The organism is Rhodopseudomonas sp. BR0M22 (genome assembly GCF_010907035.1).
Classification (GTDB): domain Bacteria; phylum Pseudomonadota; class Alphaproteobacteria; order Rhizobiales; family Xanthobacteraceae; genus Rhodopseudomonas.
The window spans coordinates 1-57,671 of sequence record NZ_QUMK01000031.1 but is presented as its reverse complement, the minus strand read 5'-3'; the positions used below and the strand labels follow the sequence as shown (position 1 = coordinate 57,671).

The following is a 57,671-nucleotide window of genomic DNA, read 5'->3' as shown; positions in this document are numbered from 1 at the left end:
ATGTGATCGATTTCGATCTCACCACCGGCCACCTGATCCGGCTGGAGCGCGCCAATGCGCTGCCGTCGATCACCATCCGCGACCTGAAGACCGGCGATGAGCACGCCATCGCGTTCGCCGAGACCGCGTATTCGCTCGGCACCATCGGCGGCTACGAGTTCGACACCACGAACCTGCGGTTCTCGTATTCGTCGATGACCACGCCGTCGGAAGTCTACGACTACGACATGGCGACGCGGCAGCGGAGCTTGCGCAAACGCCAGGAGATTCCCTCCGGGCACAATCCGGCCGACTACGTCACCACCCGGATCATGGCGAAGGCGGACGACGGCGCCGAGGTGCCGGTGTCGATCCTGCATCGGGCCGGCCTCAAGCTCGACGGCGAGGCGCCGCTGCTGCTGTATGGCTATGGTTCCTACGGCCACGCGATGGGCGCCGGCTTTTCGGCCAATGCGCTGTCGCTGGTCGACCGCGGCTTCGTCTATGCGATCGCCCATATTCGCGGCGGCGCCGACAAGGGCTGGGGCTGGTATCTCGACGGCAAGCGCGAGAAGAAGACCAATTCGTTCGACGATTTCGCCGCCAGCGCCCGCGCCCTGATTGCAGCGAACTACACCTCGCCCAAGCGCATCGTCGCCCACGGCGGCAGCGCCGGCGGCATGCTGATGGGCGCGGTCGCCAATCGCGCCGGTGAGCTGTTCGCCGGCATCGTCGCCGAGGTGCCGTTCGTCGACGTGCTCAACACGATGCTCGATGACACCCTGCCGCTAACGCCTCCCGAGTGGCCGGAGTGGGGCAATCCGATTGCGAGCGAAGCCGACTTCAAGACCATCCTGTCGTATTCGCCCTACGATAACGTCGCGCCTAAGGAGTATCCGGCGATCCTGGCGATGGGCGGTCTCACCGACCCGCGCGTCACCTATTGGGAGCCCGCCAAATGGGTCGCGCGGCTGCGCGCCACCATGACCGGCGGCGGCCCGGTGCTGCTGCGCATCAACATGGGCGCCGGCCACGGCGGCGCCTCCGGCCGCTTCAGCCGCCTCGACGAGATCGCCATCGTCTACGCCTTTGCGCTGTGGGCGGTCGGCTTGGCTGACGCCGCGGCGTGAGCGTGGCATAAAGCCATTTAGACAACCTCTCCCCGTCATTGCGAGCGAAGCGAAGCAATCCAGAAGCGCCGAGCACTGAGCCTGGATTGCTTCGTCGCTCCGCTCCTCGCAATGACGGAGACCAACTAACAATTCATCAGGAAACAACCCGAGCACATCATGGCCGCACCCAAACCGCCCGGATTTGAAACCCTCAGCCTGCATGCCGGGCAGCATCCCGATCCGCTGACCGGCTCGCGCGCGGTGCCGATCTATCAGACGACGTCCTACGTGTTTCAGGACACCGACCACGCCGCGGCGCTGTTCAACATGGAGCGGCCCGGCCACCTCTACACGCGAATTTCCAACCCGACGATCGCGGTGCTGGAAGAGCGGATCGCCGCGCTGGAGAACGGCGTCGGCGCGGTCGCAACCGCGAGCGGCATGGCGGCGCTGCATCTGGCGATCGCCACGCTGCTGAATGCCGGCGATCACATCGTCGCGTCATCCTCGCTGTACGGCGGCACGATCAACCTCTTGGCGCACACGCTGCCGCGGTTTGGCATCACCACCAGTTTCGTGGCGCCGCGCGACCACGCCGGCCTCGCGGCGGCGATCCAGCCGAACACCCGGCTGATGATCGGCGAGACCATCGGCAATCCGGGCCTCGAAGTGCTCGACATCCCGAAGGTCGCGGCGATCGCTCACGCGGCGAAGATCCCGCTCTTGATCGACAACACCTTCGCGACCCCTTACCTGAGCAAGCCGATCGAGCTCGGCGCCGACATCGTGATGCATTCGGCAACCAAATGGCTCGGCGGCCACGGCATCGCGATCGGCGGCGTGCTGGTCGACGGCGGCCGGTTCGACTGGCGCGGCTCCGGCAAATTCCCGACGTTGACCGAGCCCTATGCCGGGTATCACGACGTCGTCTTCGACGAGCAATTCGGCCCGCCCGCCTTCGTCATCCGCGCGCGAATGGAAGGTCTTCGCGACTTCGGCGCGTGTCTTTCGCCGACCAACGCCTTCCAGCTGCTGCAGGGCATCGAGACGCTGCCGGTGCGGATGGATCGGCACGTCGCAAATACCAAAGCGGTGCTCGACTTCCTCCAGGCCAACAAGGCGGTCGATTGGGTGCTGCATCCGACGCTGGAACACCACCCGGACTACGAACTGGCCAAGACGCTGCTGCCGAACGGCGCCGGTTCGATCATTTCGTTCGGTATCAAGGGCGGCCGCGCCGCCGGGCGCAAGTTCATCGAAGCGCTGCGGCTGACCAGCCATCTCGCCAATGTCGGCGACGCCAAGACGCTGGTGATCCATCCGGCTTCGACCACGCATCAGCAGATGAGCGCCGAGCAGCTGAAGGCCGCCGGCATCGGCGAGGAGCTGATCCGGCTGTCGGTCGGTATCGAAACCGCCGACGACATCATCGCTGACCTGGCGCAGGCTCTGCGCGTTTCGCAGAAAGGCTGAGTCATGCAGATCAAGGTCAACGGAACAGATACCTTCGTTGCCACCGGCGGTAAGCCGTTCGATGCGTCGCTGCCGGCCGCGGTGTTCATCCACGGCGCCGGCTTCGATCGTTCGGTCTGGGCGCTGCAGACACGCTGGTTCGCGCATCACGACTACGCCGTGCTGGCGCCGGACCTGCCCGGCCACGGCCGCTCCGGCGGCGAGCCGCTGAAGACGATTGCCGAAATGGCCGACTGGATCGCCGCGCTGCTCGACGCCACGGGCGCGCAAGCTGCCAAGCTGATCGGCCATTCGATGGGCTCGCTGATCGCGCTGGAGACCGCCGCACGGCACCCGGCCAAGGTGGCGTCACTGGCGCTGATCGGCACCACCTCGACGATGGCGGTCGGCCCCGACCTGCTCAAAGCCGCCGAGGCCAACGATCCCGCGGCAGTTGCGATGATGACGATCTGGGGCCTCGGCCCGGATGCGGAGGTCGGCGGCAACCTCGCTCCCGGCCTGTGGATGCACGGCGGATCGGTGCGCGTGCTTGAAGCCAACAAGCCCGGCGTGATCTTCAACGATCTGTCGGCGTGTAACGACTACAAGGACGCTCTGACCGCTGCGGCGAAGGTGACCGTGCCGACACTGTTCATCCTCGGCGAACGCGACATGATGACCCCGACCAAGAACGGCAAGACGCTGGCCGCCGCGATTGCGGATTCACGCACCGTGATCCTGAAAGGCGCCGGCCATACGATGATGGTCGAGCGCCCGGACGAGGTACTGAAGGCGCTGCAACACTGATCGCGACGGCCGGTGCGGCGCGACGAAGCCTCGCCGCACCGGCCCCGCGTCAGGACGCGACGCCGAGAAAGTCGCGGGCCATGCCCGGGTTGGCGGTGAGATCGGCCGGGGTGCCTTCGAAGACGACGTGACCGTTGTTGAGGCCGTAGACCCGGTTGGCGAAGCTGAGCGCGGCAGCGACATTCTGCTCGACCACGATCATGGTCCGTCCTTCCGCGGCAAGATCGCGTGCGACCGCGACCAGGTCGCGCACGATCAACGGCGCGAGACCTTCGAACGGCTCGTCGAGCAGGATGATGCGCGCATCGCGGATCAACGCGCGGGCGATCGCCAGCATCTGCTGCTCGCCCCCGGACAGCGAGCGTCCCGCCGATTTGCGCCGCTCCTTGAGCCGCGGAAACACCTCGTAGATTCGATCGAACGTCCAGGCTTTCGGGGCAGTAAGCGCCGCGATGCGCAAGTTCTCCTCGACCGTAAGGCCGCCGAAGATGGCGCGTTCTTCGGGGACGAGCTGAACGCCCTTGGCGGCAATCGCCGACGGCGGCAAACCGCCGATCGGCTTGCCGTCCAGCCGGATGGCGCCGTCCCGTGGCGACAGCACGCCCATGATCGAACGCAAGGTGGTCGTCTTGCCGGCGCCGTTGCGGCCCAGCAAGGCCACCACCTCGCCCTGCTCGACCCGGATCGACAGGTCGAACAGCACATGGGAGTCACCGTACAGCGTGTTGATGCGGTCGACTTCAAGCAGGCTCATGCGCGTGCAGCCCTCCGAGATAAGCCTCCTGGACCGCCGGGTCGCGGCGGACCTCGTCGGCCGTGCCGTCCGCCAGCAGGCGCCCCTCGTAAAGCACGGTGATGCGCTCGGCGAGGCCGAAGATCGCGTCCAGATCGTGCTCGACAATGACGACGGTGCGGGCTCGCGCAATGTCGCGAATGAAGGCGCAGGTCGCAGCGCGTTCCGCCGGACTCATGCCGGCCAGCGGCTCGTCGAGTAGCAGGACGTTCGGACTGGTCGCCAGCGCCATGCCGATTTCGAGACGTCGCTTCTCGCCATAAGCCAGCACATGCGCCGGCGTATCGGCGCGCTCGACGAGGTCGAGCTGATCCAGGATGACGGCGATCTGGGCTTCGACGTCCGGCAGACTATCCGCCGGCCGCAGCAGATCGAAGCGCAAGGGGCCGCGGCCGCGCGCCAAGGCTGCGATCCGCAGGTTGTCGCGCACCGACAGGTTGGGGAACAACTGATTGAGCTGATTGCTCTTGGCGACGCCGCGCTGGGCCGCACGGCTGACGCCAACTCCGGTCAACCTCTCGCCGAACAGCAGCACTTCGCCCGACGACGGACTGATCTCGTCGAGCAGCATTTTGAACAGCGTGCTCTTGCCGGCGCCGTTCGGGCCGATCACGGCATGGATCGATCCCCGGCGGACCTTGAAGGACACGCCGTCGACCGCGCGCAGGCCGCCATAGTATCGCGCCAGCGATCGCGCCTCGAGCGCGACCTCTCCGTCGCCGGTCGCGGGTTCGGCGAGCGACAGAGCGACATCCCTGCGCCTCAGCTCCTCGCCCGCCACGGCATCGATGTTGTGCGCCTCGATTGCCTCGGTTCGCGCCTCGGCGGCGCGCAGCGCGGCCTGATTGCGGCGTTCGCTCCACCAATGCACGATCTCGCCGCAGACACCGCGGCGCAGCCCGATCACCAGCACGATGAACGCGATGCCGAGCACCAACTTCCAAAGCATGGCAAGACCGGGGATCAGTTGCAGGTTGTCGCGCAGCCACAGCCACACCGCTGCGCCGACCAGCGGTCCAATCAGGGTGCCGGCACCGCCGACGATGGTCTGCACCACCAATTGTCCGGATGTCTCGAGCGAGAACGCGTCGGGCGGCATATAGCTCTGGAACGAGCCGAGCAATCCCCCGGCGAGGCCGGCGTATAGTGCGGCGATGACGAACGCGGTCAGCTTGTAGGCGCGCACGTCGTGGCCGAGCATCGCGACGCGTCCGGTGTTCTCCTTGATGGCCAGCAGAATGGCGCCCACCGGGGAGCGCACGATGCGCCTTGCCAGCACGTAGCCTAAAAAGAAAATCACCGCGAACAGCACGTACATCGGCAATCCGGCGCTGATCCGGAACGCATCGGCGCCGAAGCCGAGTGTCGGTGCCGGCACGCCGGGGATCCCGTTCTCGCCACCGGTGTAATCCGACAACGGCGAATTCTCGATGAAATAGGCCATCTGGCCGAACGCCAGCGTGATCATCGTGAAGTAAATGCCGATCCGCCGGACCGCGAACCAGCCGACCACGAGACCGAAGACCCCGGCTGACGTCGTCCCCGCAAGCAGCGCGAGCCAGACGCTCCCTACAGCACCGGACACCAGCAGATAGGCCGTCACGAAGCCGCCGACACCGTAGAACGCCGCCTGGCCAAACGACAACAGCCCTGTCAGGCCGAACAGGATATCAAAGCCGAGGCCGATCAGCCCCCAGTTCAGCACCCGCGTCAGCAAGTCGGTCGAGAACCCGAGCGGATTCAGCGCCAGAGGAGCGAGCACCAGCGTCAGCAGGACGAGGCCTTCCGGAACGTATCTGATCGCCCGCTTCATGCCCGGCCTTCCGTACCGAACAGCCCTTGCGGACGCAGTACCAGCAACAGCGCCATCAACGCGTAGAGCATCACTTCCGAGTAGGAGGAGTTGAACGCACTGGTGAGACTGATGATCTCGCCCGCGATCAGGCCGCCGACGATGGCGCCTGGGAACGAGCCGAGACCACCGAGCACGATCACGACGAAGGATTGCGCCATGAAGTTCGCGCCCATATCCGGCGCCACCGCGACCACGGGGGCATACAGCATGCCGGCGAGGCCGACCGCGACAATGCCGATCGCGAACACCAGAAGGAAGGCACGGCGGACATTGATGCCGAGAATTCCGACCATCACCGGATTTTCGATCCCGGCACGCACGACCAGGCCCATCGAGGTGCGGTACAACACCAGATAGAGGGCGAGCAGCAACCCGGCGATGATCGCGATCAGTTGCAGCCGATAGGTCGGGTAGATCAGGAAGCCGAGCTGCGTAGCGCCCTGCCCCCAGGACGGCACGGGCACGCGTTGGGCGTTGCCGCCAAATCCGGCCCGGATGCACTCCACCAGCACGATGCCGATGCCGTAGGTCACGAGGATCTGGTCTTCGTGCGGCCGGTCGTAAAAATAGCGGATGATGACGCGCTCCAGCACGAAGCCGAGCACCAGCATGAAGCCGCAGCCGACCACGATCGCCAGCACGAACGACGAGGTGTATTGCAGCATCACGAAGGCGGTGTAGGCGCCCACGGCGAACAGCGCGCCGTGGGCAAAATTGAGCACGCCGAGCGTGCCGAGAATGATCGTCAACCCACTGCTGACAAGTGCCAGAAGTGAGCCGAGTGCCAAGCCGTTGAAGGCCTGCGAAATCAGAACGGGCCAGCTCGGCATGACGATCCTCAGGTGTAGGGGCCGAGCTTGCAGCCGAACAGGTCCGGCGGATTCATCACATCCTCGCCGTCGACCAGTTCGACGATGTCGTAGAAGTCTTCCTTGTGCTTCATATCCGCCGGCTTCTTGCCGCGCAGAATCGGGATCGGGCGCACCATCTGATGGTCCTCGGCGCGGAAATAGACTTTGCCGATCGTCGTGACGTAGGGCTCCGCTTTGGAATTCTCCATCACCTTGATGACGTCCACCGGATTGAAGGTATTGGCACGCTCGACCGACATCGCCCACAGATAGGTCTGCATGTAGCCGATATGTGCCCCCCAGCGCGGATGGTAATTGTTCTGCGCCACGAAGCTGTCGACGAACGTCTTAGCGAGCGGGAACTTGTCCTGCAGACCAAACCAGAAATCGCAGCTGCCGTAGACCCCCTGCATCAACTCGGCGCCGAGCTCCTTGTCCTGGAATGACGACAGATTGGGCACGACGAGCTTCATCCGCTTGAGCACCCCGAACTGCTCGGCCTGCTTGGTCGAGGCGACGGAGTCGGCACCGAAGGCGATGTTGACGAACACATCGGCGCCGCTGTTGGCGATGTTGAGCAACGCCGAAGAGTAGTCTGTGGTCCCGAGCGGCACCACTTCCTTGGCCACCTGCTTCCAGCCCTGCTCGGTCGCGAACTTGGCGAAGCTGTCATACACGCTGTGGCCGTAGGTGTAGTCGGGCACCAGGAAGGCCATTTTGATATTCTTGCCGAGCGCCTTCGCCACCACCGGAGCGAGGCCCTTGGCCGCCATATAGGCGTTCTGCTGCGAGCGGAATCCGTAGCGCTGACAGTTCTTTCCGGTGATGTCGTTGGAGCCGGCGATGCCGACCATGTACAATACCTTCTCACGCGAGCCGAGCTCTTCCAGCGCGATCGCGCTCGAGCTGGACACCGAGCCCGACACCATGATGGCCTTGTCGCGCTGGATGAACTGCGTCGCGCTCTGCACGTCGAGGTTCGGCTTGCCCTCGGTGTCCGAGATCTTGTGGCGAATCTGCCGGCCCAGCACACCCTTGCCCTTGAGTCCCCATTGCTGCGCGATCTCGCTACCGGCGTTGATCTGCGCGATCGCCAACTCATAGCCGAGCTTGAGATCGCCGCCATCGCCCGAGAAAACCCCGGTGAGCGGAATGGTCAGGCCTACGAACACCGAGTCGGCCGAAACACCTGCCGGAAAGGTCCCGATCGCCGCCGGCGATTGCGCAAATGCACTTCCAGGAAGCGCGAGCCCGGCTGCGGCGCCGACTCCTCCGAGCAAAAGCTGCCGACGGTCAAACTGCATATCACCACCTCTACGAGTTGAATCACCGCCACCATCGGCAGTGAACTGCGGTTTGGGGAAACGCCCCCGGCGAAGTTAAAGCCCCGCGGGCACAGCGTTCGGCGCGCGCCCGAGCTTGTCGTCCGCATCATCCCCGGCTGCGGGGAGCGGCAGATCATCGATGAACGTTGCCGGCGTCAGCCGGCGGCGGCTGATGCTGACGGCGAAAACGTCGAACCGGTTGTAGTAACCGACCACGTCGTGAAATTGTTTGGGCTCGACGCATCGGTTGAGATCGATGTCGGCATACAGAATGCCCTCGTCCTCGCACAGCGCTTCACCGATCTGCTCGCCTGTCGGATCCAAGAAGAATGTCGCCGCGCGCGGCGTGCCGTCGAGCACGGCTGCGGCCGACGGATCGCGCGCCACCAGCATGTCGCGCGCGGCCTTGTCGAGCACGCCGGACGTGACGAGACCAAAAACTTTCGCTTCGAAGCAATGCGCGCTGGCGCGAATCCGGGTCGCCGCCGCGATGTGATAATTGCCGCCTTCGGCCGGACGCCGGGTCGGCCAGACCGGTGGCCAGCTCGAGATATGAAATTGTTCGCCTTGCGCCATCAATGCATAGCGCGCCAGCGGATTGGTGTTTTCGCCGCAGATCAGTTGACCGATCTTGCCGAGCCGCGTGTCGACGACGCGGAGACCCGCGCCGTCACCGGCGCTCCAGATCAGCTTCTCGTAGAAGGTCGGAACCAGCTTACGGTGATGGTTGAGGATCTCGCCGTCCTCGCCGATCAGTAGATTGGAGTTCCAGATGCCCCCCACACTGGCCGGCGATTTCTCGCTGATACCGATCGACACCACGACGCCGAGCCGCCGCGCCTCGTCCCGGATCGCTTTCACCTCGGGACCATCGATCAGCACCGACTGATCCGCCATCCGCACGAACAGATCGTGGTTGTCGATCGGCGCCCACAAAGCCGCCCAAACCGGAAACGCCGGGATGTAAGTCTCCGGAAATGCAACCAGCTCCGCACCCGCGGCGACTGCCTCACGGATGAGCGAGATCGCCTTTTTTGTAGTCGCAGCCTTGTCGAGGAATACAGGCGCGGCGTGTATCGCAGCGGCTTTGAAGTGAGGAAGCATGTTGTCGTCCTTGGTTTCGAGCAGGCTAGGTCGCCTCCGCGGACGATGGGTAGAGGCAATCCTGCAACCCGGCTTGCAGTCGGCGACACTTCGCCTCCCCGGCTCCGATTGGCACAGCTTTTGCCGGTACGAAGCCATGACAGAGTTCAATTCACTCGACTGGGACGACCTGAAAGTGTTCCTGCATGCGGCCCGCGGCGGCAGCCTGGGCAGCGCGGCGCGACGACTGAAGGTCGACCAATCCACCATCAGTCGGAAAATCGCCCATCTCGAAAGCACGCTCGGGATCGCACTGTTCGAGCGGCTTCCCTCAGGACTACGCGTCACCGAGCTCGGCGACCGACTGCTCTGCCATGCCGAGCGGATCGAGAGCGCCGTGATCGCGATGCGCGAGGACGTGCAATGCAGCGGTGGCCGAACGGCGGGCCGCGTCCGGCTGGCGACAATGGAAGGGATCGCGTCGCTGTATCTGGCCGCTCAATTCTCGCGGCTGCACCGCCAACATCCAAATCTGATCGTGGAGTTGTTGACGTCGCCGCAAGCCGTCTCGGTCAACCGCCGCGAAGCCGACCTCTTCCTCAGCTTCTTTCAACCCCGCGGCCAGGGCATGGTCTCCGAACGCATCGGTTGCTTCGAGCTCGGCCTGTACGCATCAGAGGACTACATCGCGCAGAACGGCTTGCCCCGCTCTGCCGCAGATCTCAAGCGACACCGTTTCATCACCTATATCGACGACCTCATCCAGCTCGATTCGGTGCGCTGGCTCGACGACGTCATCAAGAACCCCGTGGTGAGTTTTCATTCCAACAGTATGATCGCGCAGATGAACGCCGCCGCTGGCGGCCTCGGGCTGGTGCTGTTGCCGAGCTTCGCCGCCAAGGGCCGCTGCGACCTGATACCAGTTCTCCACGATCGGATGTCGACGTCGCGCGAATTGTGGATCAACGTGCATACCGACCTGCAATTCGTGCCGCGCATCCGCGCAGTGTCGAGCTTCCTGAGGGCGACTTTCAAGGCCGATCAGATGATGCAGGTCGATACCTCGGGGAAGAAGCTGTTGAATGCGCTGCTCGACACCGAGACGGCGGTCTCCGCGGTCCGCAGCCATTGAACGGGATGCGTCCGCGGGACCATGACGAGCATCGGCGTGACGTGACGCGACCGATGATCACCGGTCGCGTCCGTCTTCCTTTCCGAACACCCGGCTCGCCAGGACGTCGCCCGCTTCGATCGTCATGATGTCCTCGGCGGTCAGCGAGCGGTCGAGGTCGGCGATCAGGCGGTTGGCCTGGCGGAGGCGGATGCGGTCGAGGGCGTTGCGGATCGAGCGGGCGTTGGCGAACAGCGGCTGGGTCTTGCGGATGCCGATGTAGCGCTCGAACGCGGCCTTCGCTTCGGGGGCGAAGTGATAGTTCTGCTCGTTCAGCATGCCTTCGGCGATCGTCAGCAGTTCGCCGTCGGTGTAGTCCGGGAAGTCGATATGGTGGGCGATCCGCGAGCGGAAGCCGGGATTGCTCTGGAAGAACTTCTCCATCCGGTCGGCATAGCCGGCCAGGATCACCACCAGATCGTCGCGCTGGTTCTCCATCACCTGGAGCAGGATCTCGATCGCTTCCTGGCCGTAGTCGCGCTCGTTCTCCGGGCGATACAGATAGTAGGCCTCATCGATGAACAGCACGCCGCCCATCGCCTTCTTCAGCACTTCCTTGGTCTTGGGCGCGGTGTGGCCGATATATTGGCCGACCAGTTCGTCGCGGGTCACCGAGACGACGTGGCCGCGGCGCACGAAGCCGAGCTTGTGCAGGATCGAGGCGATGCGCAGCGCCACCGTGGTCTTGCCGGTGCCGGGATTGCCGGTGAACGACATGTGCAGCGTCGGGTTGCCGGTGGCGAGCCCCATCCGCTTGCGCAGGCGTTCGACCAGCAGAAGCGCCGCGATCTCGCGGATGCGGGTCTTGACCGGCTTGAGCCCGACCAGCTCGCGATCGAGCTGATCCAGCACCTCGCCGATGCCCACCTCGTTGAACTCGGCGCGGAGATCGACGCGCGCGGGCGGCGCGTCGTCTCCATTGGGTGTCGTTGCTGTCGCGTCCACGATCAGCCTCCGTAGCGGCGGCCTTCAGGCTTGTCGGCCGAATAGGCGCGCGTGGTGTACCGCATGTTGCGGCCGTCGGACTCCTGACGGTCGAGCCGGAAGCCGGGCTCGTCCTTCGGACGGTTGACGATGAACGACAGCCGCACCGATTCCCAGCCATGCGAGGAGTCGAACGCCGACAGCCGGATGTAGCGGTCGCCGTAGATCTTGCGGCATTCGTTCAGTTCCATCATCACGCCAGCGGCGTCCTGCAGATCGAACATCGGCAAGCCCCACATCTCCCAATAGGTGTTGCGGGGATGCGGATCGTCGGTGAATTCGAGGTTCACCGCCCAGCCCTTGGACAGCGCGTATTGCACCTGGGCGGCGATCTGCTCGTCGGTGAGATCGGGCAGGAACGAGAAACAGCCTTGGGTCAGTCGCATTGGAAATTGCTCCTTGGTTGGCGCAAATCGAGTGTCGCGTCATTGCGAGCAAAGCGAAGCAATCCAGCGCAGTGCACCGGGCTTCTGGATTGCTTCGTCGCTTCGCTCATCGCAATGACGGGTCAAGGCCTATCGGCCGGGTTGAGGTTGTTAGACCGAGACCGACGGGGTTGGCGCGTAGTCGGGGGTGTCGGTGGATTCGTAGTTGAAGGTCACGTTCTTCCAGGTGTCGAGCGCGGCCTTCAGCGGCGTACAGGTCTGCGCCGCCTTGGCGAGGATTTCCGGACCTTCGTGCAGATAGTCGCGGCCCTCGTTGCGGGCGAGGATCATGGCTTCCAGCGCGACGCGGTTGGCGGTGGCACCGGCTGCGATGCCCATCGGGTGGCCGATGGTGCCGCCGCCGAACTGCAGCACGACGTCTTCGCCGAGCAGATGGAGCAACTGGTGCATCTGGCCGGCGTGGATGCCGCCCGACGCCACCGGCATCAGCTTGTTGAGGCTGGCCCAATGCTGGTCGAAGAACAGGCCGTTCTCCAGCGCCATCGGGTTGAAGTCCTCGCGGCAGATGTCGTAGTAGCCCTTGGTGGTCGCCGGATCGCCCTCCAGCTTGCCGACCACGGTGCCGGCATGGATGTGATCGACGCCGGCGAGCCGCATCCACTTGGCGATGACGCGGAACGACACGCCGTGATTGCGCTGCCGCGTGTAGGTCGAGTGACCGGCACGATGCAGATGCAGGATCATGTCGTTCTTGCGCGCCCACTTGGCCATCGACTGGATCGCGGTGTAGCCGATCACGAGGTCGATCATCACGATGATCGAGCCGAGCTCCTTGGCGTATTCAGCGCGCTCGTACATGTCCTCCATCGTCGCCGCGGTGACGTTGAGGTAGGTGCCCTTGATCTCGCCGGTCTGCGCCTGCGCCTTGTTGACCGCCTCCATGCAGTACAGGAAGCGCTCGCGCCAATGCATGAACGGCTGCGAGTTGATGTTCTCGTCGTCCTTGGTGAAGTCGAGACCGCCCTTCAGCGCCTCGTACACCACGCGGCCGTAGTTGCGGCCCGACAGGCCGAGCTTCGGCTTGACGGTGGCCCCGAGAAGCGGCCGGCCGAACTTGTCCATGCGCTCGCGCTCGACCACGATGCCGGTCGCAGGGCCCTGGAAGGTCTTCACATAGGCGATCGGCAGCCGCATATCCTCGAGCCGCAGCGCCTTCAGCGGCTTGAAGCCGAACACGTTGCCGATGATCGAGGCGGTCAGGTTGGCGATCGAACCAGCCTCGAACAGATCGAGATCGTAAGCGATGTAGGCGAAGTACTGGCCGGGAGAATTCGGCACCGGATCGACCCGGTAGCACTTGGCGCGATACTTCTCGGCCGCGGTCAGGCGGTCGGTCCACACCACCGTCCAGGTCGCGGTGGACGATTCACCGGCGACCGCCGCGGACGCTTCGATCGGATCGACGCCGTCCTGCGGGGTGACGCGGAACAGCGCGATGACGTCGGTGTCCTTCGGCTCGTAGTCGGGCTCCCAATAGCCCATCTTCTTGTATTCCATCACGCCGGACTTGTAGCGGTCCTTGCCACGGATAGTGACTGCTTCGTTCATCGCGTCCTCCTCGGGTGTCGTGAACGGCCGGTCGGCCGAAACGGTCGACGCCGTTATCGAGGTCGAGGCGCGGGGAGCGGCCCGGTTCGATCGGCGTCGCGAATGCGTTGCGGACCGAATTGATCACACGCGACAAAATAAGAGAAATTTTAATATCTTCGATACCGCAATAGTTTTTGTTATGATCTGAAATACACTCGCCGTCGGCGCGCCCGGCGTCGGCGTTTCAGGCCGCCTCGTTCAGCGCCGCGATCTCGGGCACGGCTTCGCCGATCGCACGATGCAGCGCATCGAATGCTTCGGGCACGCTGACATCCTCCAGGCAGGCCTGCTCCATCCGCCGGCACGCTTCGGCGAGCCGGGAGAAGCCGAGCTGGCCGGCGAGCGAGACCGTCTTGTGCGCGAGCCTGCCGAGCGCTTCGCGCGGGTCTTCGCCTTCGCCGGTGATGCCGAGTTCCGGCGGCCATCGGGGCGGGATGCTGTCGATCGCCTCACGCAATTGCCAGGTGAATCCGGCAATATCCTCGTCGCTCGCGAACATCCGCAATTCTTCCAGCACGGACGGATCGCGTACCACGGCCGGCGCTGCCGCGGCAGGCAGCGGATCGGAGGGACGCTCCCGCGCGCCGGCATCGCCCCATCTCGCCACCGCGGCGAGGAGTTCGGCGCGATTGATCGGTTTGCCGATGTGGCCGTCCATTCCGGCCGCCCGATAGCGCTTGACCTGCTCGGGCAGCACGTTCGCGGTCAGCGCGACAATCGGCACGTTGTTACAGCCGCTCTTCAGCGCTCGGATGCGACGCGACGCTTCCATCCCGTCGATCTCGCCCATCTGAATATCCATCAGGATCAGATCGTAGCAACGTCCGCCGGCCGTCATGGTAATCGCCATCGCACCGCTTTCCGCGAGATCGACGTCGTGACCTGCACGGGTCAGCATGGTCTTGCACAAGTCGCGGTTCATCTCGACATCGTCGACCACGAGAATTTTCAGAGGCCGCCCGACATCCACCGGCGCTTCGCTCTTCTCGATGTCGATCTCGGCGGCGATCGGCAGCTCGATCTCGAAATGGAACGTGCTTCCCCTGCCCGGCTCGCTGTCGATTTTCATCTCGCCGCCCATCGCCTGGACAATGCGCTGCGAAATCACCAGACCCAGGCCGGTGCCGCCGAATTTGCGCGAGATCGTCTCGTCGGCCTGGCTGAACCGCTTGAACAACCCCTTCTGGTCCTGAGCCGAGATGCCGATCCCGGTGTCCGTGACGGCGATGCGGAGCCGCGCGCGATCCTCGGCGCGAAACAGGCAGGCGAAGACCAGATCGACCGAGCCGGCGGCGGTGAACTTGACCGCATTGTTCAACAGGTTGAGCAGCACCTGGCGCAGCCGCGCGCTGTCGCCCATCAGAATTTGAGGGACATCGAGCGCGTCGACCCTCAGCTCGAGCCCTTTCTCTTCGGCCCGCGGCTGGGTGATCGACATGCAATTGTCGATCAGTTCGTGCACATACAGCGGCTTGCTTTCGAGCTGGACGCCCATCGCCTCGATTTTCGAGAAGTCGAGAATGTCGTCGATGATGACGCGCAGCGAGTCGCTGGCCTGGAAGATCCGCTCGACCTGCCGACGCGTCGTCGGCGCCAGTGCCTCGTCCTCCAGAACCAAGTCGGCGTAGCCGATAATGCCGTTGAGCGGCGTGCGGATCTCGTGGCTCATATTGGCGAGAAAGTCCGCCTTGGCGGCACTGGCCTTCTCGGCGCTGGTACGCGCAGCCTTGAGTTCGTCCTCGTATTTGAGCTGATCGGTGAGGTCGACCGCGATCCCCAGAATGCCGAGGTCGCTGCCGTCCTCCGACAGCAGCCGGCTGAGAGTGAGCTGCGTCGGAATCCGCCGCCCATCGCGGGCGATGTAGGTCCAGACCGAAGTGTAAGGATCCTCGCAGGACAGCCGCGCTCGCACCGCACCCAGGCCGGGCTTGGGATTGATGCCTTCCCGCCGCAGCTGGGCGGCGCGCACCGCGATCTCCTCGGGATCGTGGAACAACGCCGGCGTCTCGCGGCCGATCAGCTCGGACGCCTTGTAGCCGAGCAACCGCTCGGCGGCCGGATTGAACAGCGAAATCTTGCCGTCCGGGTCGGTCGCGATCACCGAATAGGCTGCGCGTTCCAGAATCGCGGTCTGCAGCGTCATCGTCTTCTTGAGCTGCGCGGTGCGCTCGGCGACCTGACGTTCCAGCGACGCATTCAGAACGCGGATCTCGTTTTCGGCGTTCACCAAATCGGTAATGTCGCGGGCGGCGGTGGCGATGCCGATCAGGGAGCCGCGCTCGGAGCGGATCGGCGAAACGCTGACGGCGACTTCGACGAGTTCGCCGTTCTTCTTCTTTCGCATCGTCCGCAGATAAAGGATTGGCTTGCCGTCACGCACGCCGGCCAACATCTCGCGTTCTTGCTGACGGTATTGCTCCGGAACGATCAACTCGCTGGCCATTTTTCCGATTGCCTGCTCGGCGGTGTAGCCGAACAACCGTTCCGCGGCCTTATTCCAGTTGATCACGATGCCGTCGACGGTCTTGGCCACGATCGCCTGGTTCGAACCTTCGACGATCGCCGCGAGCCTCGCCTGCTCGGTCCGCTGCTCACGGCGACGCGCCCGCGAAAACATCAGCAAGGCGATCAACGCCGTCAGCAGCACGCCGATCGTGAACGTAATGGAAAACGTCGTCAGAGGCCGAGTGAGATTGAGTGACCGCTCGAACGACGGCAGCGCCCACAGCTCGAGGCGCCAGGTCCGGCCGTACATCGGAATCGCGATCGACCGGGCCGGCAGCGACGACGCGCGCTCCGGCAGCTGCCCGATCGAGTAGAACGGCCGATCTCCCAGATCCGACAGCGAGTACCCGAACTCGCCGTTCTGCGTGTCGGCTCCCGCCAGAATGTCATCGATGTTGATCACCGTGTACGACCACCCGATCAAAGCCTCGAGCCGCTCCTGCTCGGTCTGGATCGACGCCCCCGCACGATACACCGGCAGCAGGATCAGGAATCCATAACGGGTCTTGCCGGCCGTCTGCACCAGCGTGATCGGCGCCGTGATCGTCGCCTTGCCGTCCGCCGCTGCGACGTCGGCCGCGGTCTTCCGGTTCGCTTCCGACGCGATATCGAGGCCGACCGCCTCCCGGTTTCGTTCGATCGGCTCGACATAGTCGATCACATAACGCGGTCCCTGATGCGGGGTGAACTGACGAATGTTGAAGTTGGGGCGCCCTTCCTCCCGAGCTCGCGCGACGAACGCGTCGATGGCGCCGGGTTGAACGAGTCGGATGAATCCGAATCCGCGCGCACCGACGAACTCGGTCTCGATGTCCCGTGTCTGGGTGTAGATGCGATACTGTTCGAGCGTGACCCGCTCCCCGCCGGCCGCCATCACCGCACCGCGGACGCCTCGCAACCCATACTGAAACGTCGCCAGCCGCTTCTCCAACTGCCCGACCAACCGCTGCGCCGCATCGTCGAATTTGGAGCGGGCGATGTCGTCGTTCCAACGCTTGGACCAGACCATCACGGCTGTGCTGACGACCAGGCTCACGATAATGCCGATCGCGATATGGATCAGAGCTCGATACCTCAGCTCGCTCGAGCGAGATCCGAAAGATGCGCTTCTCATGAGGAACACCGCTGCCGCGTCTACACCGCTACCCTGATCGCCGCCCATCAATGCGCCGCGGGCGATGAATCGAACGCGCAGAAATCCTGAATCGTCTGAAACAACTCGCTGACATCGAACGACTTCTTGAAGATCTTCACCGCGCCGGCATGCCCCATCACCTCACGCGTCAGCGCTTGGACGGACACTTTGTCGAAGTCGCGCTCGCTGAGGATCAGCACAGGGATCGCCGCAGTCTCCGGCGACGCGCGTAACCGGGTGATCAAAAACTCGGCGCCCCCCTGAGGCATGTGATAATCGGTCACCACCACGGACGGATGGCGCTTCGCGGCCAACCGCAACGCCTGTGCGGCGCTGGGCGCATACAGAACCTCGACTCCCAGCTTGTTCAGGCGGCTGGCGAGAAACGCACCGACCTGCTCGTCGTCATCGACAATCAGCACACGCGGACGATTTGGCACCAGCTCGGGCAGCCCCGCCAGGGTGTCGCTCTGCGCCGCGATCGCCTCCGACATCTGCGGAAAGATTTCGGTCAGCGCCGCCTTGAGATCGATCCAGAACTCCGGCCCCTTCCGCGCATAGAACAATCCCATCGCTTCGCAGCGCTCGATCGTGGTCTCGTCCGAACTGCCGGTGACGACCAGAATGTCGAGCGAATGACCACCCTGATCGAGCAAGTGGAACGACGCCGTCAGTCCATCGAGCTTGGGCATGTTGACGTCGACGATCATCAGGTCGGGCGCCGTGCGCCGCGCTTTCAGCAGCATTTGGATGCCGTTATTGGCGGTGTCGATCGCGAACCCCATCTTTTCGCAGCGATACGACAACGCCTTGACGACGGCGGGATCGTCGTCCGCGATCAGGATCTTCGGGCGTTTCTCGGTGAGCGCGTCCATGTCTTCCCCCGCTCGATTCATTTATCGGTCCGCTCCTGCAGCGATCCCGGTCTCCCGCTCCAGCAACTCCAAAAGGGCGTCGAGCAGGGCAAGAACACCCGACGGCATTGCGCCTTCGCGTTCGACCCGCACGATTTCTTTCTCGACCCTTGCCGCGGCTTCACCAATCGCCGCGAAGCCGAATATCCCGGCGACGCCGGCGAGCTTGTGAACCACGGTACGCAGCTCGGGCGTCATCTCCCCGGCCGCCAAGCCGCCGCGCATCTGACGAAGCGTCTCGGCGTCGTGCCTGAAGCGCCGCTCGATACCAATGTCGGGCAGCGGCGGCTCGAACGCTTCAGCCTCCGCAACGTCGAGGTAATCGCGGACCCGGCTCGCCAGCCCGCTCAAGCTGAATGGCTTGATGATGATGCCGATCGCTCCGTGCGCGGTGTATTCGGCAATGTCCCTGGGTTCGCCGCGCGCCGTAGTGAGCACGACCGGAATATGGGCGGTTCGTTCGTTCTGCCGTAGCCGCGCCATCACATCGAGTCCGCTCATGTCCGGCATCGATACGTCGCTGAGGATCAGATCAGGAAGCCAGTCCGCAGCTGCCATCACCCCTTCCTCGCCGGTCAAGCAGCCCCTGCTCTCGAGTTCAGGGTCGCGTGCCAGCACGGCTGCGACGATCTTCAGCATGGCCGGGTCATCATCGATATGCAGGACCCTATTCTTCACGCGAAGCCTCCGTGCTGCTGCGGTCGATCGCCAGATCCTCTCGACCTGCGTCGTCGGCCGGCGGAACCGGCACCCCCTCGAACTCTGCGACCACCGCGCTAACAGAGGGTTGAAGGACGCCGTCAACTCCGACCGAAAACTACGAGGATGCGCCTATTAGTTACGTGCGGCCTGCAAATGTTATCCAGCGTTTTGCGAATAGCCACGGGATGCTACGAGGCGCAGGCGCCAATAACATCCGGCGCCGACAACAACCTCGTTCAACTACGCAGTTCGACTCCACCACCCGTCACTCGACGATCAAGACCGAGTCGGCGGCCGGATCGGTACACGGACGTCACACCACATTCGCACAGCAAACACTTCGGCATCCCGTTTCGCGCCGCCATTTTCGTGCGTCGCAGCGCCCGCGCACGCAGCGACCATCGCGCCGCTCAGCGCAATCTCCGCGCCGTTGACGCCCGATGCGAATTCAATAAAACTTGGCTCATTATCGTTGTGGTGAAAGTTTCAGTTATATGAGTCGGCAGTTCAGGGCGGTGTCGATCCGCCAGTTGCGCGCGCTTGCGGCGCTCGCCGAGACCGGCAGCATGACGGCCGCCGCCGGCAAGCTGAACCTGACGCAACCGGCGGTGACGCTGCAGCTTCGCAATCTGCAGGCTCTCGCCGATCTGCCGCTGATCCAGCGCAGCACCGACGGCATGCGGCTGACCGACGCCGGCCGCGAGGTACTGGCGCTCAGCGAGCGGATCGAAGCGGCGATCACGGCCTGCGAGACCTCGCTGGAGATGATCGCCGGCAGGACCGCTGGGCGAATTTCGATCGGCGCGGTATCGACCGCAAAGTACTTCGTGCCGTTCGCGATCTCCGGCTTCCTCAAACGCCATCCGAAGATCGACGTGCATCTGTCGATCGGCAATCGCCGGGAGATCGGCGCCGAGCTGCGCAATTACGAACTCGACATTGCCATCATGGGACGGCCGCCGATCGATCTCGAGGTCGATGTGCATCTGATCGGCGACCATCCGCATGTCATCATCGCGCCGACCGCGCACCGGCTGGCACGCAAGGACGATATCGATCCGCACGAGCTGGCGAGCGAGACCTTCGTCACCCGGGAGCCGGGCTCCGGCACCCGCAGCCTGATGGAGCAGTTCTTCGGAGGCGCCGGGATCAGTCCGCGCACCGGCATGGAGATGACCAGCAACGAGACCATCAAGCAGGCGGTGATCGCCGGCCTCGGCATCGCTTTCATCTCCGCCCACACGGTGGCGACCGAACTCGACGAGCGGCGCCTGGTGATCCTCGACGTCGTCGGTCTGCCGGTGGTGCGGCAATGGTTCGTGGTCAGCCGCAAGGACAAGGTGCTGCTGCCGCCAGCGCAGGCGATGCTCGACTTTCTCAAGGCGGAAGGTCCGCATTTCCTGCCGCGCACCCACGGCCGGATGCGGCTGACCCGGCCGTCGCCGCGCGGCAAGCGCGGCTGAACGAAGGGCGCCGGCGGTTCTGATCCGCTGAGCCGCACCCAGGCGGTCGAAAATTCCTGACCCTCGGCTGTGCCGAATGCCCCTCACCCGGATTGCTGCGCAATCCGGCCTCCCCCGCGCGCGGGGAGAGGTTGGAGCGGTTCATCGTTTGATTGGACGATCCGACCTTTCCGAATGCACTGAGTCCTCATCCTGAGGAGCTCGGCGAAGCCGGGCGTCTCGAAGGATGGGGCAACGCATTCCCTGCGTCACATGGTTCGAGACGGCGCTACGCGCCTCCTCACCATGACGTTGTGCGTGTGGCAGGCGGCGTGGATCAGCTCTGATTCTATGAAAAGCAGAACTGCTCTAGGCCGGGCGCGAGACTGAGACTCTCATGCGCCCGCGCCAGTGTGGGCTGCGGCGCCCCCCCCCAAAAACGGCTCGCTCCCTCTCCGCGCCCTTCGCGGGGAGAGGTTCGGGGCGAGCGGCAGACACGGCCGCAGCGCAGAGCCTGATGCGCAGAGCTCCGCAAAGACAAAGGCGCGCGCCGGGAGGCGCGCGCCAGTCTTGCTCGGGTAGATCAGTGAAAAGGTCAGGCGGCCTTGGCGAGGCCGACGCGAGCCCAGATTTCAGCCAGCGCCTGCACCAGATGTTCGATGTCGGCATCCGAGTGCTGCGGCGACGGCGTGATCCGCAGCCGCTCGGTGCCGCGCGGCACGGTCGGATAGTTGATCGGCTGCACGTAGATGCCGTAACGCTCGATCAGCTCGTCGCTGATCTGCTTGCACAACACCGCGTCGCCGACCATCACCGGAACGATGTGGCTCGGATTGCGCATGTGGACGACGCCGACCTGATCGAGTCGCATCCGCAGCCGGGCGACGCGATCCTGGTGACGGTCGCGCTCGGCCGAGCTCGACCGAATGTGCCGGACGCTGGCCAGCGCACCGGCGGCGACCGCCGGCGGCAGCGAGGTCGAGAAGATGAAGCCGGAAGCGAAGCTGCGGACGAAATCGCACAGCGCCGCCGAGCCGGTGATGTAGCCGCCGACGATGCCGAACGCCTTCGCCAGCGTGCCCTCGATCACCGTGAGGCGATGGCTGAGGCCTTCGCGATCGGCGATGCCGCCGCCGTTCGGGCCGTACAGGCCGACGCCGTGAACTTCATCCAGATAGGTCATCGCGTTGTGCGCGTCGGCGACGTCGCAGATCTCTGCGATCGGCGCGATGTCGCCGTCCATCGAATACACCGACTCGAACGCTACCAGCTTTGGCGCGTGCGGATCGAGATCGGCGAGCTTGCGCTCGAGGTCGCGCGGGTCATTATGCGCGAAGATCCGGGTCTCGCTGCGGCTGTGACGGATGCCTTCGATCATCGAGGCGTGGTTCAGCTCGTCCGACAGAATCACGCAGCCCGGCATCCGCGATGCCAGAGTCGACAGCGTCGCCCAGTTCGACACGTAGCCCGAGGCGAACAGCAGGCCGGCTTCCTTGCCGTGCAGCGCCGCGAGCTCCTGCTCGAGCAGGACGTGATAATGATTGGTGCCGGCGATGTTGCGGGTGCCGCCGGCGCCGGCGCCGCAGGAATCCAGCGCCTCGTGCATCGCCTTCAGCACCTCAGGGTGCTGGCCCATGCCGAGATAGTCGTTGGAGCACCACACCGTGACTTCATTGGTGCCCTCGGGACGATGATGGGTCGCACGCGGAAACGAGCCCGCATGGCGCTCCAGGTCGGCGAACACCCGATAACGCCCTTCGCGATGAAGACCTTCGATCTGGCGCTTGAAATAGGCTTCGTAGTTCATGACGTCCTCCCGTTGAGCGTCGCGGCGGGTTCTGCGACCCGTGCCGATGCCAAGCCGCTCCGGGGATGTTGCTCCAGGAAGGTCTGGCGAAACTGTTCTTCGAGCCGTTGCCGGGCACAGACCTGGCGCGCCTTCGGCTGCGAATCGTCGGCGCGGGCGGTCGGCACCACGACGAGCTGCGGCGCGCCGGGGCGACTCTCGGCCGCGGCCTGAGAATCAGAGTGCTGCGAAGAGCCCTGCGCGGAGGCAGCGGCGATGGTGGCGGAGGGTTTCTGTTCCATGACGATGTTCTCCGGCGAGAAACCTGGACGAATGCCCCAGCTCCACAACGTGATGGCAGGCAAGGGCAGCAGCATGAACCAATGCTCGACGACACCGAGCGCGAACAGCGTCGACACCAGGGTCAGTCCGACCACTTCAAACGGCGTATCGGCGACTTCCACAATGCGCTGGATCATAACCACCAGCACTGCGGTCGCCAGAGTCACAGAAATCGGGAAAAAAGCGCTGACCGGCTTGCGCGCGAAGTACGTCTTCAGGAACTGAACGGCATCCGGCATCAGTTCGTCGTTGGTGACGGGCACGCCGAGAAACAGATTGATCTTCGCACTCTGGCGCAGCACCCAGAGCGCCACATAGGTCCACAGCCCGACTTGATTCTCGGCGCCGAGCGTGACGGCCAGCACCACCGCGCCGCACGCCAGCAGACAGAGCTCGTGATAGAGAATTGCCTGCAGTGCGTAGCTGAAGCGGATGAAACCCTTGGCGCCGGGCGGACACGGCTCAGCCCGCGGACCGGTGAGCCAGCCCGACAGGAACGCGATCTCCTGCGCACCCCACAGGAAGATGATGCAGCTGAAGGCCATATAGGCCGCGCCGACGCTGACGTCGTGCGCGGTGACCGACAGGCCGCACAGCGCGATGGTGAGCATTCCCCCGGCGCACACCGCCCGCAGCAATTCGGACCGGCCGACGCTGCCGACGAGCAGCAGCACCGCCCCGGTGGAGAACCACCAGACGAAGGCTGCGAAGATCGGCGGGCCGAGGTAGCTGACCATCACACCATCCCCCTCACCACGCCGGACGCAGGCCGATGACGCGCGGCAGTTCGTTGCGCTTGGCCGGCAGCAGGAACAGCCGGCCGAATGCCAGCGCCGCCGAGGCGGCATAGAACGGCCGCTTCAACTTGCCGAGTAGGCCCTGGCTGCGGCTCCGGTCGATCTTCTCCGCGGCGATGCGCAGCCGCTCGAGGTTCTGGAGGAAGCGCGGGTCGTCGAGATTGATCGTCACCGGGAAGACCTGCTTGGAGATCTCGGTGGTGACGCGGAACACCTGCATGCCATATTCGGTGGCGTCGACGCCGAGCGCTTCGTAGAAGGCCGGGCGCATGTGATCGCGGACGTACATCGTCGCGAACACCGCCAGCAGGAAGAACCGGATCCACAGCTTGTTGACGCCCGACAACAGCGACGGGTCGGCGCGCATCAGCAGCGCGAACGCCTCGCCATGCCGGAACTCGTCGTTGCACCAGCGCTCGAACCACTTGAAGATCGGGTGGAAGCGGCGCTCGGGATGACGCTCCATCTGCCGGTAGATGGTGATGTAGCGGGCGTAGCCGATCTTCTCCGACAGATAGGTCGCGTAGAAGATGAACTTCGGCCGGAAGTAGGTGTACTTCTTGACCTTGGTCAGGAACGACAGATCGACGCCGATGCCGTGATCCTTCAGGATCTCGTTGATGAAGCCGGCGTGGCGCGCTTCGTCGCGGCTGAGCAGGCCGAACAGTTCGCGGATCTCCGGGTTCTTGATCCGCTTCTTGATCTCGGCGTAGAGCACGCAGCCGGAGAACTCCGCCGTCAGCGACGACACCAGAAAGTCCTTGAACTCGGCGCGCAGCTCCGGCGGCAGCTTGTCGAGGTCGCTGTTGAGGAATTCGTCGGTCTTCTTGAAGTGCGCCTTGTTGTAGTCGGCGCGCAGCTCGTCCATCATCGCGGTCCATTCGGCGCGCACGAGACTGACATCGAGCTTGTCCATCGCCGCATAGTCGGTGGTGTAGAACCGCGGCGTCAGGATGGTGTCCTGCTTGGCGATGTTGAGACTGTCGACGCTGCCCTTGATGTCCGGTCGCGATCGTAGCGCGCCCTGGGCGCCGCCCTCCATTGGAATCATTGAACCCTCCCGGTCGAAAAGCTGACTTCGTACAGTTCGGTCAGTTCACGGTAGCCTTCGAACCGCGCGCGGATCTTGTCGAACAGACCGGCACGGACCACGGTTGCGGTGCGACGAACGACCAAACGTTCGCCGAAGTCGACGTGGGTCGGCGCATCATGAACCAGAACCTCGTCGCCGGGTCCGATTTCGATGTCGCCGTCGAGGACGACGTGCGCGTGCAGGGTTTCCGAGGTCTGTTCGATCTCGACCGTGCAGGGGACGTCGAAGCTCGTGCGTTTCCCTAGTCCGAACATGCTTATTTCGAAGCGCCTTTCTCGGTCAGGTTCTCGTTATTGGAGGTGGTTTGTTCAGCGCCGGTGCCGGCGGGCATCAGCTGCGCGAAGGCGCGCAGATTGTCGGCGCCGAACGCATTGAGGTCGATCACCTTCTTGGTGACCGGATCGGTCAGCGTGTACTGCCCGTTGACGTAGCGGGCGAGCTGGAATGCAGGCGCCGAACCGACGCCGGCCTTCTGACGCTCACGCGCCATGCCGTGCAGCACCACGCGGACGAAGCCCGAGTGTCCCGGCTGCAGCGACATCACCAATCCGCGGTCGGCGGCGCGATACACCAGCACCGCACCGTCCGGACTGTCTTCGAAGTTCAAGTCGAGACTCTCGACCATCGCCGGAGGAGTCATCCGGGAATGTCCGATACCGGTCAGGCTGGTGGTCGCGGCGGCAGCGATCGTGAAAAACACGACCGCCGCAGCCGAGATCAGGACGCCCTTCGGAACATTGAGATTGTGCGCGGCCTCGCTCATCTCGATCTCCGGGTTCAGGCAATTGCCGTTGCGGTGGAACTCGGCAGCGGACCATCCTTGGGGCCGCTGCTGGTGGCTTGTCCGATCGCCAGCGCAGAGCTTTCGGTCTGCGCCTTCACCGCTTCGGTCAACTTGGCGGCGACGGTGGCGACGTCCGGAACCGAATTGAGCATCGGTTCCGGCTGATTGATGTACCAGGGCCGCACATGCGGCCACAGCAACACATAGGAGGCGCGCTTATCGTCGATGATCCGCAGCGGAATGTCACCGCTGCCGTCGCGATTGCGGCGCAGGTCGGCGTTGGCGATCTTGGTCAACGGAATGTTGATGGTGATCGGCAGCGCCACGCCCATCTGGAGAAGGACGCGCTTGGAGGTGATGGTGTAGCAGGTCGCGCGCCGGAACAGCCAGACGAGTAACGCAAGCAGGCCGAGGCCGCCCAGCGCCGGGATCAGAAGCATCGACGCGGAGGTCAATGCTTCCACCGGCGACTGGCCGCTCGACCAGTGCGACCAGGCCTTCCACGCGATCAGCAGGACGAAGTAGACCGCCACTGCCCGCATGTGGAAGGACCTGATGGCCAACCCTTTGTAGGTCGGCTTCCCCTGCCAGATGACGCGCTCTCCCTCCGGCAAGGGCGACGGAAGCTCACGAAACTGGCTGGGGGTGTCGGTCATACCAGAGACTCCGAACGCAGCGGCGTGGCGTAGAGAGTGCCGGCGCCGTAGTACGCACAGACCTTGTCTTCTTCGAGCTTGGTGACCTGATCGGTCTTGGCGATGGTCGGAACGCCGGCGAACTGGTCGCCGCGGATGGCGTCGACCGACACCTTGCCGAACGGGCTGTTGATGAGCGCGAACGGCACCGGGAGCAGGACGCGCTTCTTGCTCTTGGCAACCTCGACTTCGAGGTAGCGGGCGATCACTTCGGCGCGGTCGACCCAGACTTCGGTCACCGTGCCACCGACCACGCCGTCGCAGCCGACCACCGGCATGCCGACCGGGTTCGGGTCACGCGGATCGAGGAACATGCCCTTCGCGGCGCGCAGCGGCGCGATGATCGGCAGGTTGTCGAGGCCGAGTTCCGGCACGTCGGCGCGCTGAGCGTAGGAGCCCGGGCCGACGCCGTCGGCGAACGGGTTGCCGGTCGGGACGAACGGCGCACCCGGCCACGGCGCGGCCGGCGCGAGCGCCACGTTCGGGCGATCGTTGCTGGTCGACGGCACGGTCTTGGTAGCACCGCCACGCAGCAGGTAGGTCTTCGGATCCGGCGGCGCAGGCACGCCGATCTTCGCCAGACGCGTGCCGGTGCCGGCATCGGCGACCAGCGGATAGCCCTCGCGCTTGTCTTCCCGGCGCAGATAGAACAGCAAGCCAGCGAAGAAGATCCAAAATACGTACAGGGTAACCTGTGCTAAGTCCAAATACGCTCCGGGTTGCATGGGACAGACCCCTTCCTCTTAGTTAACCTGGAAATTCGGCGAGGCCGAATTTGGCTGACGACTGCGTGTAGTCCGTTCGTGTCGTGCGCACGAGCGGACCCACGGCAACGAGCGTTGCGAACAGCAACGCGATCTCGATGTAGTAGACGAAGCAATAGCCGATCGCCGGCCCCGACAGCACGGCGCCGAGCGCACCGTCGCTGGCGAGCGAAGCAACGGCGTCGCGAATGCCGCCACCGAGCAGGATGCCGCCGCCGGCTGCGGTCGCCTGCACTGCGCCCCACGTACCGAGCGCCATTCCTGAATCACTGCGGGAGGCCACCGCCATCGCCGCGGTCAGCGTGCCGGCCGCGAACAGGCCACCGCCGAAACCGATCAGCGCGGTGCCGATCCGGAACAGCAGCACCGATTGCGCCGGCGCCGAGATCACCACCGCCGCGAACGCGAACATGCCGATCATCGCGCCGAGGCCGGCGAGCCGATACGGGTCGCCGCCGCGACCGAGGGTGCGTGCCGCCAGCGCGAAGCCGGCCAGCGTGCCGAGTGCGAAGAATGCGGTCAGCGCCGTGGTCTGGCCGACGGTGAGCTGCAACACCTGGGCGCCATAGGGCTCCAGCAGAATGTCCTGCATCGAGAAGCCCGCCGTGCCGAGCGCGATCGCGACCAGCATCCGGGTCGAGCCGCCGGCATCACGGAACTGAGCCCAGGACTCGGCGAACTGCGGACGCCGACGCGCCGACGCGGTCAGCGCCGGATTGCGGGCCTCCTGCTTCCACAGCGCAACGATGTTGAGCAGAAGCTGCGTCACCGCCACGCCCTGGATGACTTGGATGAGCCTGAGCTCGCTGAAGTCGCGCAGCAGTTCGCTGAAGATCAGCGCGCTGCCGGTCATGCCGATCAGCAGCATCACGTACAGAAACGCCACGACCCGCGGCCGCGAGTCTTCCGGCGCGATGTCGGTGGCGAGCGCCAGCCCGGCGGTCTGCGTGGTGTGCAGACCGGCGCCGACCAAGAGGAACGCCAGCGCAGCGCCGAATTGGCCATACACCGCCGGATACTCACCGCCGCCGGACAGCACCAGCAGCGCGAACGGCATGATGGCAAAGCCGCCGAACTGCAGCAGCGTACCCATCCAGATGTACGGCACCCGGCGCCAGCCGAGCACCGAACGGTGATGGTCGGACTTGAAGCCGATCAGGACGCGGAACGGCGCGAACACCAGCGGCAGCGATACCATCAGCGAGACGAGCAGCGTGGTGACGCCGAGCTCGACGATCATCACCCGGTTGAGCGTGCCGTTGAGCAGCACCACCGAGGCGCCGACCGAGACCTGGAACAGCGACAGACGCAGCAGACGGCCGAGCGGAAGCTCCTTCGTCGCCGCGTCGGCGAACGGCAGGAATCGCGTGCCGAGACGCATCCAGCCTTTCGCCAATGTCGCCGCAAGTTGGCTCATCGCCGAACCATCTCCAGGGCCTGCGAGGTGTAGAAGCCGGACGACACCCGATGGGTGCGGCCGGGTTGCCATTGCGCCAGCAGCGGCTCTTCGGCCACCAGGCTGCGCAGTGTCTTTTCGCTGATCGGCTCGATCGCCGGCGCGCGGTCGGCGCGCGGGAAGAAGCCGCCGACGAAATGCATCAGCGTCAAAAGCGGAGTCTTCGGCGCGAACGTCACCGCCATCGACTGACGGGTGCGCGACGCCAGCGTCGCCAGCATCCGGCAGATGTCGTGCGGCAGATAGTGGATCAGCGAGTCCATCGCGACCACGAAGTCGAACTCGCCGAGTTCGGGGTCGAGCATGTCGCCGGAGCGGAAGTCGATCGCGGCCGGATCGATGTCGGCCGGCAGACGCTCGCGCGCCACCGCCACCAGCGTCGGCGACAGATCGATCGCGACGATCTTGGCGCCGCGCCGCGCCGCCTCGATCGACAGCGCGCCGGTGCCGCAACCGGCGTCGAGCAGCCGGGTGCCGGTCATGTCGGCGGGAAGCCACGACAACAGGGTGTTGCGCATTTCGTCGCGGCCGGCGCGCACGGTGGCGCGGATGCCGCTGACGGGTGCGTCCGACGTCAGCTTCGCCCAGGTATCGGCCGCAGTACGGTCGAAATAGGTTTCAAGCTCGCCGCGTCGCTCGATGTAGCTGCCCAACGCCATCAATCAAATCCCAAGAGATCAAAGATGTCGCGATCCTTCAGCGGCTTGCCTTGGACCGGGGGCTCCTTCGCCTCCCACAACTCCGTAGCGAGCCGAAGATACTCATTTTGCACAGCTTCGATTTCTGCGGTGTGATCCATCTCAAAAAGTGTCATCTTTTTCAGACGGCTCTTCCGGATGACATCGAGATCCGGCAGATGCGCGACGCGCTGGATACCGGTGCGCTCGCCGAACTTGTCGATCTGGTCGGTCTCGCGGCTGCGATTGGCAATCAGTCCGGCCAGCCGCACGCTGTAGTTTTTCGACTTCGCCTGGATCGCCGCGGCGATGCGGTTGGCGGCGAAGATCGAATCGAAGTCGTTGGCGGCGACGATCATCGCCCGCTCGGAATGCTGCAGCGGCGAGGCGAAGCCGCCGCACACCACGTCACCGAGCACGTCGAAGATCACCACGTCGGTGTCTTCGAGCAGATGATGCTCCTTGAGCAGCTTCACGGTCTGGCCGACGACATAGCCGCCGCAGCCGGTGCCGGCCGGCGGACCGCCAGCCTCGACGCACATCACGCCGTTGTAGCCCTCGAACACGAAGTCCTCGGGGCGCAACTCCTCGGAGTGGAAGTTCACCGACTCCAGGACGTCGATCACCGTCGGCATCAGCTTCTTGGTGAGCGTGAAGGTGGAGTCGTGCTTCGGATCGCAGCCGATCTGCAGCACGCGCTTACCGAGCTTGGAGAACGCCACCGACAGGTTCGACGACGTGGTGCTCTTGCCGATACCGCCCTTGCCGTAGATCGAAAACACCTTGGCGGAGCCGATCTTGACGTCGGGGTCGAGCTGGACCTGGACGCTGCCCTCGCCGTCGCCTTCGGCGCATTTGCCGGCATTGATGTCGGCGCAGCCCGAGGTCTTCAGCTTCAGGGGGTCAGTCAGGATGTTCATGCGGCCACTCCCACGCCTTCCAGGCGATCCTCGAGCTCTTCGCCTGCCTTGCGCAGGGTCTCGAGCATTTCTGGGTCCGGAGACCAGTAGTTGCGTTCGTGCGCTTCGATCAGGCGGTTGGCGACTTTCGCCGAGGCCACCGGATTGAGCGCGGCGAGGCGTGCCCGCATTTCAGGATCGAGCACGAAGGTCTCGGTGAGCTGCTTGTACACCCACGGGGCGACTTCGCCCGTGGTTGCCGACCAGCCCATAGTATTTGTCACGTGCTCTTCGATTTGGCGCACGCCTTCGTAGCCATGCTTGAGCATGCCCTCGTACCACTTCGGATTCAGCATCCGCGTGCGAGTTTCGAGCGCGACCTGCTCCGACAGCGTGCGGACGGTGCCGGCCCCGCGGGTCTGGTCGCCGATATAGACCGGGGCAGCCTGGCCGCCCTTGGCCTTGCGCACCGCGCGGCTGATGCCGCCGAGCGTATCGAAGTAATGATCGACGGTGGTGACGCCGAGTTCGACCGAGTCGAGGTTCTGATAAGCGAGATCGACGTCGGCGAGCGCGCTCTTGAGCAGCTCGGCGTGCTGCACCGGCTGGCCCTTGAGACCGTAGGCGAAGCTCTTGCGCTTGGTATAGGTCTCGGCCAGTTCGTCCTCGTCTTCCCAGCGGCTGTTCTCGACCAGATGGTTGACGTTGGAGCCGTAGGCGCCGTCGGCGTTGCCGAACACCCGCAGCGAGGCGGTCTCCATGTCGCATTTGTGCTCGGCCTGATAGGCCAGCGAATGCTTGCGGATGAAGTTCTGCTCGGCCGGCTCCTCGGCGCTCGCCGCCATGAAGGCGGCTTCGGCGAGCAGCTTGATCTGCAGCGGCAGCAGGTCGCGGAAGATGCCCGACATGGTGATGATCACGTCGATGCGCGGCCGCCCGAGTTCTTCCAGCGGGATCAGATCGGCGCCGGCGAGACGGCCGTAGCCGTCGAACCGCGGCCTTGCGCCCATCAGCGCGAGCGCCTGGCCGATCGGCGCGCCTTCGTTCTTGAGGTTGTCGGTGCCCCACAGCACGATCGCAACCGTCTCGGGCAGCGGATTGCCCTCGGCGATGTGCTTGTCGATCAGCCGCTGCGCCTGCTTGGCGCCGTCCTGCAGCGCGTAGGCCGACGGAATCCGGAACGGATCGAAGCCGTGCAGGTTGCGGCCGGTCGGCAGCACCGCGGGCGTGCGCAGCAGATCGCCGCCCGGCGCCGGACGGATGAACTTGCCGTCGAGCGCGCGCAGGATCGCGGCCAGCTCATGGTCTTCGGCGAGCAGCTTGTCGATCCCGGCCAGCTCCTTGAGCATGTCGAGATTGGCCTGCGCCTCGGCACCATTGCCGGACAGATGTTCGGGATGACCGCCGCGCACCAGCGCTTCGAGCATCGCCTTGTCCGGACGCTTGCCGTGCATCGCATCGGCGACCGCTTCCAGCGTCTCGACCCGCTCCTCTTCGGAAGGCACGTTGCCGACGACGTGAAGGCCGTGCGGGATCAGCGCGTATTCCATTTCCAGCACGGCGTCGGCGAGCTTGGCAATCGTCGCGCCCGCCTCTTCGGCGGTCCAGGCCGGCTCGGCCGGGGCGAGATCGAGGCCGGCGGCCTGCGCCTGCACCAGCGTGGCGAGATTCGCGCGCTCGGTTTCTTCCTCCGGCGTCAGGCCGCGCCAGCGCTCGAGCGAGGATTTCAGTTCGAGCAGCCCGCGATACAGGCCGGCATGCGCGACCGGCGGCGTCAAATAGCTGACCAGCGTCGCCGCCGACCGCCGCTTGGCGATCGCGCCCTCGGACGGGTTGTTGGAGGCGTACAGATACATGTTCGGCAGATCGCCGATCATGCGGTCGGGCCAGCAGGTGCCCGACAGTCCGGTCTGCTTGCCTGGCATGAATTCCAGCGCGCCGTGGGTGCCGAAATGCAGCACAGCGTGAGCGCCGAAATCCTGCTTGATCCAGCGGTAGAACGCCGAGAAGGCGTGCGTCGGCGCAAACCCCTTCTCGAACAACAGCCGCATCGGGTCGCCTTCGTAACCGAACGCCGGCTGCACGCCGACGAACACGTTGCCGAAGCGCTCGCCGAGAATGAAGATCGACGAACCGTCGCTCTGCTGCTTGCCGGGCGCCGGACCCCACTGCCCTTCGATCTCGCGCAAATAACGCTCGGCCTTGACGTGGTCGCCGGCCATCACCCGGGTGTGGACGTTGGCGGTCGAACCGAACCGTGCCGCATTGCCGGTGATGATCGCTTCGCGCAGCGCATCGACGCTCTCGGGCACCTCGACGGTGTAGCCCTCGGCCTTCATCGCAGTCAGCGTGTTGAACAGCGACTCGAACACGCCGAGGAACGCCGCGGTGCCGGTGTTGCCGGCATTCGGCGGGAAGTTGAACAGCACCACCGCGACCTTGCGGTCCTTGCGCTCGCTTCGCCGCAGCGCGATCAGCCGCGCGGTGCGCGACGCCAGCATCTCGGCGCGCTCGGCGCAGACGTGCATGTCGCCGCCGCTTTCATTGCGCTCGAACTTGCAGAACTTCTCGCAGCCCGGGCAGGCGACGTCGCCGCCGTCGGAGCGGCCGCCATAGACCATCGGATTGGAGCAACCATCGAGTTCGGGGATCGCCACCATGATGGTGCTTTCCACCGGCATCAGGCCGCGATCGGACGTCGCCCACTGCTCCAGCGTCTGGAACTCGACCGGATGCGCCGACAGATACGGCACGTCGAGCGCGGTGAGGATGTCCTCGGCCGCCTTGGAGTCGTTGTAGGCCGGGCCGCCGACCAGAGAGAAGCCGGTGAGCGACACCACGGCATCGACCGTGGGGCGGCCGTTCTTGATGAAGAATTTCTCGATCGCCGGGCGCTGATCGAGGCCGGAGGCAAACACCGGGATGACGCGCAGCCCCTTGGCTTCGAACGTCTCCAGCATACCGTCGTAATGCCCGGCATTGCCGGCGAGCAGATAGGAGCGCAGCAGCAGCACGCCGACCGTGCCCTTGGCTTCGGACGGGCCCGTCGGCAGCTTGTCGACCGACTCGGCGATCCGGCCCTTCATCTTCGGGTGGTACACGCCGATATCGGGGTATTCGAGCGGCGGCTCGACCTTGGCGACGCCGCGCAGCCCCTTGCGCGGACCGCTGGCGTAGCGGTCGACCAACAGCCGCACCATGTTGGCGATGTTCTGCTCGCAGCCCGCCAGCCAGTATTGCAGCGTCAGGAAGTAGGCGCGCATGTCCTGCGCGGTGCCGGGCACGAAGCGCAACAGCTTCGGGAGCTGCCGCAGCATCTTCATCTCGCCCTTGCCGGCCGAGCCTTCGTGCTTCTTACCGCGCAGCTTCTTCAGCCAGTTGATCATGCCGAGCGCTTCGGCGCTCATGTCGAACTTGCCGATATGGGTGAGCTTCACCACCTCGGCGGCCGACATGCAGCACACCATCGCGTCGCATGCGGAACGCCGCGCCTGCAGCGCCGGCATCACCGCACGGACGTGATCGTCCATGAACAGCATGGTGGCGATGATGATGTCGCCGGTCGCAATATCGGCGAGGCAGCGCTGCAGCGCGTTGCCGTCGCTGCCCCACTCGTCGGCTGAGTGAACCGTCAGCTCGATTCCGGGGTAATCCTTGCGCAACGCGTTGCGGGCGCGCGCGGCGGCGCCGGACAAATGGCTGTCCAGCGTGACGATGACGACCCGGACCGGGGTCTTATCAGCGGGCGAAGTGCGCTTTGGCATCGTACAATGTCTCGACAGTAATTGTTGCGACACCATTCTCGTTGGCGAAGCGCTCGGTATTTCGTCGAGCCTTGCCGCGGACGAAGAACGGTATCTTCAGCAGTTCCTTTTCGGCTTCCGGCGCCCATACGGCTCCCGAAGGAGCAGTTGCGGCCGGGACCGGTTGAGATGCTGCACCGTCGAGAACCGGCGCGCTTTGCGGCAGCGCAACGGCGACCTCCGCCGCTGCGGGCGCGGGAGCGGGTGCGTGGCCGGTGCCAAGATGCGACGGCAGCGCGCCGTCCTTGAATTCGAAATCGTCCTTGAACATCGCCAGAAGATGTTCTTCGAGGCCCATCATCAGCGGATGAACCCAGGTGTCGAAGATCACATTGGCGCCTTCGAATCCCATCTGCGGCGCATAGCGCGCAGGGAAATCCTGAACGTGCACCGGCGCCGAGATCACCGCGCAGGGCACGCCGAGGCGCTTGGCGATGTGGCGCTCCATCTGGGTGCCGAGCACCAGCTCCGGATGCAGTTCGGCGACCTTGGCTTCGACTTCGAGATAATCGTCGGTGATCAGCGCCTCGACGCCGTATTTCGCCGCCGCCTCGCGGACGTCGCGGCCGAACTCACGGCTGTAGGTGCCGAGCCCGACCACCTTGAAGCCGAGCTCTTCGGACGCGATCCGCGCCGAGGCGATCGCATGGGTGGCGTCGCCGAAGATGAAGACCCGCTTGTTGGTCAGGTAGGTCGAGTCGACCGAATGCGAGTACCACGGCAGCCGGGTGGAAGCCGCCGCCAGAACCGGCTCGGGATCGACGCCGGCCAGGCCGGCGACTTCGCGAACGAACTCGCGCGTTGCCGAAACGCCGATCGGAATCGTCTTGGTGAATGGCTGATGGAAGATCCGCTGCAGCCACGAGGCGACCTGCGAAGCGATTTCCGGATACAGCACGACGTTGAAGTCGGCGTCGCCGAGCCGGGTGAGATCGACCGGCGTTGCGCCCATCGGCGCCACCACATTGACGTCGATACCGAGCTGGCCGAGCAGCTTGGTAATCTCAGTGATGTCGTCGCGATGGCGGAATCCGAGCGCGGTCGGCCCGAGCAGATTGCACTTGGGGCGCTGACCTGCGGGGCGTTCGGCACGCTTGGTGCCGGGCGGCGGCGCCTTCGGACCGGCGATCGCGCGGACGAGCTGATAGAACGTCTCGGACGCGCCCCAGTTTTCCTTGCGCTGATACGCCGGCAGATCGATCGGTATCACCGGAATCGAGAAGCCGAGCGACTTGGCGAGCCCGCCGGGATCGTCCTGGATCAGCGAGCCGGTGCAGGAAGCACCGACGATCATCGCCTGCGGCTTGAAGCGCGCATAGGCGTTGCGGGCCGCGGTCATGAACAGTTCGGCGGTGTCCTTGCCGAGATCGCGCGCGGCGAACGTCGTGTAGGTCACCGGCGGCCGCTTGTTGCGGCGCTCGATCATGGTGAACAGCAGATCGGCGTAGGTGTCGCCCTGCGGCGCGTGCAGCACGTAGTGCAGCCCTTCCATACCGGTCGCGATCCGCATCGCGCCGACGTGGGGAGGTCCTTCGTAGGTCCATACGGTGAGCTGCATGGTCAGGCCACCAACTTGGCGCGCCGCACCAGCGGCCGCGCGAACAATTCAGCGAGATCGGCCGCCTGCTCGTAACCCTGGATCGGGGTGAACACGAGTTCGATCGACCATTTGGTGGTGATGCCTTCCGCTTCGAGCGGATTGGCGAGGCCGAGGCCGCACACCACGATGTCGGGGCGCGCCAGACGGCAACGATCGAGCTGATCGTCGACGTCCTGACCTTCAGTCAGCGCGACGCCGGCCGGAAGCAACTTCAGCTCTTCGGCGAGCTGCTCGCGGTGCAGATACGGGGTGGCGACTTCGACGAGCTTCATGTCCAGCTCGCGCGACAGGAATCGCGCCAGCGGAAGCTCGAGCTGAGAGTCGGGGAAGAAGAAGATCCGCCGGCCGCCGAGTTCGGCCTTGAATGCCGCGAGCGCCCGCTCGGCACGAGCGCGGTTGGGCGACGTGACTTGATCGAACTTCGCCGGATCGACCCCGAACGCATTGGCGGCGGCCCGCAGCCACCCCGTGGTGCCTTCGACGCCGAGCGGAAACGGCGCCGCCAGACGCTTGGCGCCGCGCTCCTCCAGCGCCCGCACGGTGTCGGGCAGGAATGGCTGCGCCATCAGGATCTTGGTATTCGGCCCGATGCTCGGCAGCGCGGTCGATTTGCGCGGCGGAAAGAACGCAACGTTGTCGACGCCGAGCGCATCGAACATCCGCACGAACTGGTCTTCGACCACATCGGCCAGCGAACCGATCACCAGCAGCGACGGCTTGGCATCCGTCGACGCCGGCAATTCCGGCACCAGCGAGGCCAGACAGGCGTCCTCGCCCTGCGTGAACGTGGTTTCGATGCCGCTGCCCGAGTAATGCAGAATGCGCACGTCCGGGGAGAACCGCTGCGACAGCCGCAGCGCAGCACGCGACAGATCGAGCTTGATGACCTCCGACGGACACGAGCCGACCAGGAACAACAGCTTGATGTCGGGCCGGCGCGCCAACAACTGGGTGACGATGCGGTCGAGCTCGTCGTTGGCGTCTGTCAGGCCGGCGAGATCCTTCTCTTCCATGATCGCCGTGCCGAACCGCGGCTCGGCGAAGATCATCACGCCGGCGGCCGACTGGATCAGGTGCGCGCAGGTGCGCGATCCGACCACCAGAAAGAACGCATCCTGAATTTTGCGGTGCAACCAGACAATGCCGGTCAATCCGCAGAACACTTCTCGCTGTCCGCTCTCAGTGCGAATCTCACGAGACACCAATTGATCCGCAGCAGCGGTCGAACAGCCTGTGACGTGCACGGTCATGCGCGGCTCCCGGAAACCGAAGGTTCACGCAGGCCGGCCATCCGCTCGTCACGACGCGCGGCACGCAATTTCAGCACGAACTGGGTGGCGTTGACGACATAGGTCGCATAGGCGGCAAGGGCGACGTACATCTGATCGCGCGCATCGCCGAGGCCGAGGAACAGCATCACCAGGTAGACGGTGTGCAGCGTCAGCACCAAGAAGCTGAAGACGTCTTCCCAGAAGAACGCAGGCGCAAACAAATAACAGCCGAAGACTTCGCGCTCCCAAATCGCCCCGGTGACCATGATGGTGTAGAGCACCAGCGTTTTGATCACGATCGACGCGGTCGCGGCGGCATAACCGTCTCCGGTCGCAAGATACCACAACACCAATCCGAGACTGACCAGGAACACCAAAAACTGGACCGGTGCCAAAATACCTTGGACCAGCGTCCATTTTGTCGAATCGCGACGAACTCGCTCTTCGGGGGTGTAGAGCATCTTAACTGCTTGCTTTTGTTGCTGAACCCGCTCGGCGCCACCATGACGCGATGCGCCGACCTCGGGATCCTTCATGTAAAGAATGTTTGACACATCCCCATCACGGTGATGCGATACCGAGGTCACCGGTTGGGAGGCCGGGACTGTCGCACCCAGACCCTCATTTTCTTGATCTGTTGCTGACCGACGATGCACCGCGCCACTCCCAAAAGTGCGGCTGATCAACAAAGGCTAGTCTCCACGCATGCCACTGTCAATCAAACCATACGTAAATTAAACTTGACGGTCCAAGGACCGTCAGCCTTATGTCTATGGTCAGGGAGTACCCCTATGGCGGACTGGGACGATCATCCGACCGCGGCGAATACCGCCGCCGAACCAGCCACCTTCCCGGTGACTCCCCTGACCCCGGCGATTTCGGAGCCTATCTGGCGGTGTCCCCCGCCACTCCAGTCATCGGCCATCGCCACCTCGCTCCGAACCCTCGCGTTTTCCCGAACGACGCCGTCGCAGATCCCATTTCCGAGCATGTCCACCCCGGTCGATCCTGGTACGTCTTTCGGTGTGCAGCAGTTCACCTTGCTGGTTCTCAGCCACGACGAGACGGCAGCCTTCGACTACGTGGAGAGTCTTATCTCGCAGGGGACTGCCACCGAATTGATCTTCCTCAACCTGCTCGCCCCCGCCGCGCATCGCCTCGGCGAGATGTGGGAGGACGACACCGCCAGCTTCGTCAACGTCACGCTCGCGGTTAGTCGCCTGCAACGCATGCTTCGACGGATCGGCGAGAGCGTCGCCGACGAGCGGCGCGTGAGCGGCACCGGTACGGCGCTGCTAACGACGATTCCCGGCGAGCAACACAGCTTCGGCCTGACGATGGTCGCGGAATTCTTCCGGCGCGACGGGTGGGACATCTGGACCGGCCCGTTCGACTCGCGCCGCGAGATGATCGCGTTGGTGCAGGAGCGGGCGTTCGACGTCGTCGGCTTTTCGGTCGGCGGCGAGCGCCATCTCGATCAATTGAAGCACGACATCCAGAACATCCGCCGCGATTCTCGCAATCGCCATGTCGCGGTTCTGCTCGGTGGCCCGCTTCTGGTTCGCCGGCCGGAATTGATCCGTGCAGTCGGTGCGGACGGCTGCGCGGTCGATGGCGCGAGCGCGCCGGGACTTGCCCGTGAGCTGGTCCACGCGGCGCGGAACAAGAGCTGACGTCGGTTCGCGCGCGGACTGCGATTTCTGGTATAAGGCCTCCTGCATTGGAGGACCGGCATGGTTGTGGAAGCAGCGGAGCGCGGCGCGGACAGCGTCGTCACCGCATTGTATGTGCGAACTCGACAGTTACACCTCGAAGCTGAGAAGTCCGGCATCCTCGCAAAGATCCTGCACGGAACCGCAGGACGCGACGGCTACACGCTGCTGCTGCGCAATCTTCATCCCACCTATCAGGCGATCGAGGCCGGCATCGAACGTCATCGTGACAATCCGATCCTGTCGCCGCTGGCCGCGTATTCGCTGGCACGCACGCCCGCCATCGAATCCGACCTGAAGGCACTCGCCGGCGCGGATTGGAGGGAACGGCTGCCGGTCCTGCCGTCCGCCGCAGCCTATGCCGAGAGGATCGTGCAAGTGAGCCAAGGCGACGGCAGCCTGCTGATCGCGCACGCCTACACGCGCTATCTCGGCGATCTCAACGGCGGACAGATCGTGCGTCGGCTGCTGGAGAAAACCATGCAGCTCGGCGCCGACGAACTGGCGCATTACGACTTTTCCGCGATCGGTGATCCGGCGACGTTGAAGACCGACTATCGCAACGCGCTGGAACGTGCCGGCGCGGCCGCGCCCGATCCGGCTGCGATCATCGAGGAAGGCGCGGTGGCGTTCACCTACAACATCGCACTGTCGATGGACGTACAGCGCCACCAGGCCTGAAGGCCGCCTTTCCGCGGCGCGCCCAGATGGGACCTACAGCGCTCTATCGATTGATCGAAGCGGATTTGGCCCTTGCCACGGGCCGAACGTCCTCATCCTGAGGAGACCGGCAAAGCCGGCGTCTCGAAGGATGAGGAGCCACATCGCGTGCGGCGCATGGTTTGAAACGGCGCTTCGCGCCTCCTCACCATGAGGTTCTGCAGGCTGCGACCGATAGGAAGTGCGGTCCTGATTCTGTCGAAAGCAGAAATAATCTAAGTCTTCTTGTCGCGCGATCCGTCTTCGCTGTGGTCGCTGCGCGTGGTGCGGGCGGAATGCTCCACAAGATGGCCGAGAACTTCGGCGGTGCGCAGCATCGACTGCCGCACGCCCTCGAGCAGTTCGGCAATCCGTCCCGTCTCGACGCCGTAGGTGATTTCGAGCGCCGCGAGCTGGGCATTCTCGACCAGCGCCGACAACAGCTTCTCGTGCAGCAGGTCCGATTTGGAATCCAGCCGGAGGCCGGGCCGTGAGCTGGCGAGGAGCCCCTCCTGAAACCTGGTGCGCGCCGCAGCAGCTGTGCGGCGATCAGTCGCGTCGTTGAAGATCAACACGAAGCCGAGCGCCCGGTCCTGCGACGGGGTCACCGGATCGGCACGGACCAGCAACGGCCGCGGGGTGTTGCCGGCGCCGCGCAACAACACCTCGCCGCGCCATCCGCGTGCATAATCGAGCAGTTCAGCGACGTTGAGCAGAAAATCGCGCGGCTCGACGAACAGACTGGCGAGATCTTCCAGATGTGCGAGCGCAGGCGCGCCAGCCGGCAGCATCGCACGAAACGCGTCGTTCATCAGAACGATGTGGCCATCGGCATCGGTGATCAGCACAGGCTGCAACGACGCCTCGAGCTGACTGGAGAACTGTTCGTATTGCTCGCGCGCGATCAGCGTCCGCACAGCGCGGAACTGCAGCACGATATCGGCCACGGTCTGGCCGATATTACGAGCAGCGGCGAGATCGGCCGCGGTCCAGGGATCGGACGTGCCCTCGACCACCTGGTGCCACTTCGCGAAGGATCGCCGCGGCGACAGGTCGGCCGGACTGTCGCCGATCGTGAACGGCTTTTTCGGATCGCCGCCCCAGGTGACGGTGTGCACGCGCTCGGGGCGAAACCAGATCACGAATTCGCCGCGATGATCCGAGATCGGCGCGGCCACGACCCCGCTCGCCTCCCGGGTCAGGTGCGCGAAACGGGGTATCTCAAGGCCGAGCGAAGCGGTCGAGGTCACCAGTGATCGCGGCAAACCGTCGAGCCAGGCGGCGATCGCGCGAATGTCCTGGGTGCCGGGCACCTCGCCGACCGTCCTGATCTGATCTTCGTAGACCAGCGCGCAGCCGGAAGCGCGCAGCGGCTGCAGGATCGATTGCGTGGTGTCGAAGATCGCCGGACGCCAGTCGCCCTCGCGGGTGATCGATTCGATCATGCGCTGCTCGAGCCTCTGCACGAACAGCTCGGACTGACTCTGGGCGAAGCTCTCCAGCGCAGTGATGCGGGTCGCGATCGCCTCGGCGAGCAGCTCGCAGATCGCGCGCAACTCGAAATGGATGAAGCGCGGCAGATAATGGTGACAGGCCACCAATCCCCACAGCTTGCCGCCGACCACGAGCGACACCACCAGCGTGGCCCGGACGCCCATGTTCTTCAGGTATTGCAGATGGATCGGCGACATCGAGCGCAGAAAGCAGCCCGACATGTCGAGATCATGCCCGGTCAGCGGCGACAGTCGCGGCTCGATCGGCACCGGCTGATAGCCGACGTCGACCAGCACCCGCACGCGCTGGCGCTCGTAGAGCCGGCGCGCCATTTGCGGAATGTCCGACGACGGATAGCGATTGCCGAGATAGGATTCGAGGCCGGGGACGTGGCGTTCTGAGAACACCTCGCCGTGGCCCTCCTCGTCGAAACGATACACCATCACCCGGTCGTAGCCGGTGCGTTGCTGGAACAGCAGCGCGGCGTCGTCGCACAGCGCGCGCAGCGAACCGGCACCGCGAATCCGCTCCAGCGCCGGCGCCAGAGAGCCCGACAGATCGATCGGCGGGCCGGCGCGTTCGAGCTCGATCACCAATCCACCGCTCGACGGCCGGTGGATCAACCCGTCGTAATCCGAAGCCGGATCGCCGATCCGGCAGCGCACCGCGACCGCCATGCCCTCGGCGGTCGGATCGAGATGCGGCAGGATCTTGATCAGCAGATCGCCATCGATCTCAGCGAGCGGAACGCCGAGCACCCGCTTGAGGTTCAGGAATTCCGCAGCGTTGGCGCTGGCCTGGATGACGCGATGATCCGGCTCGCTGACGACCAGAAGAGCGCCGTGCGGCTGGATCGAGCCGGCGAGATGGATCTCTTCGCGTTCGCAATTCGAAAGATCGGCGGTCCCGAATGCGGGGCTGCTCGAGGCAATAGCTGCCACTCAATCCTCTGCGTCGTCTGCGGCGCCGTCCGCGTCGTCGAGAGCAGCGGAGCCGGCGCTCTTGTCGTCGAAGCCGTAGCGGTGGAGCTTGGCATAAAGACTCTGCCGACTCAAACCGAGCAATTCGGCGGTGGCCGTGCGATTGCCGCGCGACCGCAGCAGAGCCTCCTTGACGTAGTGCTGCTCGACGATGCCGACCGTATCCTTGACCAGCTTGCGCAGAGAGGTTCGGCCGAGCTGCCGGCTGATCGGCCCGAGCGCTTGGCGCAGCGGTTCGCCGTCGGCCGCCGGATCGAGCCGGCGCGATACGTTCCGGATCAGCACGGCGATGTAATTGTCCTCGTCGCCGTCGATGGCGGAGATCTCGATCTCGGTCTCGGTGCCGAGCTCGCCCCGGATCGTCGTTTGAAACAGCCGCACGGCGTTGAAGCGCCGAAGCAGAGTCAGCAGGCTGGACAGATCGGCGCCGGGCTGCCCCAGCCAGCGCCCGAGCGAGCATCCGATCGCCGCCGGCTTGGATCCAAGCTGAACCAGATCGAGAAATGCCTGATTGACGTGACGAACCACGCCGGCCGAATCCATCGCCACGAAACCGTCGGGGACGCGGTCGATCAATCCCCGCAGCATCATGTCGTCGTCGGCTTCCTCGACGGCGGGCGCGGTCGCCACCGGCGTGAGGTGCAGCAGGAAAACCTGGCGCCGATCTGCCGACATCAGCGAGCCGCGCAGCGTCCACGCCCTGCCATGACGACCGAAATGAACCAGGACGCTCAGGGCCGTGCCGCGTTCGCGCACGCGCGCCAACATGTCACGGACCGCATCCCGGTCGGCGGCAGCGATCTGAGGGATGAAGTCGTTCCCCGCCAGATCGTCGTTGCCACGCTCGCCGCTGATCGCATTGATCGCTGCGCGGTTGGCCTCGACGATCCGAAAATCGTCGGCGGTGACGATCATCACGGCGTCGGCGGCAGCATCGAACACCAGCCTGTAGCGCGTCTCCAGTTCGCGCAGCCGCCAATAGTCGCGCTCCATCGCCTGCTGGGCGGCGATCAGCCGGGAATGCAGCTCGGTGACCGCCTGCATGTTCTTGCCGACCGCAATCATGCCGGTGCGGTCGCCCAGCAGCATGGTGGTGAATTCGATCGGGATTTCGACGCCGCTCGGGAACGTCTGGTTGACCTGCCGGAAGGCTGAAATTCCGCTGCGTCGCGCATCGTCCATGATGCGATGCACGCTTTCGTCGCCGGAGATGTCGCTCCAACGCCGTCCGAGCCACCCATCGACGCGTTCGGCCGCCATCGCCGGAGACAGCGTGACCTCTCGAATCACACCTTCCATGTCGAGCAGAAGAGTGACGTCGGCGTGAACGGATTTCGTGACCATCAGCTCCGCTCGCCTATGGCAGGGCGTCAATACGACGCATTGTCGAGACATTGCCGTGTTCACAAGGACTTAGTCGCACTTACGGGCTATGGCAAGTGTCTTCCGCAACGCGAAAAGCGAAAATTAGCCGAATTGCCTAGTCGGAAATAAAATTTCGATAGATCAACGTCATCAGGCAAAATTGCTTCGCACAACCTATCGTCATTTACGTTAGAACGACTTTACAGAACCGTTCAGAACGGGTTTGGATGCGACTGTCTGTCATGGCCGACAAGGCCCGGGGTCGCTCGACGCCAAGACGGGTTCTTCAAGGAGAGAGACGTGGTCAAAAAACTTCTCACAATCGTCAGCATCGCCGCCACCGCAGGAGCTCTGTCGATCGGCACCGCTTCGGCTCAGGATGCCGCGAAGGGCGAAGCCGTGTTCAAGCAGTGCATGACCTGCCACCGCGCCGACAAGAACATGGTCGGCCCGGCTCTGGCCGGCGTCGTCGGCCGCAAGGCGGGCACCGCTCCGGGCTTCAGCTATTCGCCGCTGAACCATCACTCGGGTGAAGCCGGTCTGGTCTGGACCCAGGAAAACATCTTCGCTTACCTCGCCGATCCGAACGCCTTCCTCAAGAAGTTCCTGACCGACAAGGGTCATGCGGATCAGGCCGTCGGCGCCACCAAGATGACCTTCAAGCTCGCCAACGAGCAGCAGCGCAAGGACGTGGTCGCCTATCTGGCCACCCTGAAGTAAGTCGATCCGACTTACCGACGTCTGGACGTCACGAGGGCTTCGGTTCGCACGAACCGGAGCCCTTCGTGTTTTCGGGCTGCTGTTCTTCTGTTCTTCGCCGTCGCTGGTTGTTGAAGGCGCCCTGCCCGCTCTCAGCGCCAGCGCCGCAGCACGTCCACCAGATGCGCGCCGCCGGCGGCGAGCAGGCACAGAGTCGGCACCAGCCAACCCGCACCGGCGAGCACGGCGCGCAGCGCCAGCAGCATCAGCCCGCCGGAGATCATCCCGGGCAGGAAATCGGCCGGCGCGATGCCGCGCTTGCGCCACAGCCAATAGCCGATCACCGCGATCGCCTCGATCACGAGGAAGATCAGCACCCAGTCGACGAAGGCGCCGCTGGCGAACAGTTCGGACATCATCTGCATGGTGGCTCTCGATGCGACCGCATCGTCAGGGGATCAGAACGGCGTGTTCAGCGCGACCACGGTCCAGTTGAGGTAGGCGGCGAACGTCACCCAGACCAGATAGGGCAGCAGGTAATAGCTCGCGGTGCGGGCATTGCGCCAGAACACCACCACGCCGACCAGCACCGACAGCCACAGCAGCGGCACCTCCAGCAGCGCCCAATCCGGCCGCCGCACGGTGAAGAACAGCATGCTCCACAGCACGTTGAAGAAGCCGTTGGCGGCGAACAGCCCGATCACGAAATCGCGCTGGGCGCGGGTGCGCGCGCCGCGCCAGGCATAGACCGCGGACATCGCGGCGAGCGCGAAGATCACCGTCCAGGCCGGGCCGAACGCCCAGTCCGGCGGCTGCCACCAGGGTTTGACGAGACTTTGGTACCAAGTCCCGGTGTCGGTCAGCGAACCGCCGAGCAGACCGACGAAGATCGCGACGGCGGCCGCGACAAAAATCGGATTCACAAGCCACCGCCTGGAGCAATCAAACCGACGCCAGCCCCGTCATGTGGGCCAGGTTCTTGAAGAAGATCCGAACATGCGCGATCGGCTTGGCGCGCACCAGCCTCTTGTTCATGTACGAGTCCCACGTCAGCTTCTGGACATCGCGATCACGGCAGATGCTGACGAATTGTTCGCGGCGCTTGTCGCTGGCGTACCAGTACCACTGCATGATGCCGAGGATCCGGAACACCGAGCCGTTGGCGCGCATGAAGCGCTTGCGGGCCAGCTTCAGCGCCTTGGCGTCGGCGGTCTGCAGGAACTCGCCGACCGCCTCGGCGGCGAGCCGGCCGCCGAGCAGCGCGTAGTAGATGCCTTCGCCGGACGCCGGCGCGACCACGCCGGCGGCGTCGCCGGCGAGCAGCACACTGTGGCCGTCGTCCCAGCGCGGCAGCGGGTGCAGCGGGATCGGCGCGCCTTCCTTGCGGATGGTTTCGACCTCGTCGAGGCCGGTCTGCTTGCGCAGCTCGGCGACCGAATCGCGCAGCGAGAAGCCCTTGTGCATCGAGCCGGTGCCGACGCTGACGGTCTGGCCGTGCGGGAACACCCAGCCGTAGAAGTCCGGCGAGACCTGGCCCTGATAGTACACGTCGCAGCGCCGGCTCTCGTAGGCGGCCCGCTGTTCGGCGGTCGGCGCCTTGATGATCTCGTGATAGGCGAACACGAACGGCACCCGATCGGCGTCCTTCAAGAACTGCCGCGCCACACCCGACACCGCACCGTCGGCACCGATGATCGCACGGCAGCGCACCGTCTGATCGATCATCGCGCCGTCGGGCTGGCGCTCTTCGTAGTGCACGGTGTTGACGCCGGACTCGTCGCGGCTGAACCGCTTGAACAGGCCGGTGCGCCGTTCGGCGCCGACGGTCGCGGCGCGCTGGCGCAGCCACTCGTCGAAATGCTCGCGATCGACCATGCCGACGAAGCCGCCGTCGATCGGCATGTCGACTTCGACATTGCTCGGCGACACCATCCGCGCGGCGTTGATCTTGGCCACCAGCATGCTGTCGGGGATCGCGAAGTCTTCGATCGCCCGCGGCGGAATCGCGCCGCCGCACGGCTTGATCCGGCCGGCGCGGTCGAGCAGCACCACGCGCTTGCCGGCGCGCGCCAGATCGCACGCCGCGGTCGCACCGGCAGGGCCGCCGCCGACGACAACGACATCGTAAATTGCGGAGTTCTCGGTCATCTCAACCTCCCGCCACTGCTGTATTGGACAGATCGACGTCACGGCGGTTCTGCGCGCGATGTACCCATACCGCCATTGCCGCCGACACCAGGAACAAACCTGCTTCCGCGGCGAACACCACCGCATAGGACACCGCCGGCGCGCCCAGGATCAGGCGTGCCAGATCGCTCGCCAGCGTGCCGATGAAGCCGCCGATGCCGAACGCGATCGCCTGCGCGGCGCCCCACAGCCCCATCCGCACGCCTTCGCGATGTTCGCCGCCGGCGCCGACCAGTTCCATCATCGACCCGATCGCCGCCACCGCATAGGCGCCGTTGGTGACGCCGAGCATGAACACGGTGGAGCGCAGCGGCCAGGACGGACCGATCACGGCAGCCGAGGACAATCCGAGCAGCGCGATCGCGGAGGCGATACAGCCGCCGATCGTCCACATCTGCAGATTACCCCGCGACTTCGGAAACAGCGCGCCGATGATCGGCACCATCGCCATGCCGATCAGCGTGCCGCCGTGCTGCATGCTGGACAGCTTGGTGGTCTCGCCGGGCGTGAAGCCGAACACCGCGCCGGCGAACGGCTCGAGGATCAGATCCTGAGCGCTGTAGGCCAGCATCGACACGAACACGAAGACTGCGAAGCGTCGCGCCTGCGGCTCGTGCCAGACGTCCGCGAACGCCTTGCGGAACGATTCCTGTTGCGCCGCCGGCTTCGCCATTGGCGCGGTCGCAGCGGTGCGGCCTTCGACGCCCCAGACGCCGAGGAAGGTGAGCACCATCGCGATCAGCGACACACCGCCCGATACAGCGACCAGCCGCTGCGGCGAGAACGGATCGAGCAGATGCCCGGCGACCGCTGTGGTGACGATGAAGCCCGCGATCATCATGACCCAGACGATGGTCGCCGCTGCGGCGCGGCGCTTCTCGTCGACCCGCTTGGCGAGCAGCACCAGCAGCGACGTGCCGGCCGCACCGACGCCGCCGCCGATCAGGCAGAACGCGACGATCGCCAGCGCTGTGCCGGCCAGCGTCTGCACCGTCATCAGCGCGGTGGCGCAGGCGGCCAGGAAACCGCCGAGCGCCAGCACCGCCATGCCGCCGATGATCCAAGGCGTGCGGCGCGCGCCGCGGTCAGAGCCGTGCCCCCAGGCCGGGCGGAACACCTGCAGCGCGTAGTGAATCGCCACCAGCGCGCCCGGCAACATCGCCGGCAATGCCAGCTCCACCACCATCACCCGGTTCAGCGTCGAGGTGGTCAGCACCACGATGGCGCCGAGGCCGGTCTGAACCAGACCCATCCGAACAATGCCGAGCCAGGACAGCGGGCGCATCATGATCAAGCGGCTCCGAACGATGAAACGGCGACGGCGCTGGCCATCATGCCGGACACATACAGGGCGACGCCGAGTCCCGAGAACCAGGTGGCGCGTTCGACCGGCGAGCGCAGAAACCGCACCATCAAGGCGAGTTGGACGGCGAGCACGAAGCCGACGATGCCGGCCTGGATCGGCCGATCCCACGACAGCAGCAGCGCCACCACGATCACCTGCGGGATCGCCATCACGGCACAGAGCACCCGCGCGGCGTTGTCGACGCCGAGTTTGACCGGCAGCGAACCGACACCGGTCTTGATATCGCCCTCGATCGATTTGAAGTCGTTGAGCGTCATGATGCCGTGCGCGCCTGCGCTGTACAGCAGCGCGAGCGCCACGATCCACCACGGCGGCAGACCGGCGAGCATCACCGCAGCGCCGGTGAACCAGGCGAAGCCCTCATAGGTGATGGCGCAGGCGGCGTTGCCGAGCCAGCCGTTCTGCTTCAGCCGGAACGGCGGCATCGAATACATCCAGGCGAGCACCAGGCCGAGGACGGCGGCGCCGAACACCCAGGCGCCGAGCAGGCTCGCCAGCAGCAACGAGGCCGCGGTCCACAGAAACGACAGATACAAGCCCCAGCGGCCCGGAATGCGCCCGGATGGAATCGGTCGGTTGGGCTCGTTGATGGCGTCGACGTCGCGATCGAACCAGTCGTTGACCACCTGGCTGGTGGCGACCAGCAGCGGGCCGCACAGCACGATGCCGGCGATCACTTCCAGCCAGCGGCTCGAGATCGGCACGCCGGCGGAGACGACGCCGCAGCCGAACGCCCACATCGGCGGAAACCAAGTGATCGGGTGCAGCACTTCGAGCACCGCGGAAGGCGCCGGACGCAGCGCCACACTGTTACTCATCGAGTCCGTCTCCTTCCGGCGCGTGTTCGGCCAGACCGTAGCGGCGCAGCTTGACGTACAGGCTCTGCCGGCTCAATCCGAGCATGTCGGCGGCCGAGGCGCGGTTGTCTCCCGTCAGCTCCAGCGCCGCTTCGATCGACAGCTTCTCGATCACATCGGTGGTCTCGCGCACCAGATCGCGGAGCGGCACCCGACCGATCAGCTCGGTGAGCTGCGCCATCGAGCGCGGCAGTTCGCGTTTCGACGTCGCCGCTGTGGTCAGCCGCTTCTCGACGTTGCGAATCGCAAAGCCGAAGCACGGCTTGTCTTCGATGTCCTTGAGGGCGACCGCCGAGACTTCGACCTCTGCGACCGCACCATACTCACCGCGCAAAACAGTGGCGAACAGCTTGATTGCGCCGCTTTGCCGCAGGTTGGCGAGCGCCACCGACAAATCGACTCCGGTGCGGCCGAGCCAGCGATCGAGCAACTCGCCCCGCGCCTGTTCGGCGCTGCCGAGCTGCGCCATTTCCAGAAACGCCAGATTGGCGCGCACGACGCGGCCGTCATATTGGGTGACCGCCAGCGCATCGGCTGCGGATTCGAAATACTTGACCAGCAACGAAGCCGCTTTGGCGCCGCCGATTCCGGGCGACGCGCCGTAAGGCGTCAGACGCACCAGAAACAACGACGCATTCTCCTGCCGGAACAGCGACGCCGACAGCTCACACTCCCGCGCTCCATCGGCGAGCTTGATGCGAGCCCGGCCGTCGCGACCGCTGGAACGCACCTCGGCGAACAGGCTCAGAACGGTCTGCTGGTCGGCGCCGCTGACGAAGCCGAGCACCGGCGCGTTCAACGCCTGCGGCGCGCTGGTATCGAACAGCGCGAGCGTCGCCGGATTGGCATCCACGATCAGTTCACTGGTCGCATCCACGATCATCACTGCTTCCGACGACACCTGGAACAGCAACCGGTATCTCGTCTCGGCGTGCCGCAGCCGGATGTAGTCGCGCTCCATCGATTGCTGGGCGTTGATTAGCCGCTGCTGCATCGTCGCGAGTTGACGCAGATCACGACCGACCACGAGCGTGCGGTCGTCTCGCCCAAAATTGATCGCCGAATACAGTACGGGAATGTCCTCGCCGTTCAGCGAAGGATGGTTGACCTGTCGCCAGATCGGCACGTCGCGCAAGGTGGCGTCGAGCAGCAATTCACGAATCTTCGGCTGGGTGTCGGACGTGACGATATCGATCAGTCGCGAGCCGAGCCACCGCCCCTGGCGATCGAGCTCGTGCGCCAGTTCGTCTTTGTTGAACGCCGTGTCTCGGATCACGCCTTGCGCATCCACCACCAGCGCGACATCGGTCGCAGCGGCGATAAGCTTCGCAGCGGACTGGGCACCGAGATCCCCCAGCGACTCCTTCGGAGATTTGAACACTTGCACCAGGGCAAACATCCTCCAGCGAGAACTCGTCCTGCACTCCGACGTCTGAGTCCTTACAAGTCGAGCCTATTGTTGTTGGCAGTCTTCTAGGCTGTTCTCGAGGCCTCTCGGGCGGAGTTGGAGGCGCTTCGTTTACAGCAGGTCGCTTCCTTCGTCACCAGCCAGCGGTACAAAACCACCGCCAACCGATGGCTTTAAGTGAAGCTGAAAGCAGCAACGCGCGCCTGATCGGATTTGTACCATCAGGCGCGCGCATCATTCGCTCGGATAGACGTGCGGTTGTGTTTACCGCGGCGGCGCCAGGCCGTGCTTCACGCCCCAATCGAACCAGTTATCGACAACCGGACCGGTCAGGATGATGCCGATGGCACCGGTCAGCGGGCAGAGCACCGCAAACCACCACGCCCAACGATGGATCGATTCGGCAGTGGCGTTGAAGCCCATCGTCCAGCGCCAGAACAGAGCAGCGCGTTCAAGTGCGGTACCACGGTCCAGCATCTGCTCGATTTCGGGCTCACCGCCGTAGCGGCTCACGGCCAGGATGGTCGCACCGTGCATGGCGAACAGCAGGGCCGAGCCATACAGGAAGGCGATCGAGAGACAGTGGAAGGGGTTGTAGTACAGGTTGCCGTACTTGATCGAGAAGTTGTTGGTCCAGTCGAGGTGCGGGAAGATGCCGAAGGGCGGCGCTTCGCTCCAGGTGCCCATCAACACCGGCTGAATGAAGCCGAGCGCCAGGTACAGCAGGATGGCCGACGCGAACGCCCAAGCGATGTGGGTGCCCATGCCGAGCGCCCGAGCGCGGCGGTAGGTACGAACCCACCACAGCAGGATCGACACGGTCAGGAAGAAGCCGGCCATCAACCACCAGCCACCTTCCTTCAGCGGCGGAATGGTCAGACCGTATTCCGGCTTCGGCGGCTCGAGAGCCAGCCAGCAGAACTGGCGCAGGAATTCGATCGGGCTCCAGTCCACCGACGCCAGCATGTTGAGACCGATGATCTCGATCGCAACGAAGCCGCACAGCAGCGAGCAGACACCGGTGAAGCCGAGATAGACAGGGCCGATCTGGGCGTCGCCGAGCTTACCAAGCCAATAGAAGAAGGTGGTCTTGGTCTCGCGGGGCGAACTGCCGGGTCGTAGCGGCACCCCCGCATAGGCAGGTCCCTCAACCTGGACCTGCGTGAAGATGTTCTGGTATTGGGCCATGACAAGACTCTCTTGTGACCGGTTGAATTACGAATTCCAGATCGGCAGGTTGCGCCACCAATTCCACCAATCGGGCCACGAACTACCTTCTGCCAGCACCGGACCGCTGAGGATCATGCAGACCGCGCTGAAGAACACGGCCGACAGCGCCAGGAACAGGCCGAGGCGGTGAATGCCGATGGTACCAATCGAGTAGCCGACGAGATCGCGGAACACGGTGTTCTCGTGCTCCGGGGACTTCACGGGTTCGCCACGGTCGGGATTGAGCGCCGACAGCACCAAGCCGCCATGCAGCGCGAGCGCCAGACAGGTGGTGAAGAAGAACGTGATCGCGATCATGTGCGCGGGATTGTAGTGGAACTGGCCGTAGGCGTAGCCGGTGTTCGACACCCAATCGAGATGCGTGAAGATGCCGTAGGGGAAGCCGTAGCTCCAAGAGCCCATCAGGACCGGACGGATCACCACCAGCGTAACGTAAGCAAAGATGGCGAAGCTGAAAGCGAACGGAACGTGGTAGCCAATGCCGAGCTTGCGGCAGATTTCGACCTCACGCAGCGCCCAGGTGACGAACGCGCCGGTCGCGCAGATGCTCACCCACTGCCAAATGCCGCCCTCGGCGAGCGGCGCAAATCCCAGACCGTACTTCGCGTCCGGCGGGTTGACGCTGATCTGCCAGAGATTCCAGGTGGGGCCGAGCGCGGTGTTCCACATGATCAGCGCAATGCCGATCACCGCGAAGAACACGGTCATGACCCCGAAGATCCCAACGTAGAACGGGCCAACCCAAAAATCGAACAGGTCGCCCCCGATTAGCGTTCCGCCACGAACGCGGTATTTCTTCTCAAAGCTGAGCATTGCCATCGATCGTTCCTCCGCGTGCGAGCCAGGGAAAATCCATCGTCGTCGTCCAGTCCATGTCGCTTCCCGGAAGGGGGTGGGCCCGGCAGATCGGTCCGTTTCCCTTCCCTTCCGGCAAGCAGTGAGTCACGCCATTAGACCGGCATGCTCGGCGGAGTGAACGGCAGCGAGATCGACGCCGCCTTCGCCGCACGCGGACCATCGAGCCAGTTGAACCGGCTGGTGCTCAGCAGGATGAAGTGGATGATGATGGCCAGGCCGAACAGGAACACGAACAGCAGGACCAGCGCGCGACGCGGATCAAACAGAAGCCAAATTCGCCACATAGTAGTCGTCTCCCCTTAGCACAGGAACGAAGTCAGTTGATGCACGCTGTCCATCGCGTAGCCGGTCGCTTTGGGCAGCCACGGACGCCACATCCAGGCGAGGATGTGAGCGACAACCGCAACGACGATGAAGAGGAAGAAGCTGGTCACGAAGATCGAGTGGAATTCCTTGGCTTCCGCTTCGGAAAGTCCCGAGATGGAACCGTCACTCATTTGGTCACCTCCTAGTGATGGCCTTTCGGCCGACACGCCGCCCGAGCGAGGGCGGCTACGATTGCCGTATCGTTTCCGAAACGACAGCGATTTACCGTTTCGTCTCCAAAACGGCAGCCTTCCGTCCGGCGGAGGCCGGACGAAATTTCCGAATTACATTCCCATGAACGACGAGGTCACCAGCACGCTCGCTGCGTTGTGCGCCTCGCTGAACACCGATTCCTGCTGTCCGGATTTCTTGCGCCAGGGCATCGCCCGCGTGACGAGCGCGCGGGTCAAGAACAGCGCATAGCAAGCACCAAACATCGCTCGACTCTCGAACGCGGCGCTATCCGGTAGAACCCTCGAGCGACGGCCGGTGTGGACTAAGTCGGACATCGATCATCTCCTCACTCTTGGATTGCTCATAATTGGTCGCGACATTGTGAAGCGCATTGTTCTAGCTCAAATCATCGTTACACCGATTGACCGTCGAGCAGCGCTGCACGCGCTTTACTGACGAATTCGGTGGTGACTTTTTCCTGTCCGGCACGGCGCGCGCTGTTCTCAGCGGCGTCGCGCAGGCGTTTTGCAGCCGAAATCCGCACCAACACCGGGTGCGCCTCGAGCACTTCGTCGAGTAGCGCTTTGGCTTCGTCGCTCCACAGCAGTTCTTCGTGCCGGCGCGCGGGCGTCGGATCGACGCGATCGAGATCGCTGCCGAGCGGAAGAATGTTGAAAAGTGCGTCGAACAGCGCGTTACAGACTTCCTGCACCAGGTAAGTGGCGCCGGAATACCCCATGAACGGCGTGCCGGTATGACGGCGGATCACAGCACCCGGGAATGACGCCGGAATGTACACGGCGCGACCGCCGGTCTCGGCCAAGTACATTCTTTCGTTGTAGCTGCCGAACATGATCAGCGGCGGGGTCTGACGAATCGCCGCACGCACCGCTTCGTTGTCGGTCTTTTTGCCGACGCAGCGCGAGATCGCGAAGGTGCACGGCAGCCCCATCTCGTCTTCGAGGAAATGCCGCACGCCACGGGTATAGGTATCGGTCGCGACGATGGCGAAGCTGGCGGTGCCGAAGAAGTCCTGAGTCACCGACCGCCACAGATCCCACAGCGGCTTGATGGTGGTGTTCTTCTCGCGCTCGATGAACGGCTCGGGATCGAGACCTGTCAGTTCGCCGAGCTTGCGCAGGAAGCGCGTGGTCGAATGCAGACCGATCGGCGCCTGCAGATACGGCCGCTCGAGCGATTCGCACAGCAGCCGGCCGAATTCGCGATACATGCAGACGTTGACGTCGGCATTCACCAGCTTGGGAATATCAGACAGGTGCGTCCCCAGCGGGAACACCATGTTCACTTCGGCGCCGATGCCTTCGATCAGCCGGCGGATTTCGGCGAGATCGGACGGCATGTTGAAGGTGCCGTAGATCGGTCCGATGATGTTGACCCGCGGCTTCTCGCCGTCCTTGCGCTTGCGCTCGGGGATCTTCTTCGGGCCGTATTCCTTCCACAGCCACGAGATCGCGCGGTCGGCGCTCTGCCACTGATCCTCGTCGATGGTGCGCGGCAGGAAGCGCTTGATGCCGGTGCCTTCGGGCGTGACGCCGCCGCCGATCATTTCGGCGATCGAGCCGGTGACGACGACGGCCGGCAGATAGGGATCGAGCGCCTTGTGGGCGCGGTGCATCGCGCCTTCGGTGCCGAGCTTGCCGAGTTCTTCTTCGCCGAGGCCGGTGACGACGATCGGCAGTTCGTGCGGCGGCAGCGCGTCGGTGTAGTGCAGCACCGAGGTCACCGGCAGGTTTTCGCAACCGACCGGACCGTCGATGATGACCTGCAGGCCCTTCACCGCAGTGAAGGCGTACACGGCGCCCCAATAACCGCCGGCGCGATCGTGATCGAGGACGAGCATCAGATCATCTCCTCCGCCTTGCGCTTCTTGGCTGCGGCTTCGATCTGCTTCTTGTACTTCTCGCGATAGGCCGGAACGTCCTTCGGCGTGTCTTCCCAGACGCCGGCGGCATAGCCCTGCCCGACGTCGCCGAAGAACTCCTTCATCTCGTCGAATCGCGCCTTGTTGCCGAGCGCGGCGTTGATCACCTGCGCCAGCGAACCGGCGCCGGCGGGACCGAACAGCGGCCGCGCCGAGATCAGGTTGGTGAAGTACAAGGCCGGGATCGACATCGTCTTGGCCTTCTGCACCACCGGCGTGGTGCCGATGGCGAGATCCGGCTTAAATTCATCGACCGCCGCGAAGTCCTGCTCGAGCGAGGCGCGGTACTGCACCTTCACGCCCTTGGCCTCGAGCCATTCGCGATCCGGATCCGACCACTGGGTGCGCGGTACAGCAGTGCCGACATAAGGCACGTTCGCGCCGCTTTCGATCAGCAACCGCGCCACCAGCAGCTCCGAGCCTTCGTAGCCGGACACGGTGATACGCGCGTTGATCGGCTTGGCGGCAAGCGCCGCCTTGATGGCCGGCAGGAAGCGGTTCTTGGCGGCGTCGATCTTGGAGCGCTCGACGTTGCAGGCCGTGCCGATCGCTTCGAGCCACGCTTCGGTGCCGTCGTGACCGACCGGCGCCGAGCCGACGACCTTGCGGCCGGCGAGTTCGAACTGGCGGACACACGACTTGTAGAAGGGATGAATCGCCGCGACCACCTGGCAGTCGAGCGCCGCATAGAGTTCGCGCCACTCGCGGGTCGGCACCACCGGACCCACGGCAAGGCCAAGCGGATCGAGCATCAGGTTGATACCAACCGGATCAGCCGGGAACATCTCACCCAGCAACGTCACGGTCGGACGCTCGTTACGGCCGCCGCGCGGCGCCTGCACCGGGCCCTGCTCGGCTTCCTTGCGGGCGTATTCGAGCATCGCGCCGGACAGCACGTCCTTCGCCTCGGCGTGAGTCGGCACGCCGAAGCCCGGCACGTCGATGCCGATGATGCGGACGCCGTTGATCTCCTTCGGCAGCAGATCGAGCGGCACGCCGGACGCGGTCGGCACGCAGAGATTGGTGATGATGATAGTGTCGTACTGCGCCGGATCGGCGAGCTTGTAGACCGCCTCGCGGATGTCTTCGAACAGCTTGCCGGTGACCAGCGTTTCCGAGCTGAACGGCACGTAGCCGACGGTGCGGCGTGCGCCGTAGAAATGCGACACGAAGGTCAGGCCGTACACGCAGCAGGCCGAGCCGGACAGCACCGTCGCGGTGCGGCGCATCCGCAGGCCGACGCGGAGCGAGCCGAACGCCGGGCACATGCTCTGCGGCTGATCGTGCGGCCCCTTCGGATAGTCCGCGGCGTAGCGTTCGAGCACTTCGCTCTTGCCCGCAGCCTGCGCCGCCGCCTTCATCTCGGCAGCGCCGGCATGGCAGCCGAGACCGTCGGTTTTGGTCGCGGCTTCGTTGATCGCGGGCGCGTCGGTGTCGACGGAAAAGTCCGTCGCATCGTCACCGATCGATCCGGCGATACGGCCGGAATAACGAGACATCACACTCATGACGAACTCCCGATCACCCGATCTCAGACCTCGTCGTAGATCACTTCGAGCGACGGCTTGTTCAGCACCGCAGCGCCGCACATGTCTTCCATCGTGGCGGGCTCGAGCACGACATCACGGCCGGTGACGTCGCTCGAGAACAACCCGAGCAGACCATCCTGGGTGAGCGGCTTCGGCCGCACCGGCGGCGCGGTGGCGACGTTCTCGGCGAGCGTCGCGAACAGCGGTCCCCACTGCCCGTCCGGCAGGGCGACGATCTCGTAGTTGGCGCTCTTGCGGCGGATGCCTTCGTCGGCGGGAATCGCCGACAGCACCGGAATCCCGGCCGCCGCGGCGAAGGCTTGCGCCTCACCGGTGCCGTCGTCCTTGTTGATCACCATGCCGGCGACGCCGACATTGCCGCCGAGCTTGCGGAAATACTCGACCGCCGAGCACACGTTGTTGGCGACGTACAGCGACTGCAGATCGTTGGAGCCGACGATGATCACCTTCTGGCACATGTCGCGCGCGATCGGCAGACCGAAGCCGCCGCACACCACGTCGCCGAGGAAGTCGAGCAGCACGTAGTCGAAGCCCCACTCGTGGAAGCCGAGCTTCTCGAGCGTCTCGAAGCCGTGGATGATGCCGCGGCCGCCGCAGCCGCGGCCGACTTCCGGACCGCCGAGCTCCATCGCGAACACGCCGTCGCGCTTGAAGCAGACGTCGCTGATGGTGACTTCCTCGCCGGCGAGCTTTTTCTTCGACGAGGTCTCGATGATGGTCGGCGTGGCTTTGCCGCCGAACAGCAGCGACGTGGTGTCGCTCTTCGGGTCGCAGCCGATCAGCAGGACTTTCTTGCCCTGCTGCGCCATCATGTAAGACAGGTTGGCGAGCGTGAAGCTCTTGCCGATACCGCCTTTGCCGTAGATCGCAATGATCTGGGTTTCCTTGGTGACGGGAGTCGTCACCGGGGCATCGGGTTCAATCGATGCCTCGGCCCGGAGTTGTGCGTCTTGCAGGCTGATCTGCGGAACGACGTTCATCAGCTCGGTCTCCACTTCAGTACCATTTTGAGGCAGGCAGGGTCTTCGAAAGCGATGCGATAGGCGTCGGGAGCCGACGCCGCCTCCTGGTGGTGCGTGATCAGTCCATCGAGCGAGAGCTTGCCGCTGTCGATCAGCGCCTTGGTGGCGCCGATGTCCGGCGGCTGCCATTCCGCCGCGACGCGAATGCGTGCTTCACGCATGAACGCGGGCGGAAACGAGAACGACAGCGGCTCGCTGTAAAATCCAGCGAGCACGATCTCGCCGGTGGCCGCGATGCGCGAGATCAAAGTGTCGAGTAATTTTGGATCACCGCTGACGTCGTAGATGCTACGATAGTCGCGACGTTCGTCGGTCGCGGGATCGAGCACCGCATAACCTTCGGCGCCGCCGATGCGGATCGGGTTTTTCTCCCACACCACCGGCGGCGGATTGCCGAGCGCGATCGAAATCCGCGCCAGCAGCCGGCCGAGAACGCCGTGACCGACGACGCAGTCGGGCGGCGTCGCGCCGCGCGCGGCGATCGCATGATAAGCCGTCGCAGCCAGCGCAATGAGAATGCCGCGCTCGCCGAGCTGCGAATCCAAAGGCACCACGCGCTTGGCCGGCACGACCAGCCGCGACGCCGACGCGCCGAACAGGCCGCGCACTTCACCGAAGCACTTCGCACCAGGCACGAACACCATCTGGCCCGGCTTCAGGTCGGTGGCCGAACCAGCCTCCACGACCTCGCCAACCGACTCGTAGCCGGGGACCAGCGGGTAACCCATTCCGGGGAATTGCGGCATCCGGCCCGACCACAACAGCCGTTCCGTGCCGGTGCTGACGCCACTCCAGGCAACATCGACAACAATGTCGTCGTCAGTCGGCGCCGTGAGGCTCAAGCGACTGAGTTCGACCTGTTGTGGCTGCTTGAGTACGACCGCGATGGCGTCCATCGCCTACTCCAAATTCCGAACGGCAGAGCTCTGCCGCCGAGTGTCATGCTAAACTGACGGATCACAGTGTCAAGCCAGATTAACACAACTACCGTTTGGAGGCGGTAATTACGGAGGCAACCAACGGCATCGGAACCGGGTGCAAAACGACCTGGGAGAAGCCTGCACTCTCCAGCATCGCCTGCAGCCGAGGGAAGCTCCGGGCTTTCCCGGAGCCCATGGCGTAAAGGTAGAAGGCGAAATAGGCGTCGGAGATCGCGGCGGTGCCGGGAAGCCCGGCGATCGGTTCGGCGATCAACAGTTTTCCGTTGTCCGGCAACGCCTTGTGGACGGCGCGCAGCAGCGCCTCGACGACCTCGTCGTCGTGGTCGTGGATCACCCTGATGAGCGAGACGATGTCCGCCCCTTGTGGAAGCGGGTCGGTCGTGAAGCTGCCGCCCACCGCCGTCGCCCTGCCCGCCAGTCCATTCGCCTCGAACCGGGCCGCGGCCTTCGCGGCGACCGCCGGCAGATCGAACAGCATGCAGCGCAGCTGCGGCGCCTGGGCGGCGACCGCCGACAGGAACGAGCCGTCGCCGCCGCCGACGTCGAGCAGGCAGCGGTGCTCGCGGAACGAATAGACGTGCAGCACCTCGCGGGCGATCATCGGCTGCGACGCCGCCATCAGCGCCGTATAGGAGGCGATCGCATCGCCCGGCAGCTCGCCCGGCCGCTCGCCCCGCACATAAGCCCAATACGCCGCCAACTCCCCCC

General features: G+C 64.6%; 50 protein-coding genes and 2 pseudogenes (1 of these 52 running past the window's edge). 9 read left to right on the top strand and 43 right to left on the bottom strand.

Going from position 1 to position 57,671, the window contains the following annotated elements; genetic code table 11:
• The 3 genes from DY468_RS12230 to DY468_RS12220 all read left to right on the top strand — a co-directional run.
• A protein-coding gene (locus tag DY468_RS12230; RefSeq protein ID WP_164605078.1) for a S9 family peptidase crosses the window boundary here: on the top strand, positions 1-1,109 show its 3' portion. Its footprint begins 1,009 nt before the window's first position; only the last 1,109 of its 2,118 coding nucleotides appear in the window; the start codon falls outside the window, past its left edge; its stop codon occupies positions 1,107-1,109.
• Between the two features lie 159 nt (positions 1,110-1,268).
• Positions 1,269-2,564 (top strand): O-acetylhomoserine aminocarboxypropyltransferase, encoded by a 1,296-nt coding sequence (locus DY468_RS12225; RefSeq protein ID WP_164605077.1) that lies wholly within the window; start codon positions 1,269-1,271, stop codon positions 2,562-2,564.
• Positions 2,565-2,567: 3 nt separating this feature from the next.
• Entirely contained in the window at positions 2,568-3,350 is a 783-nt protein-coding gene (locus tag DY468_RS12220; RefSeq protein WP_164605076.1) for an alpha/beta fold hydrolase, read from the top strand.
• A gap of 49 nt (positions 3,351-3,399) precedes the next feature.
• On the opposite strand, the gene DY468_RS12215 is transcribed toward DY468_RS12220, so the two are convergent.
• The 5 genes from DY468_RS12215 to DY468_RS12195 all read right to left on the bottom strand — a co-directional run bounded on the left by DY468_RS12215 (position 3,400) and on the right by DY468_RS12195 (position 9,278).
• On the bottom strand, positions 3,400-4,104 hold the full coding sequence (locus DY468_RS12215; RefSeq protein WP_164605075.1) for an ABC transporter ATP-binding protein: 705 nt from the start codon (positions 4,102-4,104) through the stop codon (positions 3,400-3,402).
• Positions 4,091-5,956, bottom strand: coding sequence for a branched-chain amino acid ABC transporter ATP-binding protein/permease (locus tag DY468_RS12210; protein ID WP_164605074.1), 1,866 nt, complete (start codon positions 5,954-5,956; stop codon positions 4,091-4,093). The genes DY468_RS12215 and DY468_RS12210 overlap by 14 nt, the downstream gene beginning before the upstream one ends.
• Positions 5,953-6,828, bottom strand: coding sequence for a branched-chain amino acid ABC transporter permease (locus DY468_RS12205; RefSeq protein WP_164605073.1), 876 nt, complete (start codon positions 6,826-6,828; stop codon positions 5,953-5,955). Before DY468_RS12205 ends, DY468_RS12210 begins: the two co-directional genes overlap by 4 nt.
• Before the next feature lie 8 nt (positions 6,829-6,836).
• Positions 6,837-8,153, bottom strand: coding sequence for an ABC transporter substrate-binding protein (locus tag DY468_RS12200; protein ID WP_164605072.1), 1,317 nt, complete (start codon positions 8,151-8,153; stop codon positions 6,837-6,839).
• Between the two features lie 75 nt (positions 8,154-8,228).
• A complete protein-coding gene (locus DY468_RS12195; protein ID WP_164605071.1) occupies positions 8,229-9,278 on the bottom strand; it encodes a carbon-nitrogen hydrolase family protein in 1,050 nt (349 codons plus the stop codon).
• 136 nt (positions 9,279-9,414) lie between these two features.
• Here DY468_RS12195 and DY468_RS12190 point away from each other — a divergent pair, with 136 nt between their 5' ends.
• Complete coding sequence (locus DY468_RS12190) at positions 9,415-10,389, top strand: LysR family transcriptional regulator (protein WP_164605084.1); 975 nt, start codon at positions 9,415-9,417, stop codon at positions 10,387-10,389.
• Between the two features lie 57 nt (positions 10,390-10,446).
• Here DY468_RS12190 and cbbX read toward each other — a convergent pair whose 3' ends face one another.
• The 3 genes from cbbX to DY468_RS12175 all read right to left on the bottom strand — a co-directional run bounded on the left by cbbX (position 10,447) and on the right by DY468_RS12175 (position 13,406).
• Positions 10,447-11,373, bottom strand: a complete 927-nt coding sequence (gene cbbX, locus DY468_RS12185) for a CbbX protein (RefSeq protein ID WP_164605070.1) — start codon at positions 11,371-11,373, stop codon at positions 10,447-10,449.
• 2 nt (positions 11,374-11,375) lie between these two features.
• Positions 11,376-11,798 (bottom strand): ribulose bisphosphate carboxylase small subunit, encoded by a 423-nt coding sequence (locus DY468_RS12180; protein WP_013503624.1) that lies wholly within the window; start codon positions 11,796-11,798, stop codon positions 11,376-11,378.
• Positions 11,799-11,948: 150 nt separating this feature from the next.
• Positions 11,949-13,406, bottom strand: coding sequence for a form I ribulose bisphosphate carboxylase large subunit (locus tag DY468_RS12175; protein WP_164605069.1), 1,458 nt, complete (start codon positions 13,404-13,406; stop codon positions 11,949-11,951).
• A gap of 220 nt (positions 13,407-13,626) precedes the next feature.
• Between DY468_RS12175 and DY468_RS25000 the strand changes: the two are divergent.
• A pseudogene (locus tag DY468_RS25000) lies at positions 13,627-13,806 on the top strand (hypothetical protein); the annotation flags it as partial.
• Here DY468_RS25000 and DY468_RS12170 read toward each other — a convergent pair.
• From DY468_RS12170 to DY468_RS12160, 3 genes and pseudogenes are all read right to left on the bottom strand, one after another.
• Positions 13,741-16,827 (bottom strand): annotated as a pseudogene (locus DY468_RS12170) (PAS domain S-box protein); the annotation flags it as partial. The pseudogenes DY468_RS25000 and DY468_RS12170 sit on opposite strands and share 66 nt — an antisense overlap.
• A gap of 287 nt (positions 16,828-17,114) precedes the next feature.
• Positions 17,115-17,984, bottom strand: a complete 870-nt coding sequence (locus tag DY468_RS12165) for a response regulator (RefSeq protein ID WP_246700959.1) — start codon at positions 17,982-17,984, stop codon at positions 17,115-17,117.
• A complete protein-coding gene (locus DY468_RS12160; RefSeq protein WP_164605068.1) occupies positions 17,985-18,680 on the bottom strand; it encodes a response regulator in 696 nt (231 codons plus the stop codon). It lies immediately after the preceding gene.
• Positions 18,681-19,198: 518 nt separating this feature from the next.
• Here DY468_RS12160 and DY468_RS12155 point away from each other — a divergent pair.
• Positions 19,199-20,167: a LysR family transcriptional regulator gene (locus tag DY468_RS12155; protein WP_164605067.1), complete on the top strand. Its 969-nt coding sequence runs from the start codon at positions 19,199-19,201 to the stop codon at positions 20,165-20,167.
• A gap of 574 nt (positions 20,168-20,741) precedes the next feature.
• On the opposite strand, the gene hemA is transcribed toward DY468_RS12155, so the two are convergent.
• The 14 genes from hemA to bchF are packed head-to-tail and all read right to left on the bottom strand — an operon-like array spanning position 20,742 to position 36,649.
• Positions 20,742-21,953: a 5-aminolevulinate synthase gene (gene hemA, locus DY468_RS12150; protein ID WP_164605066.1), complete on the bottom strand. Its 1,212-nt coding sequence runs from the start codon at positions 21,951-21,953 to the stop codon at positions 20,742-20,744.
• Positions 21,950-23,011 (bottom strand): putative photosynthetic complex assembly protein PuhE, encoded by a 1,062-nt coding sequence (puhE, locus tag DY468_RS12145; RefSeq protein WP_164605065.1) that lies wholly within the window; start codon positions 23,009-23,011, stop codon positions 21,950-21,952. The genes hemA and puhE overlap by 4 nt, the downstream gene beginning before the upstream one ends.
• Before the next feature lie 13 nt (positions 23,012-23,024).
• Positions 23,025-24,122, bottom strand: coding sequence for a magnesium-protoporphyrin IX monomethyl ester (oxidative) cyclase (gene acsF, locus DY468_RS12140; RefSeq protein ID WP_164605064.1), 1,098 nt, complete (start codon positions 24,120-24,122; stop codon positions 23,025-23,027).
• Positions 24,119-24,418 carry an O2-dependent cyclase accessory protein gene (locus DY468_RS12135; RefSeq protein WP_164605063.1) on the bottom strand — a complete coding sequence of 100 codons (300 nt, stop codon included), beginning with the start codon at positions 24,416-24,418 and terminating at the stop codon, positions 24,119-24,121. The genes acsF and DY468_RS12135 overlap by 4 nt, the downstream gene beginning before the upstream one ends.
• Before the next feature lie 2 nt (positions 24,419-24,420).
• Positions 24,421-24,927, bottom strand: a complete 507-nt coding sequence (gene puhC, locus DY468_RS12130) for a photosynthetic complex assembly protein PuhC (RefSeq protein WP_164605062.1) — start codon at positions 24,925-24,927, stop codon at positions 24,421-24,423.
• A 14-nt stretch (positions 24,928-24,941) separates the two neighbouring features.
• Positions 24,942-25,604, bottom strand: coding sequence for a photosynthetic complex putative assembly protein PuhB (gene puhB, locus DY468_RS12125; protein ID WP_164605061.1), 663 nt, complete (start codon positions 25,602-25,604; stop codon positions 24,942-24,944).
• Positions 25,601-26,368 carry a photosynthetic reaction center subunit H gene (gene puhA / locus DY468_RS12120; RefSeq protein WP_164605060.1) on the bottom strand — a complete coding sequence of 256 codons (768 nt, stop codon included), beginning with the start codon at positions 26,366-26,368 and terminating at the stop codon, positions 25,601-25,603. The genes puhB and puhA overlap by 4 nt, the downstream gene beginning before the upstream one ends.
• Positions 26,369-26,390: 22 nt before the next feature.
• Positions 26,391-27,824 carry a BCD family MFS transporter gene (locus DY468_RS12115; RefSeq protein WP_164605059.1) on the bottom strand — a complete coding sequence of 478 codons (1,434 nt, stop codon included), beginning with the start codon at positions 27,822-27,824 and terminating at the stop codon, positions 26,391-26,393.
• Entirely contained in the window at positions 27,821-28,522 is a 702-nt protein-coding gene (bchM, locus tag DY468_RS12110; RefSeq protein ID WP_107343556.1) for a magnesium protoporphyrin IX methyltransferase, read from the bottom strand. Before bchM ends, DY468_RS12115 begins: the two co-directional genes overlap by 4 nt.
• Positions 28,522-29,460 carry a ferredoxin:protochlorophyllide reductase (ATP-dependent) iron-sulfur ATP-binding protein gene (gene bchL / locus DY468_RS12105; protein ID WP_164605058.1) on the bottom strand — a complete coding sequence of 313 codons (939 nt, stop codon included), beginning with the start codon at positions 29,458-29,460 and terminating at the stop codon, positions 28,522-28,524. The genes bchM and bchL overlap by 1 nt, the downstream gene beginning before the upstream one ends.
• Positions 29,457-33,203 carry a magnesium chelatase subunit H gene (locus tag DY468_RS12100; protein ID WP_164605057.1) on the bottom strand — a complete coding sequence of 1,249 codons (3,747 nt, stop codon included), beginning with the start codon at positions 33,201-33,203 and terminating at the stop codon, positions 29,457-29,459. The genes bchL and DY468_RS12100 overlap by 4 nt, the downstream gene beginning before the upstream one ends.
• On the bottom strand, positions 33,178-34,800 hold the full coding sequence (bchB, locus tag DY468_RS12095) for a ferredoxin:protochlorophyllide reductase (ATP-dependent) subunit B (RefSeq protein WP_164605056.1): 1,623 nt from the start codon (positions 34,798-34,800) through the stop codon (positions 33,178-33,180). The genes DY468_RS12100 and bchB overlap by 26 nt, the downstream gene beginning before the upstream one ends.
• Positions 34,801-34,802: 2 nt before the next feature.
• Entirely contained in the window at positions 34,803-36,092 is a 1,290-nt protein-coding gene (locus tag DY468_RS12090) for a ferredoxin:protochlorophyllide reductase (ATP-dependent) subunit N (protein ID WP_164605055.1), read from the bottom strand.
• Positions 36,089-36,649 (bottom strand): 2-vinyl bacteriochlorophyllide hydratase, encoded by a 561-nt coding sequence (bchF, locus tag DY468_RS12085; RefSeq protein WP_230761260.1) that lies wholly within the window; start codon positions 36,647-36,649, stop codon positions 36,089-36,091. The genes DY468_RS12090 and bchF overlap by 4 nt, the downstream gene beginning before the upstream one ends.
• A 204-nt stretch (positions 36,650-36,853) precedes the next feature.
• Between bchF and DY468_RS12080 the strand changes: the two genes are divergently transcribed.
• Positions 36,854-37,786, top strand: a complete 933-nt coding sequence (locus DY468_RS12080; protein WP_246700958.1) for a cobalamin B12-binding domain-containing protein — start codon at positions 36,854-36,856, stop codon at positions 37,784-37,786.
• Positions 37,787-37,846: 60 nt separating this feature from the next.
• Positions 37,847-38,506 carry a biliverdin-producing heme oxygenase gene (locus tag DY468_RS12075; protein ID WP_164605054.1) on the top strand — a complete coding sequence of 220 codons (660 nt, stop codon included), beginning with the start codon at positions 37,847-37,849 and terminating at the stop codon, positions 38,504-38,506.
• Positions 38,507-38,760: 254 nt separating this feature from the next.
• Here DY468_RS12075 and DY468_RS12070 read toward each other — a convergent pair whose 3' ends face one another.
• Both DY468_RS12070 and ppsR (DY468_RS12065) read right to left on the bottom strand, forming a co-directional pair.
• Complete coding sequence (locus tag DY468_RS12070) at positions 38,761-40,959, bottom strand: GAF domain-containing protein (protein ID WP_164605053.1); 2,199 nt, start codon at positions 40,957-40,959, stop codon at positions 38,761-38,763.
• Complete coding sequence (gene ppsR / locus DY468_RS12065; protein WP_164605052.1) at positions 40,960-42,342, bottom strand: transcriptional regulator PpsR; 1,383 nt, start codon at positions 42,340-42,342, stop codon at positions 40,960-40,962. It abuts the gene before it with no gap.
• Positions 42,343-42,663: 321 nt separating this feature from the next.
• Here ppsR (DY468_RS12065) and DY468_RS12060 point away from each other — a divergent pair, with 321 nt between their 5' ends.
• A complete protein-coding gene (locus DY468_RS12060; protein WP_164605051.1) occupies positions 42,664-43,083 on the top strand; it encodes a c-type cytochrome in 420 nt (139 codons plus the stop codon).
• Between the two features lie 131 nt (positions 43,084-43,214).
• Here the strand turns inward: DY468_RS12060 and DY468_RS12055 are convergent, their stop codons facing one another.
• From DY468_RS12055 to DY468_RS11980, 16 genes are all read right to left on the bottom strand, one after another.
• Positions 43,215-43,487: a hypothetical protein gene (locus tag DY468_RS12055; RefSeq protein ID WP_164605050.1), complete on the bottom strand. Its 273-nt coding sequence runs from the start codon at positions 43,485-43,487 to the stop codon at positions 43,215-43,217.
• A 33-nt stretch (positions 43,488-43,520) separates the two neighbouring features.
• Entirely contained in the window at positions 43,521-43,985 is a 465-nt protein-coding gene (locus DY468_RS12050; protein ID WP_164605049.1) for a TspO/MBR family protein, read from the bottom strand.
• 19 nt (positions 43,986-44,004) lie between these two features.
• Positions 44,005-45,210: a geranylgeranyl diphosphate reductase gene (locus tag DY468_RS12045; RefSeq protein WP_164605048.1), complete on the bottom strand. Its 1,206-nt coding sequence runs from the start codon at positions 45,208-45,210 to the stop codon at positions 44,005-44,007.
• Between the two features lies 1 nt (position 45,211).
• Positions 45,212-46,537, bottom strand: coding sequence for a BCD family MFS transporter (locus DY468_RS12040; protein ID WP_164605047.1), 1,326 nt, complete (start codon positions 46,535-46,537; stop codon positions 45,212-45,214).
• A gap of 2 nt (positions 46,538-46,539) precedes the next feature.
• On the bottom strand, positions 46,540-47,433 hold the full coding sequence (gene chlG / locus DY468_RS12035; RefSeq protein ID WP_164605046.1) for a chlorophyll synthase ChlG: 894 nt from the start codon (positions 47,431-47,433) through the stop codon (positions 46,540-46,542).
• Positions 47,426-48,859 carry a transcriptional regulator PpsR gene (gene ppsR, locus DY468_RS12030; RefSeq protein ID WP_164605045.1) on the bottom strand — a complete coding sequence of 478 codons (1,434 nt, stop codon included), beginning with the start codon at positions 48,857-48,859 and terminating at the stop codon, positions 47,426-47,428. Before ppsR (DY468_RS12030) ends, chlG begins: the two co-directional genes overlap by 8 nt.
• 285 nt (positions 48,860-49,144) lie before the next feature.
• Positions 49,145-50,068: a photosynthetic reaction center subunit M gene (gene pufM / locus DY468_RS12025; protein WP_164605044.1), complete on the bottom strand. Its 924-nt coding sequence runs from the start codon at positions 50,066-50,068 to the stop codon at positions 49,145-49,147.
• Positions 50,069-50,095: 27 nt separating this feature from the next.
• Positions 50,096-50,929, bottom strand: coding sequence for a photosynthetic reaction center subunit L (gene pufL, locus DY468_RS12020; protein WP_164605043.1), 834 nt, complete (start codon positions 50,927-50,929; stop codon positions 50,096-50,098).
• A gap of 131 nt (positions 50,930-51,060) precedes the next feature.
• On the bottom strand, positions 51,061-51,252 hold the full coding sequence (gene pufA, locus DY468_RS12015; protein WP_011157087.1) for a light-harvesting antenna LH1, alpha subunit: 192 nt from the start codon (positions 51,250-51,252) through the stop codon (positions 51,061-51,063).
• 15 nt (positions 51,253-51,267) lie between these two features.
• Positions 51,268-51,465, bottom strand: a complete 198-nt coding sequence (pufB, locus tag DY468_RS12010; protein WP_011157086.1) for a light-harvesting antenna LH1, beta subunit — start codon at positions 51,463-51,465, stop codon at positions 51,268-51,270.
• Positions 51,466-51,618: 153 nt separating this feature from the next.
• Positions 51,619-51,843, bottom strand: a complete 225-nt coding sequence (locus DY468_RS12005; RefSeq protein WP_164605042.1) for a hypothetical protein — start codon at positions 51,841-51,843, stop codon at positions 51,619-51,621.
• Positions 51,844-51,920: 77 nt separating this feature from the next.
• On the bottom strand, positions 51,921-53,369 hold the full coding sequence (gene bchZ / locus DY468_RS12000; RefSeq protein ID WP_164605041.1) for a chlorophyllide a reductase subunit Z: 1,449 nt from the start codon (positions 53,367-53,369) through the stop codon (positions 51,921-51,923).
• Positions 53,369-54,958 (bottom strand): chlorophyllide a reductase subunit Y, encoded by a 1,590-nt coding sequence (gene bchY, locus DY468_RS11995; protein ID WP_164605040.1) that lies wholly within the window; start codon positions 54,956-54,958, stop codon positions 53,369-53,371. The genes bchZ and bchY overlap by 1 nt, the downstream gene beginning before the upstream one ends.
• 23 nt (positions 54,959-54,981) lie before the next feature.
• Complete coding sequence (locus DY468_RS11990; protein WP_164605039.1) at positions 54,982-55,980, bottom strand: chlorophyllide a reductase iron protein subunit X; 999 nt, start codon at positions 55,978-55,980, stop codon at positions 54,982-54,984.
• Entirely contained in the window at positions 55,980-56,918 is a 939-nt protein-coding gene (gene bchC, locus DY468_RS11985; protein ID WP_164605038.1) for a chlorophyll synthesis pathway protein BchC, read from the bottom strand. The genes DY468_RS11990 and bchC overlap by 1 nt, the downstream gene beginning before the upstream one ends.
• Before the next feature lie 88 nt (positions 56,919-57,006).
• Positions 57,007-57,671 (bottom strand): methyltransferase (locus DY468_RS11980; RefSeq protein ID WP_164605037.1); only part of this gene is annotated, 665 nt, incomplete at its 5' end.

Excerpts from the sequence above, each read along its gene's own strand:
- DY468_RS12225 (WP_164605077.1), top strand. The coding sequence starts at position 1,269 with ATGGCCGCACCCAAACCGCCCGGATTTGAAACCCTCAGCCTGCATGCC.
- DY468_RS12220 (WP_164605076.1), top strand. The coding sequence starts at position 2,568 with ATGCAGATCAAGGTCAACGGAACAGATACCTTCGTTGCCACCGGCGGT.
- DY468_RS12215 (WP_164605075.1), bottom strand. The coding sequence starts at position 4,104 with ATGAGCCTGCTTGAAGTCGACCGCATCAACACGCTGTACGGTGACTCC.
- DY468_RS12210 (WP_164605074.1), bottom strand. The coding sequence starts at position 5,956 with ATGAAGCGGGCGATCAGATACGTTCCGGAAGGCCTCGTCCTGCTGACG.
- DY468_RS12205 (WP_164605073.1), bottom strand. The coding sequence starts at position 6,828 with ATGCCGAGCTGGCCCGTTCTGATTTCGCAGGCCTTCAACGGCTTGGCA.
- DY468_RS12200 (WP_164605072.1), bottom strand. The coding sequence starts at position 8,153 with ATGCAGTTTGACCGTCGGCAGCTTTTGCTCGGAGGAGTCGGCGCCGCA.
- DY468_RS12195 (WP_164605071.1), bottom strand. The coding sequence starts at position 9,278 with ATGCTTCCTCACTTCAAAGCCGCTGCGATACACGCCGCGCCTGTATTC.
- DY468_RS12190 (WP_164605084.1), top strand. The coding sequence starts at position 9,415 with ATGACAGAGTTCAATTCACTCGACTGGGACGACCTGAAAGTGTTCCTG.
- DY468_RS12180 (WP_013503624.1), bottom strand. The coding sequence starts at position 11,798 with ATGCGACTGACCCAAGGCTGTTTCTCGTTCCTGCCCGATCTCACCGAC.
- DY468_RS12175 (WP_164605069.1), bottom strand. The coding sequence starts at position 13,406 with ATGAACGAAGCAGTCACTATCCGTGGCAAGGACCGCTACAAGTCCGGC.
- DY468_RS12165 (WP_246700959.1), bottom strand. The coding sequence starts at position 17,984 with ATGAATCGAGCGGGGGAAGACATGGACGCGCTCACCGAGAAACGCCCG.
- DY468_RS12155 (WP_164605067.1), top strand. The coding sequence starts at position 19,199 with ATGAGTCGGCAGTTCAGGGCGGTGTCGATCCGCCAGTTGCGCGCGCTT.
- hemA (WP_164605066.1), bottom strand. The coding sequence starts at position 21,953 with ATGAACTACGAAGCCTATTTCAAGCGCCAGATCGAAGGTCTTCATCGC.
- puhE (WP_164605065.1), bottom strand. The coding sequence starts at position 23,011 with ATGGTCAGCTACCTCGGCCCGCCGATCTTCGCAGCCTTCGTCTGGTGG.
- acsF (WP_164605064.1), bottom strand. The coding sequence starts at position 24,122 with ATGATTCCAATGGAGGGCGGCGCCCAGGGCGCGCTACGATCGCGACCG.
- DY468_RS12135 (WP_164605063.1), bottom strand. The coding sequence starts at position 24,418 with ATGTTCGGACTAGGGAAACGCACGAGCTTCGACGTCCCCTGCACGGTC.
- puhC (WP_164605062.1), bottom strand. The coding sequence starts at position 24,927 with ATGAGCGAGGCCGCGCACAATCTCAATGTTCCGAAGGGCGTCCTGATC.
- puhB (WP_164605061.1), bottom strand. The coding sequence starts at position 25,604 with ATGACCGACACCCCCAGCCAGTTTCGTGAGCTTCCGTCGCCCTTGCCG.
- puhA (WP_164605060.1), bottom strand. The coding sequence starts at position 26,368 with ATGCAACCCGGAGCGTATTTGGACTTAGCACAGGTTACCCTGTACGTA.
- DY468_RS12115 (WP_164605059.1), bottom strand. The coding sequence starts at position 27,824 with ATGAGCCAACTTGCGGCGACATTGGCGAAAGGCTGGATGCGTCTCGGC.
- bchM (WP_107343556.1), bottom strand. The coding sequence starts at position 28,522 with ATGGCGTTGGGCAGCTACATCGAGCGACGCGGCGAGCTTGAAACCTAT.
- bchL (WP_164605058.1), bottom strand. The coding sequence starts at position 29,460 with ATGAACATCCTGACTGACCCCCTGAAGCTGAAGACCTCGGGCTGCGCC.
- DY468_RS12100 (WP_164605057.1), bottom strand. The coding sequence starts at position 33,203 with ATGCCAAAGCGCACTTCGCCCGCTGATAAGACCCCGGTCCGGGTCGTC.
- bchB (WP_164605056.1), bottom strand. The coding sequence starts at position 34,800 with ATGCAGCTCACCGTATGGACCTACGAAGGACCTCCCCACGTCGGCGCG.
- DY468_RS12090 (WP_164605055.1), bottom strand. The coding sequence starts at position 36,092 with ATGACCGTGCACGTCACAGGCTGTTCGACCGCTGCTGCGGATCAATTG.
- bchF (WP_230761260.1), bottom strand. The coding sequence starts at position 36,649 with ATGAAGGATCCCGAGGTCGGCGCATCGCGTCATGGTGGCGCCGAGCGG.
- DY468_RS12075 (WP_164605054.1), top strand. The coding sequence starts at position 37,847 with ATGGTTGTGGAAGCAGCGGAGCGCGGCGCGGACAGCGTCGTCACCGCA.
- ppsR (WP_164605052.1), bottom strand. The coding sequence starts at position 42,342 with ATGGTCACGAAATCCGTTCACGCCGACGTCACTCTTCTGCTCGACATG.
- DY468_RS12055 (WP_164605050.1), bottom strand. The coding sequence starts at position 43,487 with ATGCAGATGATGTCCGAACTGTTCGCCAGCGGCGCCTTCGTCGACTGG.
- DY468_RS12045 (WP_164605048.1), bottom strand. The coding sequence starts at position 45,210 with ATGACCGAGAACTCCGCAATTTACGATGTCGTTGTCGTCGGCGGCGGC.
- DY468_RS12040 (WP_164605047.1), bottom strand. The coding sequence starts at position 46,537 with ATGATGCGCCCGCTGTCCTGGCTCGGCATTGTTCGGATGGGTCTGGTT.
- chlG (WP_164605046.1), bottom strand. The coding sequence starts at position 47,433 with ATGAGTAACAGTGTGGCGCTGCGTCCGGCGCCTTCCGCGGTGCTCGAA.
- pufM (WP_164605044.1), bottom strand. The coding sequence starts at position 50,068 with ATGGCCCAATACCAGAACATCTTCACGCAGGTCCAGGTTGAGGGACCT.
- pufL (WP_164605043.1), bottom strand. The coding sequence starts at position 50,929 with ATGGCAATGCTCAGCTTTGAGAAGAAATACCGCGTTCGTGGCGGAACG.
- pufA (WP_011157087.1), bottom strand. The coding sequence starts at position 51,252 with ATGTGGCGAATTTGGCTTCTGTTTGATCCGCGTCGCGCGCTGGTCCTG.
- pufB (WP_011157086.1), bottom strand. The coding sequence starts at position 51,465 with ATGAGTGACGGTTCCATCTCGGGACTTTCCGAAGCGGAAGCCAAGGAA.
- DY468_RS12005 (WP_164605042.1), bottom strand. The coding sequence starts at position 51,843 with ATGTCCGACTTAGTCCACACCGGCCGTCGCTCGAGGGTTCTACCGGAT.
- bchZ (WP_164605041.1), bottom strand. The coding sequence starts at position 53,369 with ATGCTCGTCCTCGATCACGATCGCGCCGGCGGTTATTGGGGCGCCGTG.
- bchY (WP_164605040.1), bottom strand. The coding sequence starts at position 54,958 with ATGAGTGTGATGTCTCGTTATTCCGGCCGTATCGCCGGATCGATCGGT.
- DY468_RS11990 (WP_164605039.1), bottom strand. The coding sequence starts at position 55,980 with ATGAACGTCGTTCCGCAGATCAGCCTGCAAGACGCACAACTCCGGGCC.
- bchC (WP_164605038.1), bottom strand. The coding sequence starts at position 56,918 with ATGGACGCCATCGCGGTCGTACTCAAGCAGCCACAACAGGTCGAACTC.